At 70.2% G+C, this 56,972-nt stretch carries 47 protein-coding genes and 1 tRNA gene (1 of these 48 running past the window's edge); 25 read left to right on the top strand and 23 right to left on the bottom strand.

The window, feature by feature from the left end; all coding sequences use genetic code 11:
- Positions 1 to 412 carry the 3' portion of an AraC family transcriptional regulator gene (locus ACSNOB_RS11130; protein ID WP_436686587.1) on the top strand. Its footprint begins 434 nt before the window's first position, so only the last 412 of its 846 coding nucleotides appear in the window; its start codon lies off the left edge, out of view; its stop codon occupies positions 410 to 412.
- A 34-nt stretch (positions 413 to 446) separates the two neighbouring features.
- Here the strand turns inward: ACSNOB_RS11130 and ACSNOB_RS11125 are convergent, their stop codons facing one another.
- Genes ACSNOB_RS11125 through ACSNOB_RS11100 form a run of 6 tightly spaced genes read right to left on the bottom strand, consistent with a single transcriptional unit; the run spans position 447 to position 6,051 of the window.
- Positions 447 to 1,985, bottom strand: a complete 1,539-nt coding sequence (locus tag ACSNOB_RS11125; RefSeq protein ID WP_436686586.1) for a SpoIIE family protein phosphatase — start codon at positions 1,983 to 1,985, stop codon at positions 447 to 449.
- A 2-nt stretch (positions 1,986 to 1,987) separates the two neighbouring features.
- Complete coding sequence (locus ACSNOB_RS11120) at positions 1,988 to 3,316, bottom strand: ATP-binding protein (RefSeq protein ID WP_436686597.1); 1,329 nt, start codon at positions 3,314 to 3,316, stop codon at positions 1,988 to 1,990.
- 35 nt (positions 3,317 to 3,351) lie between these two features.
- On the bottom strand, positions 3,352 to 4,371 hold the full coding sequence (locus ACSNOB_RS11115; protein WP_436686596.1) for a SpoIIE family protein phosphatase: 1,020 nt from the start codon (positions 4,369 to 4,371) through the stop codon (positions 3,352 to 3,354).
- Entirely contained in the window at positions 4,368 to 4,787 is a 420-nt protein-coding gene (locus tag ACSNOB_RS11110; RefSeq protein ID WP_436686585.1) for an ATP-binding protein, read from the bottom strand. Before ACSNOB_RS11110 ends, ACSNOB_RS11115 begins: the two co-directional genes overlap by 4 nt.
- Positions 4,784 to 5,194, bottom strand: a complete 411-nt coding sequence (locus ACSNOB_RS11105; protein WP_436686584.1) for an STAS domain-containing protein — start codon at positions 5,192 to 5,194, stop codon at positions 4,784 to 4,786. The genes ACSNOB_RS11110 and ACSNOB_RS11105 overlap by 4 nt, the downstream gene beginning before the upstream one ends.
- The gene (locus ACSNOB_RS11100; RefSeq protein ID WP_436686583.1) at positions 5,194 to 6,051 is read right to left on the bottom strand and encodes an STAS domain-containing protein; all 858 of its coding nucleotides are present in this window, start codon (positions 6,049 to 6,051) and stop codon (positions 5,194 to 5,196) included. The genes ACSNOB_RS11105 and ACSNOB_RS11100 overlap by 1 nt, the downstream gene beginning before the upstream one ends.
- A gap of 163 nt (positions 6,052 to 6,214) precedes the next feature.
- On the opposite strand from ACSNOB_RS11100, the gene ACSNOB_RS11095 reads away from it, so the two are divergent.
- On the top strand, positions 6,215 to 6,571 hold the full coding sequence (locus ACSNOB_RS11095) for an STAS domain-containing protein (protein WP_092381119.1): 357 nt from the start codon (positions 6,215 to 6,217) through the stop codon (positions 6,569 to 6,571).
- Between the two features lie 10 nt (positions 6,572 to 6,581).
- Here the strand turns inward: ACSNOB_RS11095 and ACSNOB_RS11090 are convergent, their stop codons facing one another.
- Entirely contained in the window at positions 6,582 to 7,898 is a 1,317-nt protein-coding gene (locus ACSNOB_RS11090) for an MFS transporter (protein WP_436686581.1), read from the bottom strand.
- A gap of 50 nt (positions 7,899 to 7,948) precedes the next feature.
- Between ACSNOB_RS11090 and ACSNOB_RS11085 the strand changes: the two genes are divergently transcribed.
- The 6 genes from ACSNOB_RS11085 to ACSNOB_RS11060 all read left to right on the top strand — a co-directional run bounded on the left by ACSNOB_RS11085 (position 7,949) and on the right by ACSNOB_RS11060 (position 11,982).
- Positions 7,949 to 8,632 carry a FadR/GntR family transcriptional regulator gene (locus ACSNOB_RS11085; RefSeq protein WP_436686579.1) on the top strand — a complete coding sequence of 228 codons (684 nt, stop codon included), beginning with the start codon at positions 7,949 to 7,951 and terminating at the stop codon, positions 8,630 to 8,632.
- Positions 8,633 to 8,671: 39 nt separating this feature from the next.
- Complete coding sequence (gene mscL, locus ACSNOB_RS11080) at positions 8,672 to 9,145, top strand: large conductance mechanosensitive channel protein MscL (RefSeq protein WP_393101971.1); 474 nt, start codon at positions 8,672 to 8,674, stop codon at positions 9,143 to 9,145.
- A gap of 82 nt (positions 9,146 to 9,227) precedes the next feature.
- Positions 9,228 to 9,476, top strand: coding sequence for a hypothetical protein (locus ACSNOB_RS11075; protein ID WP_436686577.1), 249 nt, complete (start codon positions 9,228 to 9,230; stop codon positions 9,474 to 9,476).
- A 51-nt stretch (positions 9,477 to 9,527) separates the two neighbouring features.
- Positions 9,528 to 9,902 carry a hypothetical protein gene (locus ACSNOB_RS11070; RefSeq protein WP_436686575.1) on the top strand — a complete coding sequence of 125 codons (375 nt, stop codon included), beginning with the start codon at positions 9,528 to 9,530 and terminating at the stop codon, positions 9,900 to 9,902.
- Between the two features lie 398 nt (positions 9,903 to 10,300).
- Positions 10,301 to 10,816, top strand: a complete 516-nt coding sequence (locus ACSNOB_RS11065; protein WP_436686574.1) for a SigE family RNA polymerase sigma factor — start codon at positions 10,301 to 10,303, stop codon at positions 10,814 to 10,816.
- Positions 10,813 to 11,982 (top strand): hypothetical protein, encoded by a 1,170-nt coding sequence (locus tag ACSNOB_RS11060; protein WP_436686572.1) that lies wholly within the window; start codon positions 10,813 to 10,815, stop codon positions 11,980 to 11,982. Before ACSNOB_RS11065 ends, ACSNOB_RS11060 begins: the two co-directional genes overlap by 4 nt.
- A gap of 186 nt (positions 11,983 to 12,168) precedes the next feature.
- On the opposite strand, the gene ACSNOB_RS11055 is transcribed toward ACSNOB_RS11060, so the two are convergent.
- Positions 12,169 to 13,518, bottom strand: a complete 1,350-nt coding sequence (locus ACSNOB_RS11055; RefSeq protein ID WP_436686570.1) for a benzoate/H(+) symporter BenE family transporter — start codon at positions 13,516 to 13,518, stop codon at positions 12,169 to 12,171.
- A 55-nt stretch (positions 13,519 to 13,573) separates the two neighbouring features.
- On the opposite strand from ACSNOB_RS11055, the gene ACSNOB_RS11050 reads away from it, so the two are divergent.
- Positions 13,574 to 14,134, top strand: coding sequence for a helix-turn-helix domain-containing protein (locus ACSNOB_RS11050; protein ID WP_436686568.1), 561 nt, complete (start codon positions 13,574 to 13,576; stop codon positions 14,132 to 14,134).
- 26 nt (positions 14,135 to 14,160) lie between these two features.
- Here ACSNOB_RS11050 and ACSNOB_RS11045 read toward each other — a convergent pair whose 3' ends face one another.
- Complete coding sequence (locus ACSNOB_RS11045) at positions 14,161 to 15,225, bottom strand: AAA family ATPase (protein ID WP_436686566.1); 1,065 nt, start codon at positions 15,223 to 15,225, stop codon at positions 14,161 to 14,163.
- Between the two features lie 62 nt (positions 15,226 to 15,287).
- On the opposite strand from ACSNOB_RS11045, the gene ACSNOB_RS11040 reads away from it, so the two are divergent.
- The 5 genes from ACSNOB_RS11040 (at position 15,288) to ACSNOB_RS11020 (ending at position 19,211) form a co-directional block, all read left to right on the top strand.
- Complete coding sequence (locus tag ACSNOB_RS11040) at positions 15,288 to 16,007, top strand: PP2C family protein-serine/threonine phosphatase (protein ID WP_436686564.1); 720 nt, start codon at positions 15,288 to 15,290, stop codon at positions 16,005 to 16,007.
- An 84-nt stretch (positions 16,008 to 16,091) separates the two neighbouring features.
- A complete protein-coding gene (locus ACSNOB_RS11035; protein WP_436686563.1) occupies positions 16,092 to 16,430 on the top strand; it encodes a PadR family transcriptional regulator in 339 nt (112 codons plus the stop codon).
- Positions 16,427 to 17,245, top strand: coding sequence for an ATP-binding cassette domain-containing protein (locus ACSNOB_RS11030; RefSeq protein WP_436686561.1), 819 nt, complete (start codon positions 16,427 to 16,429; stop codon positions 17,243 to 17,245). Before ACSNOB_RS11035 ends, ACSNOB_RS11030 begins: the two co-directional genes overlap by 4 nt.
- Entirely contained in the window at positions 17,242 to 17,934 is a 693-nt protein-coding gene (locus ACSNOB_RS11025; RefSeq protein ID WP_436686559.1) for a hypothetical protein, read from the top strand. Before ACSNOB_RS11030 ends, ACSNOB_RS11025 begins: the two co-directional genes overlap by 4 nt.
- 77 nt (positions 17,935 to 18,011) lie before the next feature.
- Complete coding sequence (locus ACSNOB_RS11020) at positions 18,012 to 19,211, top strand: GNAT family N-acetyltransferase (protein WP_436686557.1); 1,200 nt, start codon at positions 18,012 to 18,014, stop codon at positions 19,209 to 19,211.
- A gap of 49 nt (positions 19,212 to 19,260) precedes the next feature.
- Here the strand turns inward: ACSNOB_RS11020 and ACSNOB_RS11015 are convergent, their stop codons facing one another.
- The 5 genes from ACSNOB_RS11015 to ACSNOB_RS10995 form a co-directional block, all read right to left on the bottom strand.
- Complete coding sequence (locus ACSNOB_RS11015; RefSeq protein ID WP_436686556.1) at positions 19,261 to 20,334, bottom strand: NAD-dependent epimerase/dehydratase family protein; 1,074 nt, start codon at positions 20,332 to 20,334, stop codon at positions 19,261 to 19,263.
- Positions 20,335 to 20,378: 44 nt separating this feature from the next.
- Entirely contained in the window at positions 20,379 to 20,681 is a 303-nt protein-coding gene (locus ACSNOB_RS11010; RefSeq protein ID WP_436686555.1) for a hypothetical protein, read from the bottom strand.
- Between the two features lie 100 nt (positions 20,682 to 20,781).
- Entirely contained in the window at positions 20,782 to 21,270 is a 489-nt protein-coding gene (locus ACSNOB_RS11005) for a DUF1772 domain-containing protein (RefSeq protein WP_436686553.1), read from the bottom strand.
- A 179-nt stretch (positions 21,271 to 21,449) separates the two neighbouring features.
- Positions 21,450 to 21,719, bottom strand: coding sequence for a flavin reductase (locus tag ACSNOB_RS11000; RefSeq protein WP_436686551.1), 270 nt, complete (start codon positions 21,717 to 21,719; stop codon positions 21,450 to 21,452).
- The gene (locus ACSNOB_RS10995) at positions 21,716 to 21,976 is read right to left on the bottom strand and encodes a hypothetical protein (RefSeq protein ID WP_436686550.1); all 261 of its coding nucleotides are present in this window, start codon (positions 21,974 to 21,976) and stop codon (positions 21,716 to 21,718) included. The genes ACSNOB_RS11000 and ACSNOB_RS10995 overlap by 4 nt, the downstream gene beginning before the upstream one ends.
- A gap of 265 nt (positions 21,977 to 22,241) precedes the next feature.
- Here ACSNOB_RS10995 and ACSNOB_RS10990 point away from each other — a divergent pair, with 265 nt between their 5' ends.
- Together ACSNOB_RS10990 and ACSNOB_RS10985 are read left to right on the top strand one after the other, a co-directional pair.
- Positions 22,242 to 23,048, top strand: coding sequence for a helix-turn-helix domain-containing protein (locus ACSNOB_RS10990; protein WP_436686548.1), 807 nt, complete (start codon positions 22,242 to 22,244; stop codon positions 23,046 to 23,048).
- Positions 23,035 to 23,226, top strand: coding sequence for a DUF397 domain-containing protein (locus tag ACSNOB_RS10985; RefSeq protein ID WP_393101955.1), 192 nt, complete (start codon positions 23,035 to 23,037; stop codon positions 23,224 to 23,226). Before ACSNOB_RS10990 ends, ACSNOB_RS10985 begins: the two co-directional genes overlap by 14 nt.
- A gap of 382 nt (positions 23,227 to 23,608) precedes the next feature.
- On the opposite strand, the gene ACSNOB_RS10980 is transcribed toward ACSNOB_RS10985, so the two are convergent.
- The 5 genes from ACSNOB_RS10980 to ACSNOB_RS10960 all read right to left on the bottom strand — a co-directional run bounded on the left by ACSNOB_RS10980 (position 23,609) and on the right by ACSNOB_RS10960 (position 33,121).
- Positions 23,609 to 24,781: a hypothetical protein gene (locus tag ACSNOB_RS10980; protein ID WP_436686547.1), complete on the bottom strand. Its 1,173-nt coding sequence runs from the start codon at positions 24,779 to 24,781 to the stop codon at positions 23,609 to 23,611.
- Positions 24,782 to 25,004: 223 nt separating this feature from the next.
- Complete coding sequence (locus ACSNOB_RS10975; RefSeq protein ID WP_436686546.1) at positions 25,005 to 28,214, bottom strand: type I restriction endonuclease subunit R; 3,210 nt, start codon at positions 28,212 to 28,214, stop codon at positions 25,005 to 25,007.
- Between the two features lie 29 nt (positions 28,215 to 28,243).
- On the bottom strand, positions 28,244 to 29,455 hold the full coding sequence (locus tag ACSNOB_RS10970; protein ID WP_436686544.1) for a restriction endonuclease subunit S: 1,212 nt from the start codon (positions 29,453 to 29,455) through the stop codon (positions 28,244 to 28,246).
- Entirely contained in the window at positions 29,448 to 31,019 is a 1,572-nt protein-coding gene (locus ACSNOB_RS10965; RefSeq protein WP_436686543.1) for an N-6 DNA methylase, read from the bottom strand. Before ACSNOB_RS10965 ends, ACSNOB_RS10970 begins: the two co-directional genes overlap by 8 nt.
- 65 nt (positions 31,020 to 31,084) lie before the next feature.
- Positions 31,085 to 33,121 carry an SAM-dependent DNA methyltransferase gene (locus ACSNOB_RS10960; RefSeq protein ID WP_436686542.1) on the bottom strand — a complete coding sequence of 679 codons (2,037 nt, stop codon included), beginning with the start codon at positions 33,119 to 33,121 and terminating at the stop codon, positions 31,085 to 31,087.
- A 149-nt stretch (positions 33,122 to 33,270) separates the two neighbouring features.
- On the opposite strand from ACSNOB_RS10960, the gene ACSNOB_RS10955 reads away from it, so the two are divergent.
- The 6 genes from ACSNOB_RS10955 (at position 33,271) to ACSNOB_RS10930 (ending at position 43,824) form a co-directional block, all read left to right on the top strand.
- Positions 33,271 to 35,679, top strand: a complete 2,409-nt coding sequence (locus tag ACSNOB_RS10955) for an AAA family ATPase (protein WP_436686540.1) — start codon at positions 33,271 to 33,273, stop codon at positions 35,677 to 35,679.
- Entirely contained in the window at positions 35,676 to 36,083 is a 408-nt protein-coding gene (locus ACSNOB_RS10950; RefSeq protein WP_436686539.1) for a hypothetical protein, read from the top strand. Before ACSNOB_RS10955 ends, ACSNOB_RS10950 begins: the two co-directional genes overlap by 4 nt.
- On the top strand, positions 36,043 to 36,543 hold the full coding sequence (locus ACSNOB_RS10945; RefSeq protein WP_436686537.1) for a hypothetical protein: 501 nt from the start codon (positions 36,043 to 36,045) through the stop codon (positions 36,541 to 36,543). The genes ACSNOB_RS10950 and ACSNOB_RS10945 overlap by 41 nt, the downstream gene beginning before the upstream one ends.
- Before the next feature lie 346 nt (positions 36,544 to 36,889).
- Entirely contained in the window at positions 36,890 to 40,939 is a 4,050-nt protein-coding gene (locus ACSNOB_RS10940) for an AAA domain-containing protein (RefSeq protein ID WP_436686535.1), read from the top strand.
- Positions 40,939 to 41,775 (top strand): hypothetical protein, encoded by an 837-nt coding sequence (locus ACSNOB_RS10935; protein WP_436686533.1) that lies wholly within the window; start codon positions 40,939 to 40,941, stop codon positions 41,773 to 41,775. Before ACSNOB_RS10940 ends, ACSNOB_RS10935 begins: the two co-directional genes overlap by 1 nt.
- A 204-nt stretch (positions 41,776 to 41,979) precedes the next feature.
- On the top strand, positions 41,980 to 43,824 hold the full coding sequence (locus ACSNOB_RS10930) for a hypothetical protein (RefSeq protein WP_436686531.1): 1,845 nt from the start codon (positions 41,980 to 41,982) through the stop codon (positions 43,822 to 43,824).
- A 38-nt stretch (positions 43,825 to 43,862) separates the two neighbouring features.
- Here the strand turns inward: ACSNOB_RS10930 and ACSNOB_RS10925 are convergent, their stop codons facing one another.
- A complete protein-coding gene (locus tag ACSNOB_RS10925) occupies positions 43,863 to 48,098 on the bottom strand; it encodes a response regulator (protein WP_436686529.1) in 4,236 nt (1,411 codons plus the stop codon).
- A 188-nt stretch (positions 48,099 to 48,286) separates the two neighbouring features.
- Positions 48,287 to 48,562 (bottom strand): hypothetical protein, encoded by a 276-nt coding sequence (locus ACSNOB_RS10920; RefSeq protein WP_436686527.1) that lies wholly within the window; start codon positions 48,560 to 48,562, stop codon positions 48,287 to 48,289.
- A 1,515-nt stretch (positions 48,563 to 50,077) separates the two neighbouring features.
- On the opposite strand from ACSNOB_RS10920, the gene ACSNOB_RS10915 reads away from it, so the two are divergent.
- The 3 genes from ACSNOB_RS10915 to ACSNOB_RS10905 all read left to right on the top strand — a co-directional run bounded on the left by ACSNOB_RS10915 (position 50,078) and on the right by ACSNOB_RS10905 (position 55,231).
- A complete protein-coding gene (locus tag ACSNOB_RS10915; RefSeq protein WP_436686526.1) occupies positions 50,078 to 50,626 on the top strand; it encodes an IS1096 element passenger TnpR family protein in 549 nt (182 codons plus the stop codon).
- A 2,728-nt stretch (positions 50,627 to 53,354) separates the two neighbouring features.
- Positions 53,355 to 53,747 (top strand): helix-turn-helix domain-containing protein, encoded by a 393-nt coding sequence (locus ACSNOB_RS10910; protein ID WP_436686525.1) that lies wholly within the window; start codon positions 53,355 to 53,357, stop codon positions 53,745 to 53,747.
- Positions 53,748 to 53,749: 2 nt separating this feature from the next.
- A complete protein-coding gene (locus tag ACSNOB_RS10905; RefSeq protein WP_436686524.1) occupies positions 53,750 to 55,231 on the top strand; it encodes a tyrosine-type recombinase/integrase in 1,482 nt (493 codons plus the stop codon).
- 658 nt (positions 55,232 to 55,889) lie between these two features.
- Here the strand turns inward: ACSNOB_RS10905 and ACSNOB_RS10900 are convergent.
- Both ACSNOB_RS10900 and ACSNOB_RS10895 read right to left on the bottom strand, forming a co-directional pair.
- Complete coding sequence (locus tag ACSNOB_RS10900) at positions 55,890 to 56,429, bottom strand: hypothetical protein (protein WP_436686523.1); 540 nt, start codon at positions 56,427 to 56,429, stop codon at positions 55,890 to 55,892.
- 289 nt (positions 56,430 to 56,718) lie between these two features.
- A tRNA-Lys gene (locus ACSNOB_RS10895) sits at positions 56,719 to 56,793 on the bottom strand.
- Positions 56,794 to 56,972: the final 179 nt, after the last annotated feature.

Below are 56,972 nucleotides of genomic sequence, written 5' to 3'. Positions count from 1 at the left end.
GTCTCCGCCCGCCGGCCGCTGCGACGGTACGGACGCCGAGCGCTGCCGAGCGCTGGACGACCTGCTGCTGGGCTGGGCGCCGAAGGCGGACCCCGTCACGGACGAGGTGATCGCGCTGGTCGAGGCGGTCCGCGTCGACCGGACGGTGCTGCGGGTGGACGACTTCGCCCGGCGGCGGGGCCTCTCCGTCCGGCGGCTGCAACGCCTGTTCCTGGCGCACGTCGGCGTCGGCCCGAAGTGGGTGATCCGTCAGTACCGGCTCCAGGAGGCGGTCGAGCAGGCGGCCGGCGGTCCGCCCGACTGGGCGGCGCTCGCGGCGGACCTCGGCTACAGCGACCAGGCCCACCTGGTCCGCGAGTTCACCGCCGTCATCGGCGTCTCCCCGGCCGCGTACGCCCGCTCGGTCGGCTGACCACGGCCGCCGGATCCGTCAGGGAGCCCTTGCGTCAGCGGCGGCGCAGGGCGACCACGGCGACGTCGTCGTGGATCTCCGGCGGGGCCAGCTCGACCAGGAGCCGCTCGCAGAACCGGTCCAGGTCGTCGTCGACCTGGCTGGCGACCGAGGCCAGGGCGGCCAGCCCGTCGTCGATCGTGGTGTCCCGCCGCTCGATGAGGCCGTCGGTGTAGAAGACCAACGTCGCCCCGGCCGGCAGCACGAACTCCAGGTCGGGCGGTCGCTGCGCGCGGACCCCGAGCAGCGGCGCCGAGTGCTGCACGAACTCCACCTTGCCGTCCAGGCTCAGCGCCGGCGGCAGGTGGCCGGCGCTGGCCAGCCGGACCCGGCCGGTGGGCGGGTGCAGCAGCAGCACGCAGATCGTGGCCAGCTCGGTGGGGAGCAGGGTACGCATCAGCTCGTTCACCCGCTCCAGGATCTCGCCCGGCTGGTGCCCCTCCACCGCGTACGCCCGCACCGCGTGCCGCAGCTCGGCCATCACGGTCGCGGCGTGCAGCGAGTGGCCCGCGACATCGCCGATCGCCAGCAGCAGGTGGCCGTCGAGCATCACCAGCTCGTAGAAGTCGCCGCCCACCTCGGTCTGCGCGCTCGCCGGCTCGTAGCGCACGGCCAGGTCGAGCCCGTTGATCTCCGGGATCCGGCGCGGCAGCAGGCTGCGCTGGAGGGTGACCGCGATCCGGTGCTCCTCGTCGAAGGAGCGCTGCGCCTCCACCGCCGCCGCGACGGCCTGGGCGAGCTGCACCAGCACGGGGGTGCGGGCGGTCTGCGTGGCGGTGGGCACGACGACGTAGAGCGGCGCGCGGTCCTCGCGCAGCCGGGCGGCGGCCACCGTGACCGTGTCGCCCGCCGGCCAGTCCACCAGACCCCAGTTGGTCGGGTCGTCCACCCGGACCGTCGCGCCGGTCGGCACGCCGGCGTCGTCCACGATCCACGGCACGATGGTGGCCCCGGAGCCGGGGCCGGCCGCCACCCCGGCGAGGCAGTCACCGTCGAACGTCTCGGCGATCACGGCGGCCGGGCTCTTGAAGATCCGCGCGGCGCCGGTCGCCGCCTCCTCCAGCAGCCGCGCGAAGCTCGGCGCGGAGTGCACCGCCACGGTGGTGTCGGCCAGCCCGAGCAGTCGCTCGGCGAGCAGCTCCGCCCGCTGCCGCGCCCGGTAGTAGCGCAGCACCGCGTGCGCGGTGGCGACCAGCTCGTCCGGCTCGATCGGCTCGGCCAGGTACGCGTCCGCGCCCCGGGTCAGGCCCTGCGTCCGGTCCACCACGTCCACCGCGTGCGCGGACACGTGGATCACCGGCATCGCCGGGTGCGCGGCCTTGATGCGCTCGCACACCTCGAACCCGCTCAGGTCGGGCAGCCGCACGTCGAGCACCACGAGGTCGATCGGGTCCACCCCGACCCGGGCGAGGGCCTCGCCGCCGTTCTCCGCCTCCAGCACCGTGAAGCCCGCCCGGGAGAGCCAGCTGACCAGCAGGTACCGCTTGGTGCGACTGTCGTCGACCACCAGGACGGTCGCCGCGCCGCCCTCCACCGTCACGCTCCGCCCGCGGGCAGGCTGACGGTGAACGTGCTGCCCCGGCCCGGCTCGCTGGACAGCTCCAGGGTGCCGCCGAGCAGGGTCGCCAGCCGCCGCGCGTACGGCAGGCCGAGGCCGGTGCCGCCGACCCGGGTCACGCCGGGCACCTGGTAGAACTCCTCGAAGATCCGGTGGTGCTGCTCCGGCGGGATGCCGGGCCCGGTGTCGGAGACCGACAGCAGCCAGCGGTCGCCCCGCCGCTCCGCCCGCAGCCGGACCTCCCCGCGCTCGGTGAACTTGAGCCCGTTGTGCAGCAGGTTGCGCAGCACCTGGGCGAGCAGCACCTCGTCGGTGCGCAGCGTGGCCGGAACCGGCGGCTCCTCCACCACGAGCTCCACGTCCGGCCGGGTGGCCAGGGCCCGCAGCGTGCCGCGCAACTGGCCGAAGACCGGCCGCAGGTCGACCTCGGCCCAGTTGGGCTCGATCCGGCCGGACTCGGCCTTGGCCAGGTCGAGCAGCTCGTTGACCAGGTTGAGCAAGTCACTCGCCGAGGAGCGGATCAGCCCGACCTGGCGGGCCTGCTCGGCGGTGAGCGGGTCGGACGCGGAGTCGCCCAGCAGCCGGCCGAGCCCCATGATCGCGGTGACCGGCGCGCGCAGCTCGTGGCTGACGTTCGCCAGGAACCGGCTCTTCGACTCGCTCGCCGCCCGCAGTTGGGCGGACTTCTCGTCCAGCTCGGCGTAGAGGGCCACCACGCCCCGGTTGGTCTCCTCCAGCTCCTCGGTGAGCTGGTTGTAGAGCGCCATCACGCCCCGGTTGGTCTCGGCCAGTTCCTCGTTCAGCACGGCCAGCTCGTCGCGCTGGCTGCGCACCTCGTCGAGGGCGGCGATGAGTTGCGCGTTCTGGGCGGCCAACTCGTCGAGGGCGCTGCCCGGGGCGTTCCGGCCGAGTTCGGAGCGCAGCTCGGCGAGACGCTCCGGGGTCAGCACCTCCGCGGTGACCGGGACACGTCGGGACATCCTCACGACCGTATCCCCCTCCCCGGTCACCACGCCCAACATGTCCACCAACCGCGCCACCGCGCCCGACTGCGGCTCGTACCGCCCGTCGGGCAGCGGGCGCACCGGGGCGAGGTCCACCCGCAGATGCCTCCTACCGCCAACGGCGTCATGGACGACCGCGAATGTCACATCGGCCCCGCCGACCCCGCGCAGCAGGTCCCGGGCGACCTCGCTGAGCGCCGTGGCCATGCGTACCTGGTCCTGGTGCTCCAGGCCGACCGCGGCGGCGACCTCACGGCCCCGCTGCCGGACCACGAAGATGTCGTGCTCCACCCGCAACGCCATCTGGAGCAGCGGCGCCGCCGCCCCGGCGGGGCCGGTCACGACCACCCCCGGGCGACCAGGACGCACGCGTCGTCACGGCGGGTGCCGGCGTCGCGCAGCACCGTCGCGGCCACCACGAGGGGCGACCGGTCGACGAGACCGGGATAGTCGGCGAGCTGCCAGCGGTCCACCACCCCGTCACTGTGCATGACCAGCAGGGCGCCGGGGTGGAAGGGGTAGTCGTACTCCCGGACCGGGGGCCGCTGGTGCCCGGCGATGCCGGGCAGCGAGACCAGGCCCCGGCGCTGGCCGTCCGCGCCGATCACCGCCGCGGAGATGTTGCCCAGCCCCGAGTAGCGCAGCACCCCGGCCGACGGGTCCAACTCGGCGACGGCCAGCGCCGCGCCCCGGGTGTGCGACATCGACCGGTGCAGGTGCTGGACGACCGCCGCCGGCGGCCCCGCCGGCGCCTTTCGGAACGCGTCGAGCGCGGCGTCGGTGGCGGCGGAGGCGAGCGGCCCGTGCCCCAGGCCGTCGCAGGTCAGCACCTGCCGCCGGCCCTCGGCGATCCGCCAGGCGTACCCGTCGCCGCTGACCGACTCCCCGGCCAGCGGCCGGGTGAGCGCGTCGACCCAGGGCCGCTCCCGCTGCGCCCGGCGGTCGGGCCAGATCTCCACGGCGAGGACGGTGCCCCGCCCCGGCCGGGAGTAGCCGTCGAACCAGCTGGCCTGCCGGACGATCGCGCCGAGGCCGATGCCGAGCGTGCCCGTGGTGGAGTGCCCGTCCTGCGAGGAGACGGTCAGGTCGGCCATCCCCGGCCCGGCGTCGATGGCGACCAGCTCCACGCCGGCCTCCTGCTCGTGTCGGACCGGCCGCAGCAGCAGCACCCCGTCCTCGGCGTGCTTGACCAGGTTGCTGGTCAGCTCGGCGGCGACGATCGCCAGGTCGGCCGTGCGGGCCTCCCCCAGGGCGAGCTGGCCGCCGAGCCGCTCGGCGGCCCGGCGCACCGCGCTGGCCGCGCTGCCGCTCTCGACCCGGAACCAGATGCCGCGGTCGGGGACCGCGTCCTCGCTCATCTCGACCACTTGGTGACCGTGATGCGGGTGCCCTCACCCACCGCGGTCTGGATGTCGAAGTCGTCGACCAGGCGGCGCGCGCCGCTGAGCCCGAGGCCGAGCCCGCCGCCGGTGGTGTAGCCGTCGGTCAGCGCCAGGTCGAGGTCGGCGATGCCGGGACCGGAGTCGGCGAAGACGATCCGCACGCCCCGCCGCATCCCGTTGTCCACCATGCCCACCTCGACGGTGCCACCGCCGCCGTAGACCAGGGTGTTGCGGGCCAGCTCGCTCGCCGCGGTGACCACCTTGGTCTGGTCGACCAGGGAGAGCTTGACCGCCACCGCGACCGTACGCACCAGTTGCCGGACGCGTACCACGTCCTCGTCGCTGCGGATCGCCTGCGCCTGCGGCTGGCCCAGGTCGACTCCGGCGGTCATGAGGCCGTCGTCTCGACGTCCGGTTCGTCGTCGAACGCGAGTTCGTGCTCCTCCGCGCGCGCCGCCGCGATCAGCTCCATGCCCCGTTCGACGTTGAGCGCCGTCCGGATGCCGTTGAGCGACAGGCCGAGTTCCACAAGCGTGATGGCGACGGCGGGGCGCATCCCGACGACCACCGTCTCCGCGTCGAGCACCTTGGAGATGGAGGCGATGGTCGACAGCATCCGCCCGACGAAGGAGTCGACGATGTCCAGGGCGGTGATGTCGATGATCACGCCGTGACAGCCGGTGGCGACGATCCGCTCCGCGAGGTCCTCCTGGAGCTGGACCGCCGTCTGGTCGGACATGTCGACCTGGATGGAGACCAGCAGGATGTCGCCGATCTTGAGGATCGGCACCCGCTCCATCACGCCTCCCGGCGCTGGCGGCGGCCGGTCTCGACCCCGGTGAGCCGGAGCACGTGCCGCAGCGCGTCGGCGAGGCTGGCCTTCGTGGCGATGTCGCCGAACTCGATGCCCAGGGCGACGATCGTCTGCGCGATCTGCGGGCGGATGCCGGAGATGATGCAGTCGGCGCCCATCAGCCGGGCGGCCACCACGGTCTTCAGGATGTGCTGGGCGACCTGGGTGTCCACCGCCGGTACGCCGGTGATGTCGATGATCGCGTAGGGCGAGCCGGTGTCGACCAGGGTCTGGAGCAGCCGCTCCATCACCACCTGGGCCCGGGCCGAGTCGAGGGTGCCGACCAGCGGCACGGCGACGACGCCCTCCCAGAGCTTCACCACCGGGGTGGAGAGTTCCAGCAGCTGCTCCGCCTGGTCGGCGATGAGGCTCTCGCGGGTGCGCACGAAGCTCTCGAAGGTGAACAGGCCCATCTGGTCGATCAGCCCGGAGAAGGCGACGTAGTCGCGGAGCGTGTCGGGGCCGCCCTCGGCCTCCATCAGCTCCAGCAGCACCTCCTTCAGCGCGAACACGCTGATCGCGGTCTCGGAGGCGGAGAAGCCCTGCCGGGCGCGCCCCCGGGACAGCTCGGAGAGCACCGCGCGCAGCTCCGTGGCCTGCTCGGAGTCGAGGTCGACGGCGCCCTGGTGACTGGCGGTGATCATGCTGGAGTGCAGCTCCTGCACCTGCCGGCGCAGCTCCCCCTGGCTGAGTCGCCCGCGCAGCGACCCGGCGACGATCTCCGTCCAGCGCTGTGTGACCCGCTCGGCGTGACTGGTCAGCAGACCCGCCAGTCGGCTGCTCTCGTCGGCGCTCAGCGCCATGGCAAACCCCCTTCGACCTGGACCGGCGGACTCTATCACCGGAGGCCGGAGAGCTACTTGCCACATGACAAACGAATGACGGTGGCCACCGGATACCGGCTCCCGTTCTGCGTACCACCCCGATCGTGGGATACCGTTTCCCCGATAACAGGAGGTCTGGCGAATGTCCTTGACGGTGCACACGGAACAGCGCGGCGACGTGGTCGTCGTGTCGGTCGCGGGCGAGCTGGACATGGCGACCGCACCGCAGCTACAGGACCAGATCACCGACCTGCTCGACAAGGGCCGCAGCCGGCTCGTCTTCGACCTGGCGAACGTCTCGTTCTGCGACTCCACCGGGTTGTCGGTGTTCGTCCGCGCCAAGAACAGCTGCGACGAGGCCGGCGGCGTGGTGCGGCTGGCCGCCCCGCAGCGGGGCGTGCTGCGCATCCTGGAAGTCAGCGGCCTCGTCGAGGTGCTGCACACCTACCCGACGGTCGACCAGGCCGTGGCGGGTGACCCGACGCCGGCCTCCTCCTGACCGTCCCGGCTCACGCCTCGTCCTCGATGTGCCGGGGACGGGCGATCACCAGGCCCGCGCCGGTCTGCACGGCGAGCGCCGCCAGCAGGAACCCGATCGGCGCGGTCCACCCGCCGGTGGCCTCGTAGAGGATGCCCACCAGCAGCGGCCCCAGGGCGGCGATGACGTAGCCGGTGCTCTGCGCGAAGGCCGACAGCGCGACGGTTCCCTCGGCGGTCCGGGCGCGCAGGCCGATCACCGTCAGGATCAGCGGGAACGCGCCCTGCCCGATCGCCAGCAGGGCCACCCAGAGCAGCGCCGCGCCGTGCGGGGCCAGGGCGAGCCCCAGGTAGGCCAGGGTGGACGCGGCGGTCAGCGAGAGCACCAGCGGGCGCAGCGTCCGCAGCCGGGCGGCCATCGTGGGCATCAGCAGCGCGATCGGCACACCGAGCGCGGTCACCCCGGCGAGCAGCAGCCCGGCCGTCTCCGGGTGGTAGCCGGCGTCCCGGAAGAGCTGGGCCAGCCAGCCCATGATCGCGTACCCACTGAGCGACTGCGCTCCGAAGTAGACCGCCATCGCCCAGCCGAGCCGGGTGCGGCCAGGCCGGATCCGGACGCGGGGCGCGACGGCCTCCGTCGGGGTCGCCCGCCGCGCGGCGGCCCGGGCCCGCAGCGCCAGCGGCACCCACGGGAGTACGGCCAGCGCGGCCAGGCCGGCCCAGACCCCGAGCCCGACCCGCCAGGAGCCGAACGCGTGCGCCACCGGCACCGCCGACGCGGCGGCCACCGTGGTGCCCACGGTCAGCGCCATCGTGTACGCCCCGGTGACGAGCCCGGTGCGGTGCGGGAAGTGCTGCTTGACCAGCATCGGCAGCAGGATGTTCGCCACCGCGATGCCGGCCAGCGCCAGCGCGCTGGTGAGCACGAAGACCAGTGCGGAGTCGGTGACCACCCGCAGCACCTGACCGGTGGCGAGCGCGAGCATCGCGACCACCAGCACCCTTGCCGGGGCGAACCGGCGGACCAGCCACGGGGTGAGCGCGCCGAGCCCCGCGAAGGCGATGGTGGGCAGGGTGGTGACGAGGCCGGCCATCGCCCCGGAGAGCGCCAGGCCGTCCCGCACCTCGTCGAGCAGCGCCCCGAGGCTGGTCACGGCGGCCCGCAGGTTCACGGCGACCAGCAGCATCCCGACCAGCACCAGCACGCCTCCGGTGCCGGGGCGGACCGCCCGGTCCGGGCGCGCCGGACCCGCCGTGGCGGTGGCCTCGGGGGCCGGGCCGGGGGTCACGTCGGCGGTGGTCGTCGGCGTGCCGGCGGCGTACGCGGTGGGAGTTGCTGGCGGCGTCATGCGCTTGAACCTACAATCATGGGATGAATTCCGGGCAGGAGTTGTAACGAGTGCCACCACCGATTGATTCCGCCACCGCGCCGCCCCGCGGGCACCGGGTGCGGCAGACCATCGCCCAGCTCAGGGAGCGGATCCTCGGCGGCGAGTGGCCGGTGGGCGGCCGGATCCCCACCGAGCCGCAGCTGGTCGCGGCGCTCGGCGTGGGGCGGAACACGGTCCGCGAGGCCGTGCGGGCGCTGGTGCACGCCGGGGTGCTGGAGTGCCGGCAGGGCTCCGGGACGTACGTGGTGTCGACCGACGAGCTGGCCCCGGTGGTGGCCCGCCGCCTCACCGACGACCGGATGGCCGAGGTGGTCGAGGTCCGGCGCGCCTTCGAGGTGGAGGCGGCCCGGCTCGCCGCGCTGCGGCGTACGCCGGAGGACCTGACCGCGCTCGACGGCGCGCTCGCGGCCCGCGAGGCGGCGTGGCGCGGTGGCCGGGTCGACGAGTTCGTCGAGGCCGACGCCGCGCTGCACGTCGCCGTGGTGGCGGCCGCGCACAACGGCATGCTCGCCGAGCTGTACGCCTCGGTCGGCGCCGCGATGCGCAGCACCGTCGCCCAGTCGATGGGTGAGGCGCTGGAGCCCGAGCGCTACGTCGACCACTCGCGGCTGGTCGAGGCGATCCGGGCCGGCGACCCGGACCGGGCGGCGATCGAAGCCGGCGCTTTTCTGGAGCCTCCCCGCAGGGCATAGGTTGTGCCGGACGGAAGACCGGACACCTCGGGAGTACGGATGCTCAAGGGCTTCAAAGACTTCATCATGCGCGGAAACGTGGTCGATCTCGCGGTCGGCGTCGTCATCGGCGCCGCGTTCACGGGCGTGGTCACCCAGCTCACCAAGTCGTTCCTGGAACCGCTGGTGCGCGTCCTCATCGTGCTGATCACCGGCAACAAGAACGGCCTCACCGGCTCGACGCCGTCGTTCCGGGGCATCCCGTTCGACTGGGTGGCCTTCGTGAACGCGCTGATCACGTTCCTGCTCACCGCCATGGCGCTGTACTTCCTGGTCGTCTACCCCATGAACAAGCTGGCCGAGCGGCGCAAGCGCGGGGAGGAGCCGCCGCCGAAGGCGCCGAGCGAGGAGGTCCGGCTGCTCACCGAGATCCGGGACGCCCTGGTCGCCGCCGGGCACACCACCCCCGGGCAGCAGCGTGGCGCGCTCGACGACGTGCTCGGCCGCCGGGAGGAACCGCCCACTCCGCGCTGAACCCGGCACACGCACATCGGCCCCTGCGGGAATCCCGCGGGGGCCGCACTTTTTAGTACGCCTGTTCGATAGAGTCGCCGCCATGGAGCAGCGGAAGCACTGGTGGAACGGGAAATGGGGCCGGCTGGCGCGGCGGGACGTCTTCCTCCGGGTGGACGCCGACCGGTGGCACGTCGAGCAGCGGGCCGGCGGCGCCGAGGGCGTGTCCCAGTTCTACGAGTACGACAGCGCCGAGGAGGCCGAGGAGACGGTCCGGGCGCTGCTCCAGGGCACGGACGGTTGGCGCGAGCTCTCCCCCCGCCCGCCGAGCGCCTGGTCCCCCGACGCCTGAGACGGGGGCGCGGGCGGTTTAGCCGGAGCGGGGGCCGGGAACCGCGCGGGAATGAACCAACAGGGCACCGAGCGGCAGGCGATGGTTTCCCGGGTCACCACGGGCATGCGGGTGATCGACGTCGACGGCACCGAGGTCGGCACGGTCGACCTCGTGCAGCGGGGTGACCCGAACGCGGTGACCGCGCAGGCGCCGACCGCGGACCCGGGCAGCAGTCTGGACGAGCTGATCGAGTCGACGGCGGTCGAGGAGCCGGACGTGCCGGCCGACCTGGCCGCCCGGCTGCTGCACAGCGGCTACCTGAAGGTCTCCACGGACCTGGCGCGCACCGGCGCGGTCTACGTGCTCGCCGAGCAGATCGCCGCCGTCGCCGACGACCGGGTGAGCCTCGACGTCCCGGCCCGCGACCTGCCGCCCGAGGAGTGAGTGAGGAGTGAGTGACGTCAGCCGGGGCCGGGCGCGGGGCAGCGCAAAGCCAGTGGCAGGGGCCTCGAACGCCGGGGTGATGGCATGCCCGCCGCACGCTGTCGAGCTGATGTCGTAAACGATTCGCCTTTCCCGTCCCGCATCCCTGCCACCGGCTCGACCACAGCCACTCCCACACCAGCCACCGCGGCTCCGCCACGTGCTACCGCCCGTCCCGCGAACTGATCATTTCCGAGTCAGCCGAGATGAGTGCGTCCGATCACGCCGATGGCAGGACGTTCTCCGACGGGTCTGTGGCGCTACGGTCACCGGCGCTGATCTGGCACCCCGCCGAACTCCGACGTGACGCAACCCGACGGTCGTCCGGACCCGTCGAGCTTGCGGAGGAGGGAGCCCCGATGGCGGATGCCGAGCGTGAGTTCGTGGAGTACGTCTCCGCGCGACTGCCGAGACTGCACCGGACCGCGTTCCTGATGTGCGGCGACGCCCACCTGGCCGACGACGTGGTGCAGCAGACGATCACGGCGCTGTACGTGAACTGGCGCCGGGTCAGCCGGGCCGACAACGTCGATGCGTACGTGCACCGGATGCTGGTCCACAAGCTCGTCGACGAGAAGCGGTTGAGCTGGGCGAAGGTCCGGCTGCTGGGGTGGATGCCGGAGCCGGAGCGCCCGCCGGTCACGCCGCACGACGACCTGGCCGAGCGGGACAGCCTGCTCGCCGCGCTCGCCCGCCTTCCCCGCGGCCAGCGCACCGTACTGGTCCTGCGGTTCCTGTGTGACCTGTCGCTGGCCGACACGGCCGCCGCGATGGGCTGCTCCGAAGGCAACGTGAAATCGCAGACGGCGCGGGCACTGGCGGCGGTCCGCCAGGTGTTCGACGTCACCGAGATGGCCGGGAGGAATTCGAGATGACCGCGTTGGACGACCAGCGGATGGCCACACTGATGCAGGCGGCGCCGGTTCCCGAGCCACGGGTTGACGTGGGCCGCGCGGTCCGGGACGGCCGACGTCGCCGCCAGCGCCGCCGCCTCGGCGGGATCACTGCGGTTTCGGTGCTGGCCGGGCTCGGCGTCGTGGGCGCCGTCCAGCTCGGCGGGGCCGCCAGCCGGCCGGCTCCGGCCACGCCGGCCCTCGCGGCGTCACCGGCCGCGACCGTGTCGGCCGCCCCGGTCTCGCCGGTCACCTGCGAGGCGTCGTGGTTGCCGCAGCCGATCGACGGTCCGGTCGCGGTGGCGAACGGCGTCGACCCCACCGGGCGGTACATCGTCGGCGAGATCGGCACCGGGCAGGAGGACGGGCGGGTCGTGCTGTGGACCGACGGCCGGGCCCGCGTCCTGCCGGCCGGCGCGCGGCACGCGGCCGCGGTCAACGCCGGCGGCGTCGTGGTCGGCACCAACGGCGACGGCACCGGGTGGGTCTACCGGGACGGGGAGCTGCGCTTCCTCGCCACCCCGCCCGGCTACCAGGCGGTCCTCGTGCACGCGGTCAACGGCCGGGGCGACATCGTCGGCACCGCCAGGGGAGCCGGCGACTCGCACCACGCCGTGCTGTGGTCGGCGGACCGCCCGCAGGAGCACCGGCTGGTCGGCCAGTCGGGATCCGCCGCGACCGGGATCACCGAGGACGGCACGGTCGTCGGCGCGATGGGCCAACTGCCCTACCGGTGGACGCCGCAGGGGATCGGGGCGGCGCTGGCGGTGCCCGACGGCTACCCGCGCGCCTCGGTCGACTCGGCGCACGGCGAATGGGCGATCGGCATGGTTCCCGGCGCCCAGCAGAACGGTGCCGTGCAGATGCTGCCGGTGCGGTGGAATCTCACGACGGGGGCGGTGGGCCTGCTGCCGTTCCCGGGGGTGACCGCGATCGCCGGCAACGGCGACCTGCTGGTCGGCGGCAGTGAGCCGCTGGTCGTCGCCCCGGACGGCACGTCCCGCCGGTTGCCGGGCCGGCCCGACGTCCGGGCGACCGAGGCGGGCACGTACACGGTCAACGGGATCAGCGACGACGGTCTGACCGTGGTCGGCGCCGTCTACGAGAACCAGGTGTACCGGCCGCTGGTGTGGCACTGCCGCCGCTGAGGGGCGCGCATCGGTCCATGCCCCTGACGCCGGGGCCCCGGAAGGGTCGATTCGGGCGGTCCGGCCCGAGGCGGCGATCATGTGCCGAACGCCCTGGTCACGGGTGTAGGTGGCCCATAGCCGTGCCGGCCGCTGCTGGGCACTGCGGCGATGTCGTAGACGACTCAGCTCCAAAGCGCGTGGAGATCAGTTGCCGCCGGTCCGGCCGCTGACTGACGAGGTGACCGCGACGGAGTCCGGTGCAGCCGGGTTTGGTTCGGCCTCACCCGGCCCGGAAACGCCTGGCCCAGCCGTAGCCGGCCCCGCCGTAGCCGGCCCGGCCGCCCTCGGCCCAGCCGGCCCGGTCGCGGGTTCGGGCGGCGGCTCCGGCGCGGCCGGGTCGGCGGAACGCCGGCGGAAGAGCAGGAGCATCAGCCCGCCGGCGACCAGCCCCCAGAACGCGCCGCCCACGCCGACCAGGGTCACCCCGGAGGCGGTGACCACGAACGTGACCACCGCGGCCTCCCGGGCGGCCGGCTCGGCCAGCGCCGAGGTGAGCGCCGTGGCCAGCGCGCCGAGCAGCGCCAGCCCGGCGACCGCCTCGATCAGCACCGGCGGCGCGAGCGCGATCAACGCCGTGGCCGCCCCGGCGCCCAGCCCGAGCAGGGCCAGCCCCGTCCCGGCCGTGACCGAGGCGATCCAGCGCCGGTCCGGGTCGGGGTGGGCGTCCGGGCCGGCGGCCAGGGCGGCGGTGAGCGCCGCCAGGTTGACCGCGTGCCCGCCGGCGGGGGCGGCGGCCAGGGTGGTCAGCCCCGTCGCCCGCAGCGCGGCGCCGAACGGTGGCCGGTAGCCGTAGCCGACCAGCACCGCCATCCCGGGTACGTTCTGCGCGGCCATGGTGACCAGGAAGAGCGGCAGCGCCAGGCCGACCATGGCGGAGACGCTCCAGGCCGGCGTGGTCAGCTCGACGGCGGGCAGCAGCCGCGCGCCGCGGAGGTCGGCGACCGGGGTGGTCAGCGCGATCGCCGCCACCGCCACGACCAGCGCGCCCGGCACCGCCCAGCGCCGCGCGAAGCGGTGCAGCAGCAGCCAGGCCAGCACCACGGGGGCGGCCAGCCGGGGCACCTCGACCAGCGCGCGGACCGGCGCGGTGCACAGCGGCAGCAGGACGCCGGCCAACATGGCGCCCGCGATCGGCCGGGGGATCGCCGCGACGGCCCGACCGAGCGCCGGGAACAGCCCGGCGGCCACGATCAGCACGCCCGAGACGAGGAACGCCCCGACGGCGACGGGCCACCCACCGGGCACCGGGCCGGTGGCGACCAGCAGCGCCGCGCCCGGGGTGGACCAGGCGACGCTCATCGGGATCCGGTGCCGCAGGCCCAGCCAGACGGCGGAGACCCCCGACGCGACGCAGACCGCGAGCAGCCCGGAGGCGGCCTGCGCGTCGGTGGCGCCGACGGCCCGCAGGCCCGCCAGCACCACCGTGAACGAGCTGGCGAACCCCACCAGCGCGGTCACCACCCCCGCCAGCAACGGTTGCGACCGTCCCGCCATCCCGCCCCCCAGATCGTTCCGTTTACGGAACACGAACCTGTAGCACCATAGCGGTGTGCCACCGACCTCACCAGCCTGCCCACCGCATCCCGATCCGGGCGCCGACGCCGTCGGCCGCCGGGTACGCGCGCTGCGCGAGCAGCGGGGAATGTCGCTGTCCACCCTGGCCCGGCGGGCCGGGGTGGGGAAGGCGACCCTTTCCGGGCTGGAGAACGGCACCCGCAACCCGACCCTGGAGACGCTCTACGCGATCACCGCGCAGCTCGACGTACCGCTGGCGGCCGTGCTCTCCGGCCCGGCCGCGACACCCACCGTCCGCGGCACCGCGGTCAGCGCCATCCTGCTGGAGGTCTTCGAGGAGGCCGACGCCACCTACGAGCTGTACCGGATGCTGGTCACGCCCGGCCCGGAGCAGCTCTCCCCAGCGCACCAGCCCGGCGTCACCGAACACGTCACCGTCTTCGCGGGCGTGCTACGCGCCGGCCCGGTCGACGCGCCGCTGACCGCAACCGCGGGCGAGCACCTGCGCTGGACGTCCGACGTGCCGCACGTGTACGCCGCCGTCGGCGACGAGGAGGTCGCCGCCAGCCTCCTGCTCCGCTACCCCCGTCCCTGAGCGCGGGAGACGGCCGCCGCGCCGGCTCAGCCGTCGACCGGCGTCGGCACCGCCAACCGCCGCTGCACCGCCCAGATCGCCGCCTCGGTACGCGACGCCGACCCGGTCTTGCGCAGCAGGTTGGAGACGTGCACGGTGACCGTCCGCACCGAGATGCCGAGCGCCCGCGCCGCCTGCTTGTTCGACATCCCCGCGACCAGGCAGCCCAGCACCTCGATCTCCCGCCCGGTCAGCTCGGCGTCTACCGGGCCGGCCGGCCGGGGCACCACCGCCGCCGAGGGCGCCGGCGTCGACCGCGCGGCCCGCGACGGCGCCGGCGGGGGCGGGCGGAGCAACGCCTCGGGCCCCCGGCCGGCGTGCGCGGCGAGCAGTTCGGTCAGCAGGTACGGGTTGCCGCCGGTGCGCCGCCAGACCGCGCGCACCAGCCGACCGGAGGGGCGCGGATCCGCGTACACCTGGGTCAGCACCTCGGCGACCTCGGCCGGGAGCAGCGGTCCGAGGTGTTGGCGGACGGCGCCGCGGACGCCGCAGAGCCGGGCCAGTGCGCGGACCGCGAGGTCGGGCGCGACCGCGTCCGCGGCGGGCCGGGTGGCCACCACCAGCAGCGCCGGCAGGTCGGCGGCGGTGGCCAGCTCGCCGACCAGGTTCAGGCTGGCCGGGTCGAGGGCGTGCAGGTCCTCCACCACCAGCACCGCCGGCCCCGCGCCGACCAGCAGCCGGACGACCCGCACCGCGAGCCGGAGCAGGGTGCCCGGGGCGTAGCGCTCGCGCGGCGCGGTGGGCTGCTGGGCGAGCCAGGCCAGCGCGTCCGGCGGCAGGTCGAGCCCGCTGGTGTCCCGACCGGTGAGAACGGCGGCCAGCCAGTCGTACGGGGCGGGGCTGTGCACCCGGGCGGCGCCGGAGAGCACCACCGCGGGGCGGGGGGCGAAGGCGTCCAGAGCGGCCGCGACCAGCAGGGACTTGCCCACCCCGGCCTCACCGGTGATGACCGCGACGGCCGGCGCGGAGCGCCGGGAACCGGCCACCGTGGACCACGCCCGGTCGAGCTCGGCCAGCTCACCGGCGCGCCCGACCATGGACACCGGCATCATTCCCACACCCTACGCAGTAGTGCGTAGAGACGGCGGCAGGGTGTTCTTGGCAAGCTTGTCCCATGACGCTGATCCTCCGCTCGGCCATCCTCAACGACATCGGCCTGGTCCGCACCAACAACGAGGACTCCGCCCTCGCCGGTGACCGCCTCGTCGCGGTGGCGGACGGCATGGGCGGCCTGCCCGCGGGCGAGGTGGCGAGTGAGATCGTCATCCGCATCCTGGACGAGCTGAGCCCGCCGACCGACCCCGACGAGGCCGCCGACGCGCTGCGGGCCGTGGTGAGCACCGCCAACCGGCGCATCCACGCCGCCATCACCGTCGACCCGGCCCGCGACGGCATGGGTACGACCCTCACGGCCGCCCTGCTCGCCGGGGACGCGCTGGTGCTGGCCCAGGTCGGCGACTCCCGCTGCTACCTGCTGCGCGACGGGCAGCTCACCCAGCTCACCCGGGACGACACCTTCGTTCAGGCACTGGTGGACCAGGGGGCGCTCTCGCCCGAGCAGGCGCGCCACCACCCGCAGCGGTCGCTGGTGACCCGGGCGGTGCAGGGCGCGGACGCCCCGCCCGCGATCGGGGTGCTCACCGTGGTCGCCGGCGACCGGCTGCTGCTGTGCAGCGACGGCCTGTCCGACTACGTCGACGACGCCACGATCGCCGGGACGCTCGGCATGTACGCCGACCGCCAGCAGTGCGGCGAGCAGCTCGTCAAGCTCGCCCACCAGGCCGGCGCGCCGGACAACGTCACCGTCGTGGTCTCCGACGTCACCGCCGTCTAGGAACGGAACGGTCCCCCGCCCGTGGGGATCCGTGCCGCCGGCTAGGTAGTTGCGCCATCTAGGTGGCGTCGCTATGTTGCTCCGGTGGAATCCGACCGGCGTGGGCAGTGGCTGCGGGGGGTGCTCGACCTCTGCGTCCTGGCCCTGCTGCGGGAGGGCGAGTCCTACGGCTACCAGCTCGCGCACGCCCTCGAGACCGCCGGCATCGGGCCGATCCAGGGCGGCACGCTCTATCCGGTGCTGCTGCGCCTGCAACGCACCGGCCTGGTCACCGCGCAGTGGCGGGAGGGCGCGTCCGGGCCGGCGCGCAAGTACTACCGGCTCACCGACAGCGGGTGGGCGGCGCTGCGCCAGGGCGGCAGCGCCTGGCTCGCGTTCGTCGCCCCGGTGAACGACATCGTCAAAAAGGGGGTCGACGGATGAACGCCGACGAGTGGCTGCGGGCGTTCGCGGCCGAGCTGGACCGGCGCCGGGTCCGGGTGGACGCCGCCCGGCACGTGGTCGCCGAGGCCGCCACGCACCTGCGCGACAGCGGGGGCGACCCGTGGGTCGTCCTCGGCCGGCCGCAGGACTACGCCGCCGCGATCGTGGAGAGCATCGGCACCTCGCCCAACCCGCGTCCCGGCCCGGTCCGGCTGCACGCGCGGGGCATCACCAAGCGGTACGGGCGACGCACGGTGCTACGTGACGCGTCGCTGAGCGTCCGGGCCGGGCAGATCGCCGCCGTCGTCGGGGCGAACGGCTGCGGCAAGAGCACCTTCCTGCGCATCTGCGCCGGGCTGGTCTCCCCCGACGCCGGGGACGTGACCGTCTCGGGCCGGCTCGGCTACTGCCCCCAGCAGGGCGGCACCGCCGACTTCCTGCTTCCCGACGAGCACTTCGTGCTGGTCGGCGCCGGCCGGGGCGTGGCCCGGGGGCCGGCCCGTCGCGCCGGCCGGGCGGCGGCCCACCAGCTCGGCTGGGACGCCGACCGCGACGTCCTCGCCCGGCACCTCTCCGGCGGCACCCGGCAGAAGCTGAACCTCACCATGTCCACCCTCGCCGAGCCGGATGTGCTGCTGCTCGACGAGCCCTACCAGGGCTTCGACCAGGGCACGTACGTCAACTTCTGGGACCAGCTCGCCCGGCTGCGCGACGAGGGACGGGCGATCGTCGTGGTGACCCACCTGCTCAACCAGCTCGACCGGGTCGACCTCGTGCTCGACCTGACCCCGGCCACCGAGGGAGGGCGTCCGTGAACCGCCTCGTCACCGTCGCCGAGATGACCCTGCGGGAGTTGCTGCGCCGTCGGGGCGTGCTCCTGCTCCTGCTGCTGATGCCGCTGGCCTTCTGGCTGATCCGGCGCGACTCCTACGTCGGTCAGTCGGTGCGCTCGCTGCTGCTCGGCATCAGCTGGGCGGTCAGCACCGCCGCGCTCTTCGCCACCGGCGCGGCCCGCGAGCTGGAGCCCCGGCTGCGGCTGGCCGGCTACCGCCCGCACCACCTCTACCTCGGCCGGTTGATCGGCCTGTGGGCGACGGGGCTCCTCATCTCCGTGCCGTTCTTCGTGCTCACCGTGATCGACGCGCCCGACCTGCGGCACGGCGGGGTGGCGGTCGCGATGCTCTGCTGCGTGGGGGTGGCCGCGCCGTTCGGGATGCTCATCGGCGCCCTGCTCCCCCGCGAGCTGGAGGGGACGCTGCTGCTGCTCACCGTCGTGGCGGTGCAGATGCTGATCGACCCGGCCGGCACGGGCGCGAAGCTCACCCCGTTCTGGTCCAGCCGGGAGATCGCCACCTGGGCGGTGGACCACGCGGACTCCGGCTACCTGACCCGGGGGTCGCTGCACGGGCTGGCCGTCACCGCGTTGCTGATCGTCACCGTGGCGGCCGTGTTCAGCGTCCGGCTGCGCCGCCGCCGGCACCTGCGCCACCTGCCGATCGGCTGACCCCGCGGCGGCGGGTGGGCCGACCGCTTCCGGCGATTGCGGTTGCGCGGAGCGGGAAGCCGGGTTGGGATTGGCAGATGACCATCCGCCGTGTGCGCGCCGAGAAGCGCCTGACCACCAGCTTCCCGCTCCAGGCGTACGCGTTCGAGACGTCGCCGCTCACCGCCGCCCGGACGGAGGAGTTCCGCGACTACCTGCCCTACAACGAGGGCAACCGGACGCTGGTCGTGGAGGCGGACGGCGTGACGGTGGCCGCCGCCTCGGCGGTGCCCATGCGGCAGAACCTGCGCGGCACGGTGCTGCCGATGGCCGGCGTCGCCGGGGTGACGACCCATCCGCTGGCCCGCCGGCAGGGCCACGTCCGGGCCCTGCTGCACCAGCTCCTCGACGAGATGCGCGACGAGGGGCACCGGCTGACCGCGCTCTGGCCGTTCCGACCGTCGTTCTACGCCCGGTTCGGCTACGTCGGGCTGCCGAAGGCGCGTACGGCCACCTTCTCGCCGGCCGACCTCGGCGAGCTGCTCCGCGCCGACCTGCCCGGCGAGGTGGGCTGGGAGCGGATCGGCGCGGGCTACCGGACCTGGCGCGAGTTCACCGAGCGCTGCCTGCGCGAGCGGCACGGCTTCGCGATCTTCCCCGACTACCGGGACGTCGGGCTGCGCGACCGCGACGAGCGGTGGCTGCTCACCGCCCGGGTGGGCGGGACGGTCACGGGCGCGGTGACCTACCGGATCGACGACCACGGCGGCACCCTGATCGCCGACGACCTGCTCGCCACCGACCCGGTCGCCCGCGCGCTGCTGCTGCAGTTCTTCGCCCGGCACGTCGACCAGGTGGAGCGGGTGCGCGTCCAGATCCCCGCCGACGAGGTGCCGGAGCTGTGGCTCACCGACCTGGCCGTGCACGTCGAGGCGCGGGTGGCCCGCCCGGGCTCGTCCGCGCCGATGGCCCGGCTGCTGTCGATGGAGGCGCTGGCGGGGCTGCCCGCCGGGCCGGGCCGGGTGCGCGTCGAGCTGACCGGCGACCGCTGGCTGGCCGGGTCGTACCTGCTGGACGGCACGACCGGCGCGCTGGAGCTGGTCGGCGGCGCCGCCGCCACCGCCGGGGAGCCGCCGGTCGCCACGCTGACCGCCGCCGGGATCTCCGCGCTGGCGTACGGGGTGCTCGACCCGGTGGAGGTGGGCCTGCGGGGGCTGGGCGAGGTGCCGGCGGACGCGGCGGCGGAGCTGCGCAACCTCTTCCCGCGCCAGCTTCCGTACCTCTTCGCCGACTTCTGACGCGACGGTCGGCGGGCGCCCGCACCGGGTGCGGTCCCGCGTGCCGGCGTCAGTAGGGGTTGCCGTGGCCGGCGGGACGGCCGCGCAGCAGGGCGGCGGGGCGGCCGCCGGCGGCGGACATCGCCGGGCTGGCGGTGCGGGCGCCGCCGGCCATCCCGGCGAAGAGTTCCTTGAGGGCGCTGAGCGCGTCGTGCCGCGGCTGCCAACCCAGCTCCGCCTCGGCGTGCTCGCTCGACATCAGCGGCACGTTCAACGCCAGCTCCACCCAGCCGGCGTCGATCGGTTGCAGCCGCGCCCGCCAGGTCAGCGCGGCGGCGGCGCGCAGCACCGGGGCGGCCACGGGCACCGTCCAGCCGTGGAAGTGCCGGGCCACCAGCTCCGGAGTCAGCACCGGGTCCGCCGCGAGGTTGAACGGGCCGCGCGCGTCGCCCAGGACCGCTCGGGCGTACGCGTCGGCGACGTCGTCGGTGTGCACCGCCTGCATCCGCAGCCGCCGGTTCGTCGGCACCAGCGGGATCCGGCCGAAGCGGAGCAGCCGCACCGGCGCGAACGGGCCGAGGAAGTAGCGGGTGATCTCGGTGGCCGCCACCCGCTGGAAGTTCAGGCCGGGCCGCATCCGCACCACGCGCAGCCCCGGGTGCTCCCGTTCGGCACGGTCGAGCAGCGCCTCCACGTCGGCCTTGTCCCGACTGTACGACGAACCGGGCACCCCGGTCGCCGGCCAGCGCTCGGAGACCGGGTGGTCCTTGGGGCCGGGCGCGTAGGTGCCGACCGACGAGGCGTAGACGAGGGCCGGCACGTTCGCGCGGACCACGGCGTCGACCACCGCCGCGCTGCCGCCGACGTTGGTCCGGCGCAGCACCCGCTGGTCGTGGCTGGGCTGGATCTGCCAGGCCAGGTGCACCACCGCGTCGGCCCCGGCGAAGACCTCGGCGAGCTGGTCGGCCGCGCCCGGCAGCCCGACGTCGCAGGAGTGCCACTCCACCTGGTCGTACGGCTCGCCCGCGTCCGGCCCCGGCAGTCGGCGGGCCACCCCGGCGAGATCCACTCCGCGTTCCCGGCGCAGCCGGCGCAGCAGGGCGGTGCCCGCGTTGCCGGTGGCCCCCACCACCACGATCCGCATGCCGACCCCGTACCCGGTCAGCCGCCCGCCAATCGCGGCGGCCGTCAGGGGCGGGGCGAGTGGCGGACCCAGCTGTTCTTCTCGTCCCGGCGGCGGCCTTCCGCGGCGGCCTGGCAGCGCGGGCAGATCCGGCCCACCGCGTCCGCCTCGGTGAGCACGTCCGTCGAGCGGTAGTCGAACCGCACGTGCGGGAAGCGCCGCAGCCGGGTCCGGCTGAGCGGGAGCCCGCAGACGGTCTGGTTCTGCCCGGGCAGCCAGGCGTGCACCTCGCCGGCCGGCTCCCGTACGCCGTCCGGGCCGGTCTCCTCGCCGGAGGCCGCCACGGCGGGGGTGCTGCTCATCCTCATGCGGACACGGTTCCCCCGCGCCCGCCCGCCCATGCCTGCCGCACGGGTCTCCGGCGGCGGGCGCGGGCGGCGCCCAGCCGCGCCGGGTGCCGGCGGGCGCTCAGCGCCGGGCCAGCAGGGCGGCGATCAGGCAGGCGAGGGCGGCCACCGAGGAGACCGTGCGGACCAGGTTCCAGCGCACCCAGCTCGCCTCGAACCAGGCCCGCACCTCGGCCAGGTCGCCGATCCGGTCCACCGGGCCGGCGGCCTCCAGCCGGTCGTTGAGCGGCACGTTGAGGCCCATGGTGACCCCGACGGTGACCAGGTAGCAGACCAGCGCGGCGAGGGTCCAGAACAGCACCGGGCCGCCGCGGGACAGGTGCGCGGCGGCGGCCACGGCGAGCAGCAGCACCGCGCCGAGGAACGCGGTCAGGAACCAGCCGTTGAGGATCTTCCGGTTGATCGACTGCATCGCGCCGATCAGCGTCCGGTCGTCGGTCGCGCCCAGACCCGGCATCACCGAGCAGGTGTACGCGAAGAAGAGCCCGGCCACCAGCCCGGTGGTCAGGGTCGCGCCGGCCAGGGCGGCGGTGCGGATCGGCTCAGGCATCGTGGTCCTCCCGTTGTCCGTCCCCCTCAGTCAACCGGCGAGCGATCCGTTCAGCCATGGCCGGACCGCTCGGCCCCATAAGCGAGCGTCCACCGCTCGCGGTGGCCGCGGGCCAGGGCGCGAGGGGCCGCCCGGGCCGGCCCACGGGAAGACCGGCCCGGGCGGGATCAGGGGGCGGCTCACCCTGCTTCAGGTGGTGGCCTCCCGCGCGGGCGGGCCCAGCCGGTGAAGCGCTCGGCCAGGTCGGTGCACGGCCGCTCGCCGTCCAGCCCGGCGAGCTGCCCGGCGGCCTCGGCCTGGAGCGTGCCGAGGTAGACCAGCAGCGCGGTCCGGTCGGTGCGGTACTCGCCGAGCAGCCGCAGCTTCGCCGCCGAGCAGGGCCAGGCGATCCCGCAGGCCGCGCAGCGCCAGGTGGGACGGGACGGCAGGTGGTCCCGGCGTCGGGTCACCGCGCCGGCACCGTCACGACGGTCGCCCGGTCCACCCGGACGAAGGCGTACCGCTCGCGCGGCCGGAGCGCGCCGCCCGGGGTCAGCTCGCGGCCGCGCAGCTCGACCCACTCCGCGCCCTGGAACGGGCCCCGGCTGACGATCTCGGTGACGTACATGGTGAGGACCCCGGTACCGAACCGGTAGGAGTCCTCCGGGACGCGGATGACCTCGCCCGTCACGATCGCGCCCTCCCGGCGCGGCCCGTCGCCCGTCACGTCTTCCTCCCGCCTGTCGACCTGTCGTCGGCCGGTCCGCCGGCCTGCCCGGTGCGCTGGAGGGGGCCGCCGACGGATGCTCGCCCGGGCGGCCCCCACGAGGACCACCCCCGGCCAGTGCTCCACGAACGGCCCTCGCTGGTGACACTCTGCTGTGGAGGCGACTACGCTCGGAAGGCTCCCCGGGCGTCCGGGTGGAGCTGGCCGGCCCCGCGCCCGGCGGGTGGCGTCGTGGGTAGTCGATCTTCAAACTGGGAGGGCCTGGATGGCCGACGTGCCGAGTCCGCTCGCCGCCTTCGTCGTGGCCGAGATCCGCCGCGCCCGGGGCGCGGCCGGGATGACGCAGGAGACCTTCGGGCGGGGCGCCGGGTTCAGCGCATCACACGTCAGCGCCGTCGAGGGCGGCACCCGCGCCCTGACGATGGACTTCATCAAGGGCGCGGACCGGGCGCTCAGGACCGGCGGGCTCTTCGAACGGCTCGTCGCCAGCGTCGGCGCGCCGTCCTGGTTCCTACCCTGGCTCGACGCCGAACGCGCTGCGCGGCAACTCCGGCTGTTCGAGCCGCTGCTGGTCCCCGGTCTGTTGCAGACCGAGAACTACGCCCGCGTGGTCATGCGCCTCAACGACCTGATGTCGGCGACGGAGGTCGACCAGCAGGTGAGCGCCCGCATGGAGCGCCAGAGAATCCTGACCGGCGAGAACCCGCCGCAACTGGTCGCGGTCATGGACGAATCGGCGCTGCGCCGGACGGGCGACGGATTCAGCGGCATCATGGCCGAGCAGGTGGCGCACCTCGTCGCGATGGCGGAACTGCCCCACGTTCACGTGCACGTGATCCCGGCCGCGACCGGCCTGCACATCGGCCTGTCCGGTCCCTTCGCCCTGGCTCGGTCGGCCGACGGCGGATGGGTCGGGCACCTGGAGAACCAGCTTGGCGGAGTGGTGGCCGACAGCAAGGATGATGTGGCTAGCCTCCTGGCGAAGTGGGAGGGCGTGCGAAACGAAGCGCTCCCGCGTCGGCAGTCCATCGACCTGATGAAGGAACTGGAGAGCCATCATGGACCTCAGTAGCGCGCGGTGGCGCAAGTCCAGCCGCAGTGGTTCGAGCGGCGGGAACTGCGTCGAGGTGGCCGACAACCTGCCCGGCGTGGTCGCCGTCCGCGACTCCAAGGACCCGGCCGGCCCGGCGCTGACCTTCACCCCCACGGCCTGGCGCGCGTTCGTCGCCCGGACCGCCGACCGGGCCTGACCGCCCTCCCGTACGCCCGGAGGAGCCCGTCCCCCGACCGGGGCGGGCGCCTGCGGTGGCCACGACCTGAACACCCCCGTTGAGCTGCTGGTATCGACGGCGGCGCGGAAGCCGTAAGTCGCTGCCGGCCGACGTCCGGTAACCTGAGCGCGCGGGCCGCTAGCTCAATGGCAGAGCTGTGGACTTTTAATCCCCAGAATTTCTGTTTGGCGTACGAGCCGTCAGGCGCCTGAGCTGCGGGAATGCACCGCTATGCAATCCACTGTGCAATTCGGGTGCTCGTAGGGTGCTCGCTTGTTATATGCAGGCTTGTCTGCCACCCGGGTGACAGGCGGGGACAGTCGACTGCTGGACTGCGTCCCACAGATTGATCAACTGGTCACTACCAGAGTGGCACCTGTTGACTGTCCTGCGCCCTGGGCTGCCGCTCGGCTCGGCGGGGAGGACCTCCTGCCGGACATGCGCCACGAAGGACGCCGCCCGAATTCGTCGTGAAAAGGCCGACGCTTACGGACTTCCCTCGCTGCAGCGACAGTTCGATCTCCCGCGCAACGAGTGTCGTGGCGGAACCACTGGTGCCGACGCAACCCAAGGCGACCAACTGAGCAAATAGGGTGCTGGTCAGGTAGTCCCTGACCGTGTGGAAGTCCAGGTACTTGGGGGCATCTGGGCGCTCGAGGTGCTTTTCGACCTGCTCGCGAGGCATGCACATCCCGGAGATCATCGAGGTGCTGTTGACGTCCAGAGTGTCGAGCTGACAGATCTTCACGAAGCTGGGCGTCGGAACCATGCGGTAATCTCCACCTGGTTCTCCCTGTCCGCACTTCTTGTCGAGGGTCCGCATCACGTCGGGTTGTTGCCGGAAGTGGTCGTCGACACGACAACGCCAGGACGAACCGTCCGGGACCATCCGCTTGTACTGAACTAGGACGAAACTGCGTCGTTGCTGGTGGTAGTAGATGAGGTCGGTACCGATGCGGGTTTCGGTCGGCCACCGGTTGACGTTCATGATTTGCAGCGTGCGCCCATTACCGTCGGTGAAAGTCCGAACGGCCAGCCGATCGCTTTCCTGGCGGGTCCAGCCAAGGAACGCATTCGCGTCGTGTTCGACCATCGGATCCTCTCGTGGCGTGATGCCAGGCCCCGCGGGAAGGAAGGAGTCGCGATTGGAGATGCTGCCGATCTCGTCCTCCGTGAGGAAACCGTCGGCCGGCAGTAGGTCGGGAGCGTCGGTGAACGCACACAGAGATGCGATGGAGTCCCGCTCCTCCGCCAGTGCCGTCTTGCGCGGCGCCGGCAGGTCGATGTCCCTGATGCCGAACAGTGATCCAATCACCGGATCAAGCTCGGGGTCCTCGGCCAACAGGACCTCGAGCACGGCCCTGCTGGCCTTGTCGGTCAGCTTGCCCTGATGCTCCAGCGGTCGTCGCTGGTCCTTCCGAAGTGCTGCCTGCAGACGGCTCATTTCCAACGGGCGCTTGAGTTGAGTCAGTTCTCGCAGCCGAAAGGCCCAGCGGATGTCGTCGGCCCTACTGTCGTCATCGATACCCGTCATGAAATGTACGGCTTGTCGATATGAAATCAGGACCACGTCGGCTCCGACCCGCGACCGGACCGGGAAGGAGACTCGGCAGTCACCCGCACCGGCGAGTCGTGCTCGCCGGTCAGCGACCTCCTGTAGATACGACATGCACGCATCGTCGGCGAAAACGATCCCCAACTGGCGGCCACCCACTACGCCTCCCTGCGATCGGCCGAGGTGCGAGTTTCCGTTGTGGCTATTTTGCGGTCGCTCCGGGCGACCACTCGTTGGCGAACGTCTCCATCTGGCGGATGACCAGGTCGACGGCGGCGCGCTCGTGGTCCGGCGGGTAGTCGTAGCGGGCCAGCAGGCGGCGGATGTGGCTACGCAGCTTGGCGCGTACCGGTTCACGGGAGAACCAGTCCACAGTGATCGACGACTGGATCGACTTGACCAGCTCTCGGGCGATCTCCGCCAGGGTGCCGACACCCATGAGCTCCGTGGCCGCGCCGTTCTGCGCGACGGCGTCGTAGAAGGCCAGCTCGGCGTGGTTGAGCGGAGGGTCGAACTGCTGGCCGCGTCGGGCGTCGACGGACACCTGTTTGGCCAGCTCGACCAGCCCTACGATCAGCTGCGCACTGGTCAGCTGCTGGCGCATGTAGCGGTTCATCAGGTCTTCAAGCTGGGCGGAGAAGCGTTCCTGACGAACCACGTTGTGCTTGGTGACCTCACGCACCTTTCGTTCGATCAGCCGGCGCAGCGCCGAGGCGGCCAGGTGCGGCGTCTCCGAGTTCTGCAGGCGCTGTAAGGCGACCCCGTTGAGCTCGGTGATGTCGAGCTTGCCGAGGCCGGCCTCCTCGTAGATGTCGGTGATGTCGGCGGCGTCGACCACCTCGGCGGCGAGCTGGGACAGGTAGCGCTCAACCTGAGCCGTGTTTGGCAGGCCCTTCGCCTCCCGGTCGGCGGCCTCCTCCTTGACGATCCAGACCCGGACGTCGCGGAAGAAGTGGATGTCGCGGCGCAGGCGCTGGATGTCCCCGGCACGGGCGACGAAGTCGCGGCTGGTGGCGCAGAGCGTGTAGAACCGTTCCAGCCGGCCCGCGGAGTCGCGGAAACGCTGGTGCAGCGGCTTCGTGCCGGGCTCGACGACGTTACCGAGGGTCCGCGGGTCGCGCAGGAAGTTGGCGGCCTTCCGCACCGCCCGCAGCCAGCGGGTCGGGTTCTTCTCGTCGTCGAGGATCGCCCGCCACTTCACCGGGGCCAACATGGCCTCGATGACGGAGATTTCGTTGTGCACCTCGCTGATCGCCCGGTCGATCTCCCTGCCGAGGGTTTGGTCTTCCTCGTCGCTGGGGGTGTACTCGGCGAGCGCCTTTCGCAGGTTCTCGGTAAGCGGGGCGTAGCCGACCAGCAGCCCGTCCTGCTTCTCCCGGAAACGACGGTTTACTCGGGCGAGCGCCTGCATGAGATTGGCGCCCTTCATCGGCCGGTCCATGTAGATGGTGTGGATCGGCGGAGCGTCGTAGCCGGTGAGCAGCATCGAGTGCACGATGAGCAGCTCCAGCTCGTCGTTCGGGTCCTTCGCGCGGGCCTGGACGGTTTTCTGCTGCGACGGGCGCAGGTGATGCGGGCGCAGCAGCTCCTCGTCGCTGGGCACCCCATGGAAGACGATCTTCATTTTGCCCTTGTCGACGGCCGGATCCGCCCAGTCGGGCCGTAGCACCTTGATGGCGTCGAAGACGCGGACGCAGATCTCTCGGGTCGCACAGACGAGCATCGCCTTGCCAGGCCCGCCGAGCTGCGGCCGCATCAGCTCGCGTCGTTTCTCCCAGTGTTCGACCAGATCCTTCGCAAGGGTCTCGACTCGATCGGGGGCACCGTAGATGGTGTTCATGGTGGCCGCGTACGCCTCGGCCTTACGCCGCTCCGCGTCGTCCAAGCTGGCGGTGAGCGTCTCCACCTGCTCGTCGATGCTGTCCGGATCGATGTCCGGCGGCAGCGACACCGGAATGATCCGCGGCTCGTGGTAGACCCGTACGGTCGCCTCGTCGTCGACGGCACGCTTGAGGTCGTACACGTCGATGTAGTTGCCGAAGACGGCCCGGGTGTTCACCTCGGCGGTGGCGATCGGGGTGCCGGTGAAGGCGATGAACGTGGCGTGCGGCAGCGCGTCCCGCAGGTGCCGGGCGTAGCCGTCCAGGCTGTCGTAGTGGCTGCGATGCGCCTCGTCGACGATCACCAGGATGTTGCGCCGTTTGGAAAGCACCGGATGCGGCCTTCCGGCCTTCCTCTCCTCTTCCGTACGCCCGAACTTCTGCAGAGTGGTGAAGATGATGCCGCCGGAGTTCCGGTTCGACAGTTCGTCCCGCAGCTCGGCGCGAGAGTCGGCTTGGATGGGTTTTTGACCGAGCAGACCCTGACTGTCCTGAAATGTATCGTAGAGCTGATCGTCGAGGTCCGTGCGGTCGGTGAGCACGACGATGGTCGGGTTCTTCAGGGCGGGGTGACGGGCGGTCAGCGCCGCCGTGCACACCATCTCCTCGGACTTGCCGGAGCCCTGGGTGTGCCAGACGACGCCCGCCTTTCCGTCGCTCTGCGATGCCCGCACGATGCACTCGACGGCCCGGATGACCGCGAAGTACTGGTGTGCCTTGGCGATCCGCTTGCTCTTCGGCGTGAAATTAACGAATCCGTCGGTGAGCTCGAGGAAGCGCCGTTGGTTAAAGAGCCCATAGAGGGCGACGATCAGCGCCTCCGGGCCGTCGTAGCCAGGGCTGGTGGTGTCGACGCGCTCGCCCTCGTCATCGATGTTCCACGGCGCGAAGTGCTCGTACGGGGTGAACGGGGTGCCGTACTTCGCGGTAATCCCGTCGGAGATCAGGCACAGCACGGCGTGCCGGAAAGCGAGCGGGAACTCCGCGAGGTACGTCTGGAGTTGAGCGTGCGCGCCGGTGAGAGTGGCGTTCTCGTCGGCGGCGTTCTTCAGCTCGATGATGGCGACCGGCAGGCCATTGAGGTAAAGCACGATGTCGAGCCGGCGCCGGAAGTCACCGTCGACGATCGTGACCTGGTTGATCGCCCGGTAGACGTTGCAGCCGGGGTCGTGCAGGTCAGCCAGACGCACGGTGGGGTTGTGCTCAGCGCCGAACGAGTCGGTGTAGACGATCGAGCGGATGCCGTGCACCAGCCGCTCATGCGCAGCCCGGTTTTCGGCGAACGCCTCCCCGGAAGCGACATCGGTGGCGGCCCGCATCGCATCGGCGACTGCCGCCGGCGGCAGATCGGGATTGAGCCGCTCGATCGCTGCCCGCAGGTCCTCGAAGAGCACCAGATCGGACCAGTCGCGCCGCTGCCCCGACCCAGGCGCAAAGTCCTTCCCGGTCCCCGGTTCCCAACTCAGCTCACCGAGCTGATCCAGCGTGAGGGCCTCCCAGTCGGCCTCGGTCATCCACTCGTTCCGGACCATCACAACCCCTCCCCGCGAACCTTGCCTACCTAAACCGCTTCTTCGACAGCCTTCTCGGCTTCCTTGACCCGCAACCGCCCCGACATCAACTCCGGCAGCACGCTGTCCCGGAGAGCGGCCAAGGTCAGGGACTCCTGCTCCGCTACTAAGGCACGTCTCCACAGGCTTCCTGCCTGCCGGTCGAGACGGTCAATGGCTTCGGAAATCGGCACGATTACCTTCTCGTCGAGGTGGCGTCGCTGAATATGCCCCATTGTGGTCGCTTTGTCTGCGGCGATGGCGCGATAATCGGCTAGTTTTGATTTCACTGCTTCGAAAGCCAGCCACTCAGGATGGTCATTACGAGGGATCACCTTGAAGATGTGCTGATTGACAATCGCCTCGGGCCTGAACCAGCGCGCGACCCCGAGAGAGCCGGACCAGGAGAACAAGACGTCCCCCGGTCGAGCGAGATGTTTCTCATCCACCTCGATGTCGTTGTAAACCGTTGACGGCCCCGGGCCGGAGTTGATTTCCGCGATGCGGATTACCATGCGGCCGTTTCCGGTGGCATCTTTCGTGAAGGCGCGGCCGTTGATGAAATCGGCCACCTGCGACAAAGGCTGGGCAACAAAGTCGTCCGGCCTCTGTTGCTGCGCGTCTTCCAGTAGCGCTGAACGAAGGGTGTCGGCCGTTGTGGCGATGCGGTCGTTGACCACAATCTTGTCATCCAATGCACCCAGAACAGCTGCGATCGCCTCCATTTCTCGCAGCGGAGGGATGATGATCGGCAGCCGCCTAACATCCTTCAGGTTGAGGGTTGCCTGCACGGTCGTGTTTAGGAACATCCTGATGTAGTGCTGGACCAGTTCGGACGAAAGGCAAATGTTGAGCCAGCACGCAGGGACAGATTTGTTGGTTCTCAGGACGGCGATAGCGCGAGCGACATTCCAGCCTGCAAGGCTTTCTGGCACAACGGCAGACTCTCCTACGGAGCCGACCAGCGAGAGGAGTACCTCCCCCCCGCTCAACCGTGTGCGGGCGTATGCGACCTCGATCTCAGGTGCGACGCGCATTGGATCGGTTGGGTCGATCTGCCCGTTCTTCAGGTCCTTCACGCGAACGATTGGCACGCCCTGCGCGGAATGATTGCCGGGCTGAACGATTCCATATGAGATTCCCTTGTCCTCGACGAGCTCACCGAGGGGTGCAATCCGCCAGTGTTGTGGAAGGCCAGCTGCGATCTTGTCGTACTCAGCCATCTACCCTCCCAAGCTGCTCACGGACGGCGGCCTCGAGGCGAGCTGACTCATCGAAGTGGACGTATAGCTCCTTCGTGAGGCGGGTGATGCGGTCGGCAAGCGGTTCTGCGTCTGGGTCTTCTTCAGCTTCAGCGGCGCCGACATACCGGCCAGGGGTGAGGACATGGTCGTGCGCGGCCACTTCGTCGAGCTTGGCGGAGTAGCAGAAGCCGGGCACGTTCTCGTACGTCTGGCCCTTGGTTTTGGCGGACTTAGTGCCGCGCCAGGCGTGGTAGGTGTCGGCGATTTTGGCGATGTCCTCGTCGGTGAGGATGCGTTCGGTGCGGTCGACCATGGTGCCGAGGGCGCGGGCGTCGATGAAGAGGATTTCGCCGCGCCGGTCGGTCAGCGTCTTCGCGCCCTGCGGTGACTTGTCCTTCGTCAAGAACCAGAGGCAGGCGGGGATAGCGGTGGTGCGGAACAGGTTCGGCGGGAGGGCGACCATGCAGGCCACCAGGTCCGCTTCTACCATCGTGCGGCGGATTTCGCCCTCGCCGGACTGCTTGGAGGACATCGAGCCGTTGGCGAGGACGACGCCCGCACTGCCGCGGTCGCCAAGCTTGAAGAGGATGTGCTGGAGCCAGGCGTAGTTGGCGTTGCTCTGCGGGGGAACGCCGTAGCGCCAACGCGGGTCATTCTGGCGGCGGGCCCAGTCGCTCATGTTGAATGGCGGGTTCGCCATGATGAAGTCGGCCCGCCGGTCCGGATGCTTGTCGTCGGCGAACGTGTCGGCCCAGCGGTCGCCAATGCCCACCGGGTCCATGCCGTGGATGGCGAGGTTCATTTTCGCCAGCCGCCAGGTGCGTTCGTTGGCTTCCTGCCCGTAGACGGCGATGTCATGGGTATGGTCGCGGCCGGCGCGGGCCTCGACGAACTTCTTGGACTGCACGAACATGCCGCCGGAGCCGCAGCACGGGTCGTAGACCCGGCCCTCATAGGGCTCCAGCACCTCGACAAGGACCCTTACCACGCTCGGCGGGGTGTAGAACTCTCCTGCCCGCTTACCCTCGGCGCGGGCGAACTTCTCGAGGAAGTACTCGTACGTCTCGCCGAGGACGTCCTTCGCCTCCCGGCCGTCGTGACCGGTAAAACGGGCATCGCTGATCAGGTCGACGAGTTCTTTCAACCGCTTCTGGTCGACGTTGTCTCGGTTGAAGATCTTCGGGAGGACGCCGGTCAACGCGGGGTTCTCTCGCATGATCGCGTCCATGGCGTCGTCGAGCAGCGCGCCGACACCACCGGGCGCGTTCTCCACCAGGTAGTCCCACCGAGCGGTTTCCGGAACCCAGAAGACGTTGGCGCTGGTGTACTCGTCGCGTTCGTCGAGGAACTGGGCGCGGCGGTTCTCCGGGATGTCGGACAGGCTGGCCTTGATTTGGGCGCGGCGTTCGGCGAACGCGTCCGAGACGTACTTGAGGAAGACCAGGCCGAGGACGAACTCCTTGTACTGTGCAGCGTCCATCGAGCCGCGCAGCTTGTCGGCGGCCTTCCACAGGATGTCCTGGATCTGCTTGGTGCTGGACACGCCGAACAACTCGGCCTGTCCATTGGCACGTTTACGTGGGGGCACTGTGTGTTCCGTTCTCTCGTTCAGGAGTTCGTACCGTACAAAGTCGTGAGGGTGCCGTCGGCGAAGCCGGTCACGATGAGTTCTCGCAACTTCGCCAAGAGGTCAGCTTGCCGCTGCAGTAGATGCTCGCGTTCCTCCAGACGGCGAAGCACCTCGTCCAGTCGGGCCGCTTGGTCGCGAGTCAGGTCGGGGATCGTGGCGTCCCGCAGTCGCGGGGCGCGTACTGCGCCAGGGCTACGTGCGGTGTTGCGGGCAGTGAACAGGAGGGCCTTCAGCACCCGGGGAGTGAGCGGGTCGCCGGGGGAGATACGCAGGCCGGAAGCCGGGAACTCGATCACCGAGAAGCCGCCGTCGTCGAGGAAGGCACCGAACCGAGGAATGCTGGTGACCACGAGGTCACCCGGTTCGGTGAGGGCGACCTGCGGGTACTCCGCGGCGACCATGAGCCGGTCCATCCAGCGCTTGGACGACTGCGCGAGAACCTCTGCCGCGCCGATGACCCGGTGGTGACCACGCGGTCCGACGTGCTCAGGTGAGAGGCGGTGCCCGGTAAGGATGCGGACCCGGCGAGCCGTTCGTAGCGCCCCGAGGGAAAGTTGCTTCGGCCTGATTCCGTCGCGCTGCGCCGCCCCGGTGTTCAGGGGACTGTGCTCCTTCGCGTACTGAAGGGCCTCTTGCTCTGCATCGGTGAGACGGCGCTCAACCTCGCCGACGAGCGCGGGGCGGTCGGCGGCCAGCCGGGCACGCAGGGTGACCGATGCCGGACCCGGCGGTCGGAGTGCGGCACCCCGGCGCAGGTCGAGGCCTTCCAGCGGGACGATTCGGCCGGTCCGCGGATCGTGGCCGTCGCTGCGGTGCCCCTCAGTGCGCCAGAGGAGGATGTCCTCGGCTGCGGACTCGATAATGGGTTGGTCAAGCGCGAAACCGCTGAGGTCGGCGAGCAGCACCCGACCCTTGGCGGTGGAGATCGGGTCCCGGGTCAGCAGCCACAGCGCGATGGGATGGCCTGGCCTGGCCGGATAGGCACCGCCGGGAAGCTGCACGATTGCCTCAACGATGCCGCTGCCCAGCAGCGCCGCTCGGCGCATCACTGCTGATCCGTCCCGCAACTCGTCGACGAGGCTGCTGGCAGGACCGACGACGATGGCCGTGCGGCCCGGACCGAGTAGATCGGCGATTGCCTCGACCCGATTGAGGTCAGCGAGGGCGTCGCGGCTCTCAGCTGGCTGGTAGGGGAGCCGGGTGACGATGAGGTCTGGGTCGGCGAACTCCTCGTTCAGCTCGTCGGCCCGCACATCGAACTGAAACTCGGCCAGCTCGGCGAGGAGCAGCTGCCGGCGAACCAGGCGGGCGAGCTCCTCGTCGGCGACGGAAGCGTTGACTCGTAGGTTGTCGCGGTCCTGGTCGCTTATCAGTGCTGTCAGCAGGTCGCCGGTGCCCGCATTGCCATCGGCGATGGTGACGGTGCGGCGGGCCCGCAGCCGGGTCGGCAGGTCGGCGACCCGACGGATCAGGGCGACCGTCTCCGGGGTGAGTGCATCCGCCGTCAGTTCGGGCCAGCCGAGGCGGTTGGCGGAGCTGAGCAGGAACTGGAAGCTGTGCCAGGGGCCGAAGGCTCCCTCGATCAGTTGCTCGACCAGTTGGGCCAGCCCGGCCGGTTCAGGCGCGTCGGCCAGCTCGTGCAGCAGAAACTCGTCTTCGGGATCGAGGCGGCGGGCCAGCGGCAGAGGATCGGCTGGCAGCGCCCGGCCGGCGAGGTGGCGGAGGCAGAGCGCGGCGCCGAGGACGACGATCGTGCGTCGGCCGCCGTGCCGCCGGGCGTACGCCGTGAGCGTGTGCATGGACCGCTCGGCGCGCAGGGTGTCCGGGTCGGCGTGGCCTAGCCCGGTCCGGAGTAGCCAAGCCACGACCGCGTCTGCGGGGAAGAGGGGCTGGCCGTGGTTGCCCGACACGGGCGCAGGGAAGTCGGGGTGCCGCCGGCGCCAAGTCGTGACCGCTGGCTTGCTGACTCGCGCGAGCAGTGCGATCTCGCGCTGCGACATCAACTCCGTCTTCATGGCTCACCTCCCCGCTTCGGCCGTCACGGTACGAGTCCTGGACTCTCGAAGACGATCGTAGATCTGTTATCCCGGGATAACAGTGTGTAGGGCAGTGTAGGCGACCAATTTGCGGTTCCCTCGATGCGCCAACGACATCAGGGGGTCTGATGAACGACACGCTCACGCTCTACCAGGAACTCTCCGACCGCCTTCAGCGGTCCCGGGTGCCACGTGCGGTCAGCGAGCTGGTTCTTGCCGCCTTCCGCGGCGAGCAGGTTCTCGATGCCGTGCTGCGGGGTGAGGCCCTTCCGCCGTCGCCCGAGCCGGGTGAGGCGGGCGGTGCCATGCCGCAGGCATTCCTGGAAGAGGTCCGGGTTGCCGGCTTCCGCGGGATCGGCCAGCGGGTCACGGTCGGGCGGCTGCCCAAGACCGGGCTGACCGTGTTCGTGGGCCGCAACGGCTCCGGGAAGTCCAGCATCGCCGAGGCCGTCGAGTACGCGCTGACCGAGGATTCCCTGCGCTGGGCGCAGCGCCCGCCGGCCTTCCGCGAGGGCTGGCGGAACCTGCACCACGACGGCGCATCGGAGATCCGCCTCAGCCTTCGGCTCGACTCCGGCCAGCAGGTGACGACCCACCGGACCTGGCCGGCCGAGGCCACCGATCTGACTTCCGCGACGGTCACCACGACCACCGGCGGCGCCGCGATGCCGCCCGGTCAGGTGCCGCAGTGGATCGGTCAGGCGGCCAGGTACCGGCCGTTCCTGTCCGCCCGCGACCTCGAACGGGTCATCACCGCGAAGCCGGCCGAACTGTACGACGCGATTGCGCCGATCCTCGGCCTGGGCCCGCTACGCGACACCGACGCCCGGCTGCAGCAGCGGCGCAAGGTCTACGACGACCGGGCCAAGGCGCTCAAGGCGGCCTTCACCGAGCTGCGCGAACAGCTCGGCCAGATCGACGACGACCGTGCCCGTGACGCCCTGAGTGCCCTCGGCACGCAGGCCGGCCGGGCGAACCTGACCAGGCTGACCGACCTCGCCCGCAACGACACCGCCGCGTCGGAGGAGCCCGCAGCGGCAGCCGCGCGGCGGCTCGCCGAGCAGGATCTGCCCGACCTCGGTCAGGCACTGATTGCCCTGAACGAGTCCGAGGCGGCGGTGCGGGAGGCGACCGCCACCGACAGTGGCGCCGCCGACCGGAGCGCTCAGCTGCTGCGGGCCGCGCTCGACGTGCACCACGACCGTGGAGACGGCCCTTGCCCTGTGTGCCGCGCCGGCACCCTCGACCACGATTGGCGTACGCAGGCTGAGGAAGAACTCGCCCAGCTGGCCGCAGCCGCCGCGGCGGCACGCGCAGCCCAGCAGGCGTACGCGAACGCCCGCCGCGCGGTCGACGGCCTGATCGGCGACATACGCCGGCTCCTGGAACCAGCCGCCACCGCGCTAGCACCCCACACTCCCATGCAGAGCACGGCGATGCGCGATGCCCTCGCCGTGGTCGGCCACGATCTGGTCGCCTGGGACGGTGTCGTTGCGGCGCACGCTGCCCTCACGGCGGCGGCAGCCGGCTGGCTCGCCCAGCGTCACGACGCCTGGCGCGAGCCCGGCGCCGCGATCCGCCGGTGGGTCGACGCCGCGACCCTGATTCGCGCCGAAGCACCGGCCCTCGCCCTGCTCACCAAGGCCCGTACGGCGCTCGACAACGCCAACAAGGCGATGCGCGCCGAGCGGCTGGGCAGCTTCGCCGCGCAGTCGGACCGGATCTGGCGCAAGCTGCGGCAGGAGAGCAACGTCGAGATGCACCACCTGCGAATGGAAGGAGCGAACAACACCCGCCGAGTCCTGTTCCCCGTCGACGCCGACGGCGTCGAGACCAATGCCCTCGCGGTGATGAGCCAGGGCGAGCTGCACGCCCTCGGCCTGGCGGTCTTCCTGCCCCGCGCGTGCGCCGAGACCAGCCCGTACCGGTTCGTGATCATCGATGACCCGGTGCAGAGCATGGACCCCACCAAGATCGACGGCCTGGCCGAGGTGTTACGTGAGATCGCCCTGACCCGACAGGTCATCGTGTTCACCCACGACGACCGGCTGCCGGAAGCGATCCGCCGGCTCGACATTGAGGCCGACGTCCGGGAGGTCACCCGTCGGGAAGGCTCGATCGTCGAGGTGCGCAAGATCTGCGACCCGGCGGACCGCTACCTCGACGATGCGCGGGCCCTGGTCGCCGCAGAAATCTCGGACGAGGCGAAGTACCTGATGGTCGCTGGGTTCTGCAGATCCGCGATCGAGTCAGTGAGCATGGATCGCTACCGGGCCGCCCAGCATCAGCTCGGCACGCCCTACCAGCAGATCCTGGAAGGACTCAGCCGGGTACACACCGTCAAGGACCGGCTCAGTCTTGGGCTCTTCGGCCGTGTCGTACCCCGTCCGGAGCTTTTCGCGCGTCTCGACCGTGACTACGGCGTGCAGGCCACCCGGACGGTCCAAGCGGTGGCGCAGGCGGTCCACGGCCACCGGAGCATGCCGGTCCGGACGATGGTCACCAACACCGCTACGCTCGTAGGGCGGTTGCGATGACCACGTCCCTGTACCTCGCCACCGCCGACCTGATGCTCAGCAGCGTCATCCGAGGCGCCCGCGGAGCCTGGCCTCGGGCATGCGCCTGGCTGCTGCGCCACGAACTCGAGGCAGCAATGGACCGGTACTGGGCCCGGGTCTGCCCGGAGATCGGACAGACCCGGGTGCAGCGACCGAAGCTGCTGCTACTCGCACACTACGCCGGCCCTGACCTCGGGCGCCGGGCCAGCTACCTGTGGTGGGCGCTGTCCCGCGCCGGCCATCACCACCACTACGAACTCGGCGTTACCGCAGCCGAGCTGACCCGGCTCCGTGCCGAACTCCTCGACATCGTCGCGCTCCTTGACCACTCGGAGGCCCCCCATGCTGAAGCGGGATCACGCCCTGCTGATCCTCGGCGTTGAGGCGCTGGCCATCGTCGGCGTCGTCTACTACCTCGTCACGCTCGACCTCATCAGCCTTGCCTGGTCGGCGTCGATTGCAATCGCCATCCCGGCCTGGCTGCTCGCCGTGAAGGCGCCGACGACGTGCGGCGTGACCACCCAGAGCGGCGGCCAGTGCGGACGGAAGGTCAACGGGGTGATCTTCGGCTGCGGCCGGTCGAACCACACCTGGGCCAAGTTCTTCGCCCGCTTCGGCTGGCGTCGTCAGCCTGACCCGAGTATTCGGCGGAGCCAGCCCACCGAGGCTGCAGAGGGCACCGAGGTGGTGACGGTGAAGATCGCCGAGGACTGGAAGAGCACCGTGGCGTTCTGGCTCGCCCTCACCGCGACGACGTGCGCCCTGGTCAGTGCCACCGTCGATGCCACCAACTTTCTTCGCGCACAGGAGCCGCCGAAGCCGCCGGCCGCCGTCTCCCGCTGACCCTGACTTCCCCCATTGATGCATCGAAGACCAAGTTCCGGCGAGGATCGCCTGCTACGGCCTCTCCCGCGCCACGCAGCACCTGTTCGAGTTGGCCTCCAGCTGCGCCCAAGCCGCGCCCCGGCACTGCAACATCTCGGCCTGCTCGGTGAGCCGACAAGGCACGGCGGTACTCCAGGCACGGAGGTAGAGGTTACTGAGTGGGGTCGTTCCGATGACGTCGGTGTCGGAAATCCGATGCATAGATGAACGTGTCTTGCGCCCTATCCTGGAGGGCTTTGCCTCGGGCCGACGGCCCGGCGGATCAGCACTGGTGTACGTCGACTGACTTGGAGACGAGATGCTGTTGACCCAACCGGATGTGCTCCACCTCGTCCAGCAGGCCGCCGGCCGGTGGGCAGACCAATTGATCGACTTCGGCCCGCGCAACACGCTGCTTTACTTCAAGGAGCGACAGACCACCACCCTCGATCTCGCCGATGCGGCTGCCGGCGCGGTCACCGATCTGCTCCGGGGGAAGAAGGTTCGCCTGCGGACGCTGTTTCCGGACCAGGACCGGCACAACACCGCCTGCAACATTGCTCGCAGCCTCCGCCGGAAGCTGGTCGAGCTGGAGGAGGAGCAGGGCATCCAGGCCGGTTGGGTGACCCGTGGTCTGCTCTGCATGGTCGGTCCGTACACCCGCGGGTCCGTGCCGATGCAGCCGCTGCGGGCGCCGCTGATCCTGCAGCAGTTGGCGTTGGACAGCAGGACGGCGACCGAGAACGACTTCACGCTAGAGCTGTCGGAGTCACCTGAGATCAACCCCGTTCTTCTGTACGCGCTGGAGCGGCAGTACGGCGTGGAGACGGATATCAGCGCCCTCGGCGAGAAGCTGAGCGCGATGTTGTCCGAGATCGCTGACCCGGACCAGCAGCTGAGCAGCGCCTACGAGCTGATCGCTGAGGCAGTCGCTCCCAGCGGCCTGTCCCTCCGGCTCGAGCCCGCGGTGGTTGCCGGCGTCTTCAGCTTCGATAAGCTGCCCATGGTCGAGGACCTGCGCAACTCGGCCGAGCTGCTCGCATCACATCCGGTGATAGGCGCAATGGCGGGCGACCGCGACGCTCGGCAACAGCTGCGCACTGAGCAAGCTCAGGGGTCCAGCTCCAGTGCCGATCGGATTGATCCGGCCAAGGAGTTTCTGGTCCACGACGCGGACTCGTCTCAGCAGTCGGCGATCGACGCGGTGCTGTCCGGCCGGCATGTGGTCATCGAGGGTCCACCCGGCACGGGTAAGAGCCAGACGATCGCGAACATCATTGCGTACATGGCCGCGATGGGCCGCAGCGTGCTGTTCGTCTCCGAGAAGCGGGCTGCCATCGAAGCGGTGATGAACCGCCTTGGCGACGTCGGGCTCGACAACCTGGTGTTCGACCTGCACGACCGCAAGATCAGCAAGCGGCAGGTCGCCCAGCGTATTGCCAACGTCCTCACTCAGGCCGGCGCCGAACCACCCGTCGACACCGACGAATTACATCGCCGCCTGCACAGCCGCCGGGCCGCGGCGAAACGGCACCCGGCCGAGCTACACGAGGCACGGCAACCCTGGGGCGTGAGCGCTTTTCAGGTCATCGAGCAGCTACTCGCGCTTCCGACGTGCGACGTCAGCGGCTACAACCTGCGCGCATCCGAGCTGCGGAACCTCGACCGGGCGAGGCTTGAGTCCGCGCGGGAGGACCTTCGGACGTTCGTGGATCGTGGTGGCCTGAGGATCTGGCGCGGAGAGTCGCCGTGGGCGAAGGCCGCCATCCGCACCCCAGACGATGTCGGAAAGGTGCTGGTGCATCTCGACGGACTCGCGGCCGGTGCCCTGCAGGGCGCACAGCGCCAGATCCGGGACTTGGTCGACCGGGCGGGCTTGGACGTGCCGGACGACCTCGCTGCCTGGACGGATCTGTTCGACCTGATCAGCGAGGTCGACCGCACCATCGCCAGCTACGGCGAGCAGGTCTTCGGCCCGGATCTGGATGACTTCGTCTACGCGACAGCGCCAGGGCGATCCCGGCCGCGCCGGCCGGAGCCGCTCGGGATCTTCCGTCGGTTCCAACTGCGCCGCGAGCTGCGGCGGACCTGTCCGGCCGCTCCCCGGAAGCGATCCGAGATGTACCAGGGCCTGGTCGCCGCGGTGGACCAGCGTGAGCGGTGGCGGAAGCTCAGCCGTCAGGACAGCGCACCCACTGCTCTGGCGGGCGCCGACCTGTGCATGTCGTCCTTCACGCAGGTGCGTAACCACCTCGCCGCGGTGGCGACATGTGCCCGGATCGACGGCCTCGAGCGCGGACCGACCACCACCGCCGCCAACACCCTCGCCGAGTTGAACGCCGACCGCGAGACGTTGTTCCTGATGCCCGACCTGAACAAACAGCAGCAACTCTTCCGCTCGTTGGGACTGAGCCACATGCTCGATGACCTGGCCAACCGACAGGTCTCGAGCGACGAGGCAGCCGACACCTTGTTGCGATCCTGGTTGCAGGTGGTCCTCGACGAGATGCGCATGCGGGTCCCGTACCTCGGTCAGTTCGTCGGGCAGCAGCATGCCGCAGTAGTCCAGGACTTCCGCGCCGCGGACAGCCGGCACATCGAGATGGCCGCTCGGCACGTGCGCCGCAACGTGGCAGTGAACCTGCGGAAGGTCCGAGACGCCCATCCCGACCAGAACGGCCTCGTCCGGCGGGAGGCGGCCAAGAAGAGCCGGCACCTATCTCTTCGGAAGCTGCTCAGCAGCGCACCGGAGGTGCTCCTCGCCGCGTTCCCGTGCTGGGCCATGTCACCCCTCGTGGTCAGCCGCATCCTGCCGCCCGAGCGGTCGTTCGACGTGGTGATCTTTGACGAGGCGAGCCAGATCGAGCCGCACGACGCCGTCGCCTCGATCATGCGTGGCACCCAACTCGTCGTGGCCGGCGACCCGAAACAGCTCCCACCCACGCCGTTCTTCCGGCGCCTCGTTCAGCAGAGCCCCGCCGGCGAGGACGATGATCTCGGCGACGAGAGCCTCGATGACTACGAGTCCGTTCTTGACGTCCTCGGTGGCCTGATCTCGGACCGGTACCGCTTGACCTGGCACTACCGCAGCCGAGACGAGCGCCTGATCGCGTTCTCGAACGTCGAGATCTACAACCGGTCCCTCGTCACGTTCCCTGGCGTGCAGGTCGACAGTCCGCTGCGCTTGGAGACGGTGGACGGCCGTGTCGCCCCCGGTCAGAGCGGCTCATCAACGGAGGAGGTCAACCGGGCGGTTGAGCTGATTCTCGAGCATGCTGAGCAGCGACCGCACGAGAGCCTCGGCGTCATCACCATGGGCCAGAAGCACGCCCTGCGGATCGAGGCGACCCTGCGCAGCCGACGCCGCGAGCATCAGCACCTCGACGACTACTTCTCCCAGGACCAGGCCGCGAGCCAGCGGTTCTTCATCAAGAGCCTGGAAAACGTCCAGGGCGACGAGCGGGACGCCATCATCCTGAGCATCGGCTACGCCAAGACCAGAGACGGTCGACTTCCGCTGCGCTTCGGACCGCTCAACCAGGAGGGCGGTGAGCGGCGCCTCAACGTCGCGGTCACCCGAGCGCGGAGCCGGATGACCGTGGTGAGCGCCTTCTCCCACCACGACATGGACCCGAACCAGACCGCAGCGACACGGAACCGCGGACCCGAACTGCTCCGTCGCTACCTGGAGTTCGTCGACCTCGGCGGCGACCTCGGCGCGCGGCAGCACACCGGGGTCGAGCTCAACGGCCTCGAACGCAGCGTCCTGAAGGCTCTCCAGCAGCAGGGCATCAACGCCGTGCCCCAGTGGGGCGTCTCCGGCTACCGCATCGACCTGGCCCTCGCCCACCCAGACCAGCCCGGCCGCATGGTCCTCGCTGTGGAGACCGACGGTCACTCGTACCACCAGGCGCACAGCGCCCGGGACCGGGACCGGCTGCGCCAGCAGCACCTCGAGCGACTGGGGTGGGAGTTCCACCGGATCTGGTCGACCGACTGGTACGTGGATCCGGCGGGCCAGACAGCCCGGCTCGTGGCCCGCTGGAAGCAGGCGGTCGACCGCGCCGATCATGCCGCGAGGAGCTACCCCGTACCGGCGGCACGGCGGCCCGTTCAGCCACCGTCCCCGCCAGCGTCCCGCCGTGGCCCGCGGCCCGACGTGCCGATCGGTCTGCGGATCACCGACTACACCCGGGAACAGCTGGTACAGATCTGCACCTGGTTGGTGAGCGACCAGCTCCAGCGTGATCGAGATGAGCGTCTCCAGGAGGCCATGAACGAGCTCGGCTTCCGTAAGCGGGGCTCAATCATTCTTCAGCGCCTGACCGAAGCACTCGACATCGCGCAGCAGCGCGCCGACCGAGAGGTGTCCTGATGGTTGCTCTCGACCTGCTCACTCTGGAACGTGTCGCTCGCCTGATCTGCGACGTCGATGGTCCCTACGAGCGGACCGGTACGCAGGTCGAGCGGTTCCTGCACCGGGTACGTTGGCCCGGCGATCCGCAGTACGACGGCTCTCCGCGGATCCCCTGGCTGACAGAAGTACTCAGTTCCCATGGCGACGATGCCGCCGCACTCGACCGGCTGCTCTGTCGCATCGGTGATCCGCTGGAGTACGACGGCGGCGTCGAGGCCGCCGAGCCGATCGCACAGGAGCTGAACCGAATCCTGGCTCCCGAGCAGCTCACTATCACCTACGTCGGCGGGCGCCCCGTGCTCGGTCAGCTCAGCCAGAACGGTGACGTCCCCCTGTACGGGCCGCCGCCGGACCTCCACGAGCGGGTGCGACGACTATCCGGGGACAGTAAGGCGGTCGAAATCCTCATGGCGCGCGCCGACGAGGCGTCGATCTGTCAGAACAACGGGGCCTATGCGCTGGCGATTATCGGCATCGGTAGCTTCGTAGAGGGGCTGCTGCACGTCGTGGTAACTGATCGCGACGAAACGGTGCGAAGGAGTGGACTGGTCGGCCGGAACGGCCGACGGGTTCCGGCCGAACGCGCGGGCCTTCATCTCCTACTCGAGTACGCGCATCGGCAGAAGTGGATCCAGACCGACGCTAAGGACTTCATGGAGAAGGTCCGGGACTACCGCAATTTTGTCCACCCCCGGCACCAGATCGAGTACGGGCTCGTGCCCGACCTGGACACCGTCCGGATGTGTTGGGCCCCTGTGCATGCCCTCCTCAATGACCTGGAATCCGCACCCTGATCCCGGGTCCTTCACCCCCTCTGACCAGCAGCAAGCGATTTGACTCACTCCTTGTCCAGATGGTGGCCACGGCCCCCGCCGCTACTCCCACATCTAGCTGCGGATGCAGCGTGGGAGTAGCGGGCGGAGGCAGTCGCCACATCGAGCGAGTACGGCAACGCGTTCGGCTGAGCCCCTCGCCGGGAACCCCTCGGGACGGCACAAATGCTCGGATTCAGGTCGGTCTTCACGACCCGTGACAAAAGAAACTATCTGCTACCGCTGGTGCGGGAACAACTGGACCGGTGGATCGCGGACCCCAAGGGCTGGGATGCGTCTGCGCTTCGGGAGAACCGGTGGACGACCATCGGCGACAGTGTCCGGGCCCTGCTGCTGCAGCACGAAGGGCAGGACGGGTCGGCGTCGATTCGCGTGCGGATTGTCGAGACGAAGCCGGACGGTCGGTGGATCACCCAGCTGACCGCACATATGCCCAACGCGAAGGAGCGTGCGGCATGGGCCTGGATCGACATCGAGTCTCCTGACTCCGACAGCGAGGACTCGCGCAGCCGCCCCCGCCGAGCCGGCACCCCGCGCTTTGTCGCACCGATTCTCGATGTTATCGATGCCTGGGATGGTGCCGCTCGTTTGACGACGCGGCCGATGATCATCCGCGGTGACGAGGTTGACGAGGTGTACCAAGCGTTGCTCGACACGGAACGGCGGGGCGTCGTCTTCGTCGCTGGCGGCGACGATTCGTTGCCGCTGGGCCCGTGGGTGGACCTGATTGCAAAGTTGACCCGGTTCACCAAGGGGATGGCCTCGTGCTACGTGCTCGACGGTGAGGCCACGCGGCTGCTGAACGACCGGGTCGGCCATACCCACGCTGTCTTGCCTGGTCGGCTACGTTCCTATCGCTCGCAAGTCCAGCCCGACTCGGCCGTCGACGGGCTGCGGCACAGAGTGCTGGGCACCGAGCGGATCCTCGACGACGGCGAGCATGACCGGCTCGCCCGGGTCCTTGCCTCCAACGCTCAACTCCAGGCTCTCGAACAGCCCTTGCAAGCATCGGTGGCGCGGGTGCACCGGATGCTGGAACGCATCGCCGACGACATGCTGGTGAATCGCCTCAGCGATGCCGGTCTCAAACCGGCATCGCTGGTTCCGTCGCAGCCCCGAGCGACGGCCCTTGAGACCCGGAGGAGTGAACCTCGCCAGGACAACATCGGTGCGCAGCAGAGCATGCTGCTCGACTACCTGAAGATGAAGGTAGGCCTCGACGATCTAACCGTTGACGGGGTCGACGAGATCGCGCACTGGGTCGAAACCGGCAGAGCATCCCAGGAGGCTCAGGAGGATATCGCGTCTCGACTGGCACAACTTCAGACCGAACTCGATGAGATGCAGACGGCATACCGAGACGTCATCCGGCAATTGGAGGACGAGCAACTCGAAAACCGGGAAGCAGTTGATCTCCTCACTCGGTCGGAGGAGACCGTACGGACGCTACGTCACCGGCTGGCCTCAACGGGCCAGGCAGATGTGGCCTGGACGACTCAGCCATCGGAGGAGGACGTCTCCCGACCGGACAGCTTCGGCGAGTTGCTCCGATGGCTGCCGAAGCTCGTGCACGTCGAGTTCACCGGCGACCCTGACCATGCCGCGGACCTCGACAGCAAAGACACCCTCGGTTCCTGGGCCTCCAAGGCGTGGGATGCGTTGCTGGTGCTTCAGGACTATGCGACTGCCAAAGCAGACGGACGCTGGGATCGTGACGTGCACGGCTTCCTTGAGCACACCCCGGACGGCTGCCACGAGTGGCCAACCCGACGCCACGCCCGCGACGAGAGCGAGGAAGTGCGCACTAACCCGGCCTTCTGGAGGAGGCGCGTTCTGCCCGTGCCAACCACCGTCGATCCGACTGGTAAGACATTCATGGGAGCCCACTTCAAGATCGCTCAGTTCGCGATGATCAGTCCTCGGATGCACTACTACGACGACACGGCGCAGAGCGGCCGCATCTATGTCGGTTACATCGGCCGGCACCTGCCGACCGGGCAGACCAACTGACGGCAGTGGCGGCGGCCCGGTTTCGATCAGAGGTAGCACTATCGGGCGACCGACCGCCGGATCAGCTCGTCGGTGTCCTCGTCAGCTGCCGCCGCCCACTTCTCGCCGTCACCGAACGGCTGGTAGGCCAACTTCGCCGGCCGGCCCCGGTGCCCCTGGGTAACACCGTCGACGACGGAGATCTGCCACTCGCCCCGGGCCTTACCGGGCCGGGCCGTCATCCATGGGCCGATCGGGATCCACGTGTCAGTGCCGGGCCGGTACAGGCCGACTGAGTTTTCCACGAGAGACGTGCTGCTGATCAATTCGGCACTGGGCAGCACCGGACCGGTGCCGGTCACCCGGAACGAGGAAACCGCGTACCGTTTTCCATCAAATCGAAGGGACTGGGCGATCATCACGGTGCGGTCCACGATGTGACGCAGAGCTGTGGCGAACTGCTCCAACAGCGGGTCGACCTCGCCCAGCATGCGGGCCACCTCGTCGTTGGGGCGCTCCGAGCGGTGACTGACCACGTTGCGACCGGTCTTTACGACGGCGAGCGCGTCCAAGTCGAGACTACGGATGACCTGCCCCGCATACGAGTCCTGCGCCAACCGCGAGCCGAGCGCCCTCAGCAGCTCAACCCACTTGCCTAGCATCATGTGGGGCGCCAGCACCGGCCGGGGCACCCGCGCGCCCGGGTGGCCGTCCAGGAGTTCGCCGAGCCCGACCGCGCCGACGAACCGGAGGGCGTCCTCCAACGCCGCATGGCCGGCCCGCACCCGCAGGTTGGCCACCGTCTCCGACTCGTAACGCTGCAGGCCGAGCGCCACCGGCAGTGGCAGATGCTGCAGATCGCTACGGCTTTGCCGGCGTAGATCGGCCAAGGCCTCCTCGACAACGGTGGCGAGTTTCTCGGCCGCATCCGCCTTGGTCACATACCTGAAGGCGCCCGCGTTGAGGGCCTCGATCGCCTGGTCGAAGCTCCCCTCGCCGGAGAGCACCACCACCGGCACCCGGTGGCCCTCCTCCCGCATGCGCCTCAGCAGCCACAACCCGCCCCAGGGTTCGGGTGGCATCTGCAGATCGGTGACCACGACGTCGTAGTGCCCGGTGCCGAGCCTGGTAAGGGCGTTCTCGCCGTCGTAGGCGATCTCGACTCGGGCGGCGATCGGCTCGAGGTGCCCGGCCATCGTCCGGGCGACGTTCTCCTGGTCATCCACGAGCAACACCCTGACCATGCGGCGGGGACCCACCACCGCCCGCGGCATCGGAACTGGTCCCCGGTCGGACGCGTCGGGACCCGTCACCTCCTCGCGTGGCAGGTCGATGATCCAGCGTTGGCCGTCTGCCGCGGGGTCGTCGGAGATCATGGCGCCCAGTCGGCGCAGGTCCATGCGGACCAGCCACAACCCCATGCCCGAGCCGTGCTCCTTGGTGGTGGTCACCGTCTCGTCCCGCCAGAACATCTCGCGGATCTCGTCGGGCAGCCCCGGGCCGTCGTCGTGCACGACGACGAATACGTGACCCGGCTCGGTGTACCAGTCGACGATGATCCGGCCGCCATCCGGCATCGCCTCGACGGCGTTCTTGACGAGGTTGTCCAGAACCCCTCGCAGCAGCGACGGCGAGAGGGCGATCTCACACTGGCCGGACTCCGCGGGCGCGATCAGGCGTATGTTCGCCCTGTCCCTGAGCTCCAGGACCTTGGCGGCGCAGTACTCATCGAGCCAGCGACCGAACTCCACCGTCTCCTCGTCGGCAGCCGCCAACGCTCGGTTGGTGCGGTCCAGGTGATCGGCCAGATGGACGGCCGCCTCGTGGTGCCGGGCGACATCGGCGAGCCGGTGGAAGCGGGTCACCCGGTCTCCGGCCAGCGCCGCCTTCTGCGCGACGTCCTCCATGCCGATCAACTCGTTCTTGAGCCGGTGCAGGACGTTCGCCAAGATCTCGACGCCGTCTTGGTCCTGGGAGCCGTGAACCGCGAGCTTGCCGGCCGCCGTGAAGGACCGGTCGGCAGTGTCGGGGGCGTAGGTGGCGCTTAGCGTCTGCGTGTCCGGTCTGGCGAAGACCCCGAGGCCCGGCGCCATCTCGGCGAGCAGGTCGATCAGAGTGCGGACCCGGTCGGCCGCGTCCGGGGCCGTGGTGGCGCTTTCCACCCGGACCCCGTGGGAAAGCCGCCGGATCCGGACCGTACCGGCGGACCTGTCAGGGAACTCTCGGAGCAGTTCACCGATGGCGGCTGCGTCGACCGCGGAGAGGAGTGACGCAGATTCAGGGCCCCACACCGGCCAGGAGCCGGCAAGCTCGTCCACCGTCTTCCGCTCCCGGGCGGCGCCAGCCCGTAGCGCGCTGGCCACCGCCAGGAGGCGGTCCCACTGGGGTGCCTTCCGAACCACGACGTTGCCTTCCGGGTCGAGGTTTCGCACCCAGGCCGCCAGGTCCCGCAACGCCTGCTCCAGCTTCGGCCGCGGCCGTGCCTTCACAGCGTTGCCGTAGGCGGTCACCAGATGGTCGAAGGCCTCGTCGTCCAGGGGGCCGGTCAGCGAGTCAACCTCCTCCGCCCAGGTGAGGAAGTCGGTGAGGTCGCCGTCCGAGGCGGCCAGCAGTCCCAGCCCCAGAACCCCGTCCTCTATGCAGCGCCGGAGATCACGGCCGCGCAGCACCGGCAGGCGTCGGGCCAGGCATAGCAGGAGCAGCATGCTCTCCTCCCGTTCCCCGTCTGTCCCGACGGTGGCCGGAAGATCCGGTCCAAGGGTGAAGAGTCGGTACAAGCGCTGTGCGGCCAGCCGGGTGGTCTCTTTCTTCCCCGGCGTCGGAGGGCCGGTCCGAACGAGTTCGAGCTCGCCGATACGGACGGTGAGGGTCGCGCTGAACCGGGAATCGTGCGCCGGGCCGGCGGACGTATAGGTGGAGGAGGTCTCGCCGCCGAAGGTGGCACAGAGGCGCTGCAGCCGACTCAGCTCGTCGAGTCCCTGAGCAAGAGTCTCCCAGAGTATCCAACCTCGCAGCGTCTCCGGCAGGCCCGCTTCCCCGAAGCGCCAGGCGACCGAGACGATCGCCTGAAAGACCTCAGCCTTCATCCGGGGCTTGCACTCCGCCTCACCATGACCGCGGAGCACCGCCGATTCCGGCACGAGCCGGTCAAACATGTCGACGTAACAGCGCTCCGGCAGCGAATGGATCGCGCCGTCCTCAGGCCCGGGCTTGAGCGTGCGGCGTAGCAGGTCGCGGGTGAACTCCGCAGCCGACACCGCCCTAATGACGTAGGACCCGTGGTTTGCCAAAAGCTCGTAGTCGTTCTGCCGGGCCTGACGGACCAACGACTGGTTCTCGTAGGCCCATGACCTATGGGTGAGTGCTTGCTGCAGGAAGGCCCGGCGTTCCCGAGTGATCCGGAGCCTGGTGGCCAGTTCTGCGACCGTGCGTTCCCAAAGACCCCGCCCCGGTGGGTAGTGAGGGGGCTCCTCGGTGAGCCGCGAGACCGAGCGCCCGCCGAGGCGCGCGATGACGTCGCCGTAGAGGCCCGTGTTGCGCAGGTAGTCCTGGACCGCCAGATCCTTCGCGCTGGTTTTTCTCGAGGACTCACCGCGCCCCCGCCGGCCTCGGCCGTCGACGAATTCAAAAATGAAGCTTCGATGATGATCCGGGCCCTCCTGATAGTCCTGAACCGTGAGCTGCTCAACCGGCACGGAGCGGGTCAGCTCACCCCACCAGTTGACGCCGTCCATGAGCACCTGCGGGAGTTCCTGCTCGTAGACGTCCGCCACCAGCCGCTTGACAGTGGTGTAGCCGTCAAGGAGCACCACCACACCGAGAACCTGGTGCATGACGTCCTCGGCCAGACGCGACGTGCTCCGCCGGTTCGGCTCCTCGCCTTTGCCCAGGTTCATCGACTCGACGACGGTCAGATTGCCAGCGACCCGCTGGGCGACCCGCCCGGGCATGTGGGCGATGACCTGGTTCTGCCTGCTGACCTTGGCTGGACGAGTGTGCTCCACGACGAGGTCGGCTACCGCGAGCGCCAGATGGGCGGCGCCCACCTTGCCCAGTGCCGCCAGCGCGGAAACCGAGATCGGCGACCGGCTGAACTCGTACAGGAAAGTGGAGTGACAGGCCGCTAGCCGCAACCAGCGCTCCCGCAGCGGGTCGTCGCCGACTCGCCAGCCTCGCTTGGCGAGTTCGGCGACAAGCGAGTCACTGAGCGGCACATCATCCGATGCCAGGGCCGGATCGGGAAGGGAGGCGAGGGCGGGTCGGGACATACCGGCGGTGTCCTCCAGGTAGCGCAAAGGTCGGGCAACTCTAACCCTGGGACCTTGCACAAGGGACGGTCAACAGTGGTTTCCGGCCCGTCGTGCCCGCCAGCAAGCCAGTCCGCCCTATACCAGCGCACCCGCTCGACATCGACGCTGCCCATGACCCGGGCACGTTGTAACGTCGTCCCGGTCGAGGTCACCGAAACGAACACGGGCCTCGGTCACGAAGGCAGCGCCGTCGTGGAGCACGTCAGCCAGGTCCGCCCGGTGGTGCGGAGGCTGACCTGGGCAATGGACAGCAAAGAGCGGAACAAGTCGCGGCGGCTGCCGAGGCCGTCGGCAGCGATTCCGCCCGTCTGGCAGTCATACACCAGGTCGCGCCAGGCCGCCACCGCCACCGCTGGCTTCGTGAGCCGGGTCAGCAGCTTCTCTACCGTCGCCTTGGGCGCAGGCGCCCCCGCCAACCACCCGCTCACCGCGTCGTCGACTTTCCCCATTGCAAGACGATGGCGATGAGCCGTTGGGACTGATCGTTCACGTCAACGAGGTCTTGGCCCAATTCAGTCGGCAGAGGCGGGCCGCACCTGGCGACGGCGAGCCGGAGGTCCTTCATCGCCGGCTGCTATCGCCCGCCGCCGAACGGCCCGGTGATCCAGCTTCGAACCTCCGGAAGGGCAAGCGGCAGTGCTACAGCGCGGCTCGACCCCACGACTGGTCATCAGAACGGGTCCACCAGCCAACTGCGTCGTGCGGCTTATCAATCCAACACGGCGTACAACAGAAGGCTGGCTCGGAAGAAAACACAGAGGAGGTATCTCAACGTCCGCAAGCCGAGTCCTCAGGCGTCACGGCGGGCACAGCTTAAATCCGCGCCCGGTTGTAGGCGTTCCACCCGAGCTGCTTACAGCAGGCCGAGCGACGCTGGCGCATCTGCCGGTCTGGCTGGTACCCATAATTGTCATTCTGGGCGCCCTGCCGCCTGCCGCCCGCCCGTCCGCCCGGGAGGCTGTTCGCTGTCCCGCAGGTGACGCGGACTCGGCTGCAGGCACGCTGACGCGCCCACCGCAGAGCAGACGAGGCCGTTGATCGAGTCGTCAAGTCGGTTTATGCGGCTGCGGCCGCCAGAGGTACGGGCCTGCGAGATTCCCGCCGGAGTGGGGACGCCAGTGGCTGCGCGGGTGAGGTGGTGAACCAGCCGCGAAACGCCGACGACCTGGGTGCGGCCACGGCGGCGTGTCCATGCGCTCGCTGGGTCGGGGCCGGGGTAGCGGTTGGCCGCGCTGGGCGGGCCAGGCCCATGGCTCGGCGGGCGGTGCGGGCGGCGTCGCACATGCCGCGCTGGTTGACGCACTGCAGGTTGTGGCAGTCGCCGCGGTTGTCGGGCTGGTGCGCGCCGATCACATCAAGGGCGAGCCGCCACAGGAGCGGGTCGGTCACATCATCGGGCATCACAGCGAGCAGGCTGAGGCGTTCACGAGGCATGGCGGAGTCCTCTCGTCGATGGGTTATGTCGTCTGCAGCTGCGAGGCGGACGGACAACGGACACGATCGACGCTCGTCTTTGACGGAAGGTCAAGTCGTCTCGCTTGAGCGGCTAGCCCGGGCTGGCGGCGTAGAGGTACGCGTGGCAAAAGAACCCACTGGTCGTTCATGCAAGGAGGGGCCGTGGCTGCGGTTCGGGCAGTCCCTCGATCGCCGACGGCATGGTCCGGTGGCGCTTGCCGCCGAAACGCCGCGCGGGCTGGTACGGCAGAGGGCTTGTCAGGCTGGCGACGCCCCACGCCGACGCGTCGCTCCCGCCGTCGGTGGCGCTTGTGCGGGCCACAGCCTGATCTGACATCGGCCTGTCGTCCGCGCCGCCGGGTGCCTGGCAGGTCGTGCGTCTGCCGATGGGACGTCCGGTGATCACCCAGGCCCGCCCCCGGGAGACGGCCGTAGCCGAGGTCGGCACCGGTGGCGTTTCGTAGTGTTCAGGCGGGTGATGGCGGCGGTTGTCGGTGGGAGGGTGAGCGGTGGCGCGTACCTGGCTGTCCGTCCGGGTCGAGTTGGTCTCCGGTCGCGGCGTCGACCTGTGGCCTCGGCCGGGCAGGGTCTTCGCGGCGAGCCGGTCGCATACCTTCGCCCAGCTCGCTGACGCGATCGACCTGGCGTTCGCCCGCTGGGACCTGGCCCACATGCACATGTTCACGCTGGCCGACCAAACCCAGATCACGCCGCATGAGCTGTGGGACGGCGAGGCACCCGAGGGCAGCATCGACAGCGACCGAACCAAGCTGAGTCGCCTGGGTGGCGGCGAGCAGTTCGCGTACGTGTTCGACTTCGGTGACGACTGGGCGCACCTATGCACGGTCGCCGAGTCCCGCATCGACCCGCTGGAGACGCTCGGCGGTCTGCCCAGCGAGCCGATGCCCTACTTCGGGTGGGGTGACCTGCCCGATCAGTACGGGCGGCGTTGGGACGGCGACGACGGCGAGGCACCGCCGCCGAAACCGCCGCGGCGACCGCTTGCTGAACTTCCACCGCTGCTGCCGTGGTGGGGACCCCGCCAACGCGGACAGTAGCGGTCCCGAAGTCGTCGGACGGCACGCACCGTCGCGGGTTCACCTGTCCGCGCGCACGGGGCGAATGCCGGGCGACGGGGCTTTTGATCAACGAGATGAACGGCGGGAAGAGGTAAGGGCAGCCTGTTCGCCGGCCAGGCTCTGATAGCCTGCCCCGGCCCGGGGCGCCCGGCGACAGGCGGTTGTCCAGGTCCGAGTGAGGAGCGTGAGGCCGGCCTGTCCGCTCTGCGGACGGGCGCTCGGGCACGTGATCGGCGACGGGCAGGACCCCCGATGGCGCGCCGGGCCGTTCCTGGTGCCCGGGGCAGCTTCGGGCACCAGTGGTGCGGGCAACCTCCGTAGCGTTGCTGTCCGCGCCGAAGACGGATGGGTCAACTCTCCTGAGGATCTGCGCTGCGGGCCCGATCGGCATTGGACTGCATTCCCGCGGGTGGTTCATCCGTGACTTCAGGTAGCGGGCGCCGAAGGCGGCCAGTCATCCAGACCAACGTCGACGGCGTCCACGTTCGGCAAGCGGTGGGCCACCGCACCGACGGAGGTGGATGCATTGGTCACCTCATCGCGACTGGAAGGATCACCAAGTTCCTGATGAGGGCTCCGGGTCCGACCGTGGCAGCGTGGTGGCGAGGGCGGCAACCGGCCGACCGGCCACGAGGGCGGGTGGGCGAGGCGACGCGGTCAACGCCGAGCTGCGGGCGGGCAGGGAGTTTGTTGCTGATCATCTAAGAGTGGGTGGTCTTCGACCATTGCTCTGGCGCGACGGAAAGTCAACGCCTTGCGCCAGTCACCTTCACGGCGGCGTCTGGCGAACGTCGCCGTCATGGCGGCCGCGCCCGCCGCCGGTTGAAATCGGGCCGGTCCACTGGGACGTTCAGCCTGATCATTGGCCGCCATGAGGGACGATCTTGAGCCCGCCGCCATGGAACGTCGGCAGGCTCCCTGGGGGAGTAGCAGAAGGAGACTCCCTGCTGTGCAGGGAGTCTGGAATTGTCACCGCCGGTGACGCGGGACGGTCACCGGCAGTGTGCTGCGCTGACAGCCGCATCCGGCGCTGGACGAGGCTGCGATGGTCGTGAGCGGTGGTGAAGGCGCGGTGAAACCCCAGGGGAAGACGTCACGGAAGACCCAAAACGAGCGGGCGGCGCGCCTCATCGAGGCGGCCACAGGCCCCAGGCCGCAGGCACCGGCGAACAACGCACCACGCCCCTACTGCTCCCATGTGTAAACCGTCATTTGTGTGCTCTGGCGAACGCCTGCGGAACTCACAACCACTCACAGCGCTTCGTTCGCACCGGGCGGGCCAGCGGCCAGGCGGATCCTCGGTCGGCGTTCTGAGCAGGGGCTACGAGAACGAGTGGCCCACGCACCCGGGTGAACGACGGGGAATCTGGGGGACGTTCAGGCCGCCGGCGCTCCCAGCGACTCACACCGGCTCACAGGCGCTCACAGTCGGCTTGGGCGGGTGGCGACGAGGCTGGCAGGCCCCGGAGGTGGCAGCGGCGCCCGCGGGCCCACGCCGGATCTCGATCATGATGGCTCTGCCGCGCTCGCCGGGGCACGGTGTCGGCGTTTTGCCCTTACGCCGGACGTCATTCTGCGGCGGCAGGACACGCCCGCCCCGAGGCGCAACCGGACGCGTGTCACGCCACCCGCGATGTCAACGAGGCTTGTCGATGGACACGGCGTGACCGCACGGCGGACGCTGGCCATGGCCGAGATGCCGCGAGGGACGGCGACACCGGCCGCGTATCCGGACAGGCGCGTGACAACAACCATTGTCCATTCGTCGATGTCAATTGATACCGAAGTGCGCCGACGTGGCTTCAAGATGGCCACGCCACCCGCGTCTGCGACGCCGCCCGCCAGCGGCCACGGCGCTGGCCAGCACGCTCCGACCGGCGTCCGGGACGCTGACCACGTCATCGATGTAAGTCGTTGACAGAATGTCCGACAGGGGCACTGAGCAGGGCTGGGACACTCTCGCGGGCACGTGCCACGGGCACCCGGCGCCGTGGGCTGGCCACATCTACGCCTTCGCGCCGACGCTGGCCATACCAGCGCGACACCAACCGCGGCCACGCGGACAGCCACGTCAACGACCCAGCCCATGGCCGCGTCCACCGTGGCGCCGACGTGTCCGACGGCCACGGTGTCCCCCCACCAAGCCGAGCGCCATCAGCAGGCTGTCGCTGTCATGGACGGACTGAGATGTCCGCGCCACGGTGACATTCCCGTGGCCACGGTGTCGAACGGCGCGAACCGTGACACCCACCCCTCTCATCGACCGCCGCCACTGTCGCAGCGGCCGGCACCGGCTCCGGCGGTCAGCCACCGGGCGCGGGCGTGTACCCCGGCGACGCGGCCGATAGGCAGCCCTGTGAGTCGCTGTGAGCGGCTGTGAGTGGGACAGGCGTTCGCCAGAGCACACAAACGCGGGTTTAAGGATGTCAGCGCACGGCATGCGCGGCGCGGAGCCGACATCCAGATCAGCGAGCACCGCCTGCACCACCACTATCCTCTCCACCCGCCGGCCTGTACCACTCCGGCCCAACCCGGACCGACCCGATCGCGGGCGATCTGTCGGCACCGGTCACCCGTGTGGCGCGCCGATGCCCGACCGGCGTCCGCTGCGGTGCCGGATTGGCCTGCCGCGTCACCGTCACCGCCCACTCCCATCCCGGCGAATGTTCCCCTTGCCTGTCTCGATCATCGGAAGGACCACGTCGCGATGACCACCCCTCACCACCACTCCAGCCACGTACCTCCTGCCCGCCCGTCTGGGGACGGCTCAGACGACACATGGACCACGGAGCGGATTCGCGCCCTGGGTCCGGTCACCGACCTGACCACCGCAGCGCGGATCTTCGGGCTGTCCCGGTCGGTCGCCTACGACCTGGCCAAGCGCGGCCAGTTCCCGGTCGCGGTGCTGCGTTTCGGCAGCCGCTACCGGGTGCCGGTCGCGGCCATCCTCCACGCCCTGCACCTACCGCCCGGCGACGACCCCGGGCACTCGACCGAACCACCCGACGGCGACTTGATTCCGGGCGGAAGGCACGCGTGGATCACCCCGTACCGAATCCACAGCCACCGGCTGCCGCCCCCGACCGAAGGGAACACCTGATCATGGCGGAAGGATCCGTCTTCAAACGCTGCTCCTGCCGCGACAGCGACGGCCGTAAACTCGGCAATCGCTGCCCCCAGCTACGCCGTTCGGGCGGGGCGTGGAGCCCCACCCACGGCCGGTGGGCCTACCAACTCGAACTACCCACCCACCCCGGCCGACCGCGCCGGCAACTGCGCCGCAGCACCTTCGACACCCGCGACGCCGCCACCACCGACCGCGACCACGCCAAAGCCCTACTCGCTCTCGCCTGCGACGACGCGGCTGTCGCGGCAGAGATCGCCGACATGCTCCTCGCCGTCACCTGCGGCGCCCCGCTACCAGACCGCGACACCATCGCCCGGCGAGTCCGGGCCGGGCTGCCCGCCACCGTCACCACGACCGTCGGCGAATACCTGCACTCGTGGCTGGCGTCCCGCCGCAACCTACGCAGCATCCAACCCAACACCCTGCTGGCCTACGAGTCACACATCCGCACCCACCTGGTCCCGCACCTCGGCGCCATCCCTCTGGTGAAACTGCGGGTGGAACACATCGAGGCGATGTTCACCGCCATCGCCGACCGCAACACCGCCATCGAGATCGCTCGACAAAGCGACAAGCCCTGGATCCGCGCCACCGTCCGCGGCCAGCGCACCACCAGCCCCGCCAGCATGCACCGCATCCGAGCCACCCTGCGCAAGGCACTCAACGACGCCATCCGCCGCGGCAACAACCGGCTCATCGACTTCAACCCCGCAGCCCACATCGAACTGCCCTCCGGAGCACGCCCCAAAGCCCGGGTGTGGACCGTCAACGCCGTACAACGCTGGCGCGACACCGGTGAGCGGCCCAGCCCCGTCATGGTGTGGACCCCGCAGCAGGCCGGCGCGTTCCTCGACCACGCCGAGGAGCACGACATCGCCCTCTACCCACTGTTCACGCTGATCCTGCACCGGGGCCTGCGCCGCGGTGAGGCCGTCGGACTCACCGACACCGCCGTCGACCTCGACAACTCACTGATCAGCGTCACCCAACAGATCGCCACCCACGGCTACACACCCGTGATCAAGAAGGTCAAGTCCGAGTCCGGCAACCGGATCATGGCCCTGGCCAGCGTCACCCATACCGTCCTGCGCGCCCACCACACCCGCCGCGCCCAGTGGAAACTCGCCTGCGGCGCCGCATGGCCCGACACCGGACTGTTCTTCGTCCAACCCGACGGGCGGCCCTGGCACCCCAACACCGTCACCGACCGATTCGAAGCCCTCGTCCGCGACGCCGGACTACCCCCGATCCGGCTGCACGACCTCCGGCACTGCGCCGCCACCTACCTCAAAGCCGCCGGCGCCGACCTCAAAGACATCCAGGAACTCCTCGGCCACTCCTCCATCGCCATGACCGACGTCTACACCTCCGTCATCGCCGAACTCGACGTCGAACGCGCCAAAGCCGAAGCCGCCGCCAAACTCCTCCCCCGCCGCCGACCCCGCCCAGCCGCGTAGGCGACAACGCCCACCACGTCGCGGCTGCCAGCCGAAGAGCAGCCGCCCCGACGTACCAACCACAAACCCAGGCCCGCTCCGCGGTGGGTGGGTCGGCGGCAGACAGGATGGCAGCAGCAGGGGGAAAGCGGCGGGTGGCCGAGGCGCATAAGGGTCAGCGCCAGCTAGCGATCTGAGGAGTACGGCACCGCACTGAAACGATACGGCCGGTCTGAGGATCGATGACGAATTCGACGCTCCGCCTCATGGCTGTCTGAGTAGCCGCCTGATCTGGTTGCGCCGCAGGAGACCCGCAAACCGACACTGGGTCAACCCGCAAGGGTCCCGCCGGCTCGCCCGTGAGGCACGTTAGGCCCAGCGCCACGCCGACGGCAATGACAAACCGAGGTTGCACGTGTCGCTGAGGCGGCGAGCTGCGCGGCGGCGCATCCAAATCAATAACCGACATACAGCACGGTAGCGTTCGGGATGGCCTGAAAACCATCTTCCGATCCGAACCGGCCTGGCAGTAGGGCCCTCTGCCCTGCTCGTGAACGCGAGCCAAGGCTGTCAACCCGTTGACGCAGTCGGCTCCCGAATGCCCAGGCGATCGCCAAGCCGGCGGGAACCTGGGCTTATAGGCCCGTGGATACCCGGGCAGGTCAGCTCAGAAGCGGAGTTACAGCGCCTGATGACCGGGTGGCGTGGCGCCCTGGCCGAGAGTAACCGTCCTGGCCTGCAAGCCAGAGTGACGCAGGAACTTGTCCACCAGCCTGGCCGGTCCGCCGATGCAGGTCCAGTCGTCATCCCAAAGCGTCGAAACCAGCCACGAACGGTCTGTGGGGAACATCAAGTTAGGCAAGGCGCCCTTCCAGAACGACCAGTCGCCGTTCTGGCGCCAGGTGGCAGCCTGCTCAGGCCCGGCCTCAACCAGCACGTAGTGCCAGCCCGTATACAAGGTGACTTTGGGCGCGTCGGGGAAGACGACGTCGTCGGCGCCGGTGTCGAGATACCCCAACCACCACGGCTGGCTCGCCGACTGCTCGCCGAGCAGTGCGAGCACGGCCCGGTCATGTTCGTCCTGTCCCTCGCCTCCATAGGGCAGGACGACCGTGGCGTACGCCTCGAAAACCGGCGGGATGGCGGCGGTGATAGTCCGGCCCACGGACGTGCCATCGGCGATCCACCCGACCTCAGCGCTCGTTCCGATGCGCCACATGCTTCCGTCTCTGGACCTCGTGACCATACCGCCAGGCTAAAAGGCCCGCAGAGCCTCGCGCAGCGACGCGAAGCGCCCTTGACCTTGGAGGGGCGGCCCCGCACACTCCGCGCCGCATCCCACCAAGGCCGGCGTTGACTCGTCCTACGGCGCGGCGGTCCCACGGCCGCCGCGCCCGACCGGGCGGCGGCTCGTGCTGCTGCGGACTCAGTACAGACTGGCAGCGTTGGCCCGAATCGTGCCGCGGTTCGTCCGGGTCTCCGACATCGAGGCTGGCCAGGGGTTTCCGTGGTGGGCCGCCTGGGACTCGAACCCAGAACCTAAGGATTAAAAGTCCTCAGCTCTGCCATTGAGCTAACGGCCCGCAGGCCCACAGGTTACCCGACGCGTGCAGGCCTGGCGTGCGCGCTCGCTCGCGTATCTGGATCTTCGCGGATACGTCGTGGGCGGGGTCAGGTGTCCTGCTCGTGGTGGTGGCCTTGGGCTGCGGGGTTGAAGTCGATGAGCCGGTTGTTGCCGCGGCGGATGGCGTCGTTGAGTGCC

It is taken from the genome of Micromonospora sp. URMC 106, from assembly GCF_051386395.1.
In the GTDB taxonomy this organism is placed as follows: domain Bacteria; phylum Actinomycetota; class Actinomycetes; order Mycobacteriales; family Micromonosporaceae; genus Micromonospora.
This window is presented reverse-complemented; position numbering and strand designations above follow the sequence as displayed.

Bases quoted from the DNA above. Each gene is read 5' to 3' on its own strand.
- ACSNOB_RS11120 (WP_436686597.1), bottom strand. From the start codon at position 3,316: ATGGCGTTGCGGGTGGAGCACGACATCTTCGTGGTCCGGCAGCGGGGC.
- ACSNOB_RS11115 (WP_436686596.1), bottom strand. From the start codon at position 4,371: ATGAGCGAGGACGCGGTCCCCGACCGCGGCATCTGGTTCCGGGTCGAG.
- ACSNOB_RS11110 (WP_436686585.1), bottom strand. From the start codon at position 4,787: ATGACCGCCGGAGTCGACCTGGGCCAGCCGCAGGCGCAGGCGATCCGC.
- ACSNOB_RS11105 (WP_436686584.1), bottom strand. From the start codon at position 5,194: ATGGAGCGGGTGCCGATCCTCAAGATCGGCGACATCCTGCTGGTCTCC.
- ACSNOB_RS11100 (WP_436686583.1), bottom strand. From the start codon at position 6,051: ATGGCGCTGAGCGCCGACGAGAGCAGCCGACTGGCGGGTCTGCTGACC.
- ACSNOB_RS11095 (WP_092381119.1), top strand. From the start codon at position 6,215: ATGTCCTTGACGGTGCACACGGAACAGCGCGGCGACGTGGTCGTCGTG.
- ACSNOB_RS11090 (WP_436686581.1), bottom strand. From the start codon at position 7,898: ATGACGCCGCCAGCAACTCCCACCGCGTACGCCGCCGGCACGCCGACG.
- mscL (WP_393101971.1), top strand. From the start codon at position 8,672: ATGCTCAAGGGCTTCAAAGACTTCATCATGCGCGGAAACGTGGTCGAT.
- ACSNOB_RS11075 (WP_436686577.1), top strand. From the start codon at position 9,228: ATGGAGCAGCGGAAGCACTGGTGGAACGGGAAATGGGGCCGGCTGGCG.
- ACSNOB_RS11070 (WP_436686575.1), top strand. From the start codon at position 9,528: ATGAACCAACAGGGCACCGAGCGGCAGGCGATGGTTTCCCGGGTCACC.
- ACSNOB_RS11065 (WP_436686574.1), top strand. From the start codon at position 10,301: ATGGCGGATGCCGAGCGTGAGTTCGTGGAGTACGTCTCCGCGCGACTG.
- ACSNOB_RS11060 (WP_436686572.1), top strand. From the start codon at position 10,813: ATGACCGCGTTGGACGACCAGCGGATGGCCACACTGATGCAGGCGGCG.
- ACSNOB_RS11055 (WP_436686570.1), bottom strand. From the start codon at position 13,518: ATGGCGGGACGGTCGCAACCGTTGCTGGCGGGGGTGGTGACCGCGCTG.
- ACSNOB_RS11045 (WP_436686566.1), bottom strand. From the start codon at position 15,225: ATGATGCCGGTGTCCATGGTCGGGCGCGCCGGTGAGCTGGCCGAGCTC.
- ACSNOB_RS11040 (WP_436686564.1), top strand. From the start codon at position 15,288: ATGACGCTGATCCTCCGCTCGGCCATCCTCAACGACATCGGCCTGGTC.
- ACSNOB_RS11030 (WP_436686561.1), top strand. From the start codon at position 16,427: ATGAACGCCGACGAGTGGCTGCGGGCGTTCGCGGCCGAGCTGGACCGG.
- ACSNOB_RS11020 (WP_436686557.1), top strand. From the start codon at position 18,012: ATGACCATCCGCCGTGTGCGCGCCGAGAAGCGCCTGACCACCAGCTTC.
- ACSNOB_RS11015 (WP_436686556.1), bottom strand. From the start codon at position 20,334: ATGCGGATCGTGGTGGTGGGGGCCACCGGCAACGCGGGCACCGCCCTG.
- ACSNOB_RS11010 (WP_436686555.1), bottom strand. From the start codon at position 20,681: ATGAGGATGAGCAGCACCCCCGCCGTGGCGGCCTCCGGCGAGGAGACC.
- ACSNOB_RS11005 (WP_436686553.1), bottom strand. From the start codon at position 21,270: ATGCCTGAGCCGATCCGCACCGCCGCCCTGGCCGGCGCGACCCTGACC.
- ACSNOB_RS10990 (WP_436686548.1), top strand. From the start codon at position 22,242: ATGGCCGACGTGCCGAGTCCGCTCGCCGCCTTCGTCGTGGCCGAGATC.
- ACSNOB_RS10985 (WP_393101955.1), top strand. From the start codon at position 23,035: ATGGACCTCAGTAGCGCGCGGTGGCGCAAGTCCAGCCGCAGTGGTTCG.
- ACSNOB_RS10980 (WP_436686547.1), bottom strand. From the start codon at position 24,781: ATGACGGGTATCGATGACGACAGTAGGGCCGACGACATCCGCTGGGCC.
- ACSNOB_RS10975 (WP_436686546.1), bottom strand. From the start codon at position 28,214: ATGGTCCGGAACGAGTGGATGACCGAGGCCGACTGGGAGGCCCTCACG.
- ACSNOB_RS10970 (WP_436686544.1), bottom strand. From the start codon at position 29,455: ATGGCTGAGTACGACAAGATCGCAGCTGGCCTTCCACAACACTGGCGG.
- ACSNOB_RS10960 (WP_436686542.1), bottom strand. From the start codon at position 33,121: ATGAAGACGGAGTTGATGTCGCAGCGCGAGATCGCACTGCTCGCGCGA.
- ACSNOB_RS10955 (WP_436686540.1), top strand. From the start codon at position 33,271: ATGAACGACACGCTCACGCTCTACCAGGAACTCTCCGACCGCCTTCAG.
- ACSNOB_RS10950 (WP_436686539.1), top strand. From the start codon at position 35,676: ATGACCACGTCCCTGTACCTCGCCACCGCCGACCTGATGCTCAGCAGC.
- ACSNOB_RS10945 (WP_436686537.1), top strand. From the start codon at position 36,043: ATGCTGAAGCGGGATCACGCCCTGCTGATCCTCGGCGTTGAGGCGCTG.
- ACSNOB_RS10935 (WP_436686533.1), top strand. From the start codon at position 40,939: ATGGTTGCTCTCGACCTGCTCACTCTGGAACGTGTCGCTCGCCTGATC.
- ACSNOB_RS10930 (WP_436686531.1), top strand. From the start codon at position 41,980: ATGCTCGGATTCAGGTCGGTCTTCACGACCCGTGACAAAAGAAACTAT.
- ACSNOB_RS10920 (WP_436686527.1), bottom strand. From the start codon at position 48,562: ATGGGGAAAGTCGACGACGCGGTGAGCGGGTGGTTGGCGGGGGCGCCT.
- ACSNOB_RS10910 (WP_436686525.1), top strand. From the start codon at position 53,355: ATGACCACCCCTCACCACCACTCCAGCCACGTACCTCCTGCCCGCCCG.
- ACSNOB_RS10905 (WP_436686524.1), top strand. From the start codon at position 53,750: ATGGCGGAAGGATCCGTCTTCAAACGCTGCTCCTGCCGCGACAGCGAC.
- ACSNOB_RS10900 (WP_436686523.1), bottom strand. From the start codon at position 56,429: ATGTGGCGCATCGGAACGAGCGCTGAGGTCGGGTGGATCGCCGATGGC.